This is a genomic window from Flavitalea flava, assembly GCF_054461575.1.
On the sequence record NZ_JBTLQH010000022.1, the window covers coordinates 1 to 57,671 of the forward strand.

52 protein-coding genes and 1 pseudogene (1 of these 53 running past the window's edge) are annotated in these 57,671 nt (G+C 45.9%); 18 read left to right on the forward strand and 35 right to left on the reverse strand.

What is annotated here, in order from left to right:
* Both ACX0G9_RS18470 and ACX0G9_RS18475 read right to left on the reverse strand, forming a co-directional pair.
* Positions 1 to 527 (reverse strand): MFS transporter (locus ACX0G9_RS18470; RefSeq protein ID WP_459066426.1); only part of this gene is annotated, 527 nt, incomplete at its 3' end.
* Positions 528 to 559: 32 nt separating this feature from the next.
* A complete protein-coding gene (locus tag ACX0G9_RS18475) occupies positions 560 to 1,759 on the reverse strand; it encodes an MFS transporter (RefSeq protein WP_459066427.1) in 1,200 nt (399 codons plus the stop codon).
* A 131-nt stretch (positions 1,760 to 1,890) separates the two neighbouring features.
* Between ACX0G9_RS18475 and ACX0G9_RS18480 the strand changes: the two genes are divergently transcribed.
* Positions 1,891 to 2,322, forward strand: a complete 432-nt coding sequence (locus ACX0G9_RS18480) for a c-type cytochrome (protein WP_459066428.1) — start codon at positions 1,891 to 1,893, stop codon at positions 2,320 to 2,322.
* Between the two features lie 146 nt (positions 2,323 to 2,468).
* Here ACX0G9_RS18480 and ACX0G9_RS18485 read toward each other — a convergent pair whose 3' ends face one another.
* Entirely contained in the window at positions 2,469 to 5,870 is a 3,402-nt protein-coding gene (locus tag ACX0G9_RS18485; RefSeq protein ID WP_459066429.1) for a discoidin domain-containing protein, read from the reverse strand.
* A 501-nt stretch (positions 5,871 to 6,371) separates the two neighbouring features.
* Here ACX0G9_RS18485 and gndA point away from each other — a divergent pair.
* The 3 genes from gndA to pgl are packed head-to-tail and all read left to right on the forward strand — an operon-like array spanning position 6,372 to position 10,075.
* Positions 6,372 to 7,790, forward strand: a complete 1,419-nt coding sequence (gene gndA / locus ACX0G9_RS18490) for an NADP-dependent phosphogluconate dehydrogenase (RefSeq protein WP_459066430.1) — start codon at positions 6,372 to 6,374, stop codon at positions 7,788 to 7,790.
* An 18-nt stretch (positions 7,791 to 7,808) separates the two neighbouring features.
* Positions 7,809 to 9,314 carry a glucose-6-phosphate dehydrogenase gene (gene zwf, locus ACX0G9_RS18495; protein WP_459066431.1) on the forward strand — a complete coding sequence of 502 codons (1,506 nt, stop codon included), beginning with the start codon at positions 7,809 to 7,811 and terminating at the stop codon, positions 9,312 to 9,314.
* A gap of 29 nt (positions 9,315 to 9,343) precedes the next feature.
* Positions 9,344 to 10,075 (forward strand): 6-phosphogluconolactonase, encoded by a 732-nt coding sequence (pgl, locus tag ACX0G9_RS18500; protein ID WP_459066432.1) that lies wholly within the window; start codon positions 9,344 to 9,346, stop codon positions 10,073 to 10,075.
* Here pgl and ACX0G9_RS18505 read toward each other — a convergent pair.
* The 5 genes from ACX0G9_RS18505 to ACX0G9_RS18525 all read right to left on the reverse strand — a co-directional run bounded on the left by ACX0G9_RS18505 (position 10,070) and on the right by ACX0G9_RS18525 (position 14,560).
* On the reverse strand, positions 10,070 to 10,387 hold the full coding sequence (locus ACX0G9_RS18505) for a Dabb family protein (RefSeq protein WP_459066433.1): 318 nt from the start codon (positions 10,385 to 10,387) through the stop codon (positions 10,070 to 10,072). The genes pgl and ACX0G9_RS18505 overlap by 6 nt on opposite strands.
* A 99-nt stretch (positions 10,388 to 10,486) precedes the next feature.
* Entirely contained in the window at positions 10,487 to 10,891 is a 405-nt protein-coding gene (locus ACX0G9_RS18510) for a DUF2251 domain-containing protein (protein ID WP_459066434.1), read from the reverse strand.
* Between the two features lie 19 nt (positions 10,892 to 10,910).
* A complete protein-coding gene (locus tag ACX0G9_RS18515) occupies positions 10,911 to 12,092 on the reverse strand; it encodes an N-acetylmuramoyl-L-alanine amidase (RefSeq protein WP_459066435.1) in 1,182 nt (393 codons plus the stop codon).
* A gap of 148 nt (positions 12,093 to 12,240) precedes the next feature.
* Complete coding sequence (locus tag ACX0G9_RS18520; protein WP_459066436.1) at positions 12,241 to 14,034, reverse strand: acyl-CoA dehydrogenase family protein; 1,794 nt, start codon at positions 14,032 to 14,034, stop codon at positions 12,241 to 12,243.
* An 85-nt stretch (positions 14,035 to 14,119) separates the two neighbouring features.
* A complete protein-coding gene (locus tag ACX0G9_RS18525) occupies positions 14,120 to 14,560 on the reverse strand; it encodes a MarR family winged helix-turn-helix transcriptional regulator (protein ID WP_459066437.1) in 441 nt (146 codons plus the stop codon).
* 538 nt (positions 14,561 to 15,098) lie between these two features.
* Between ACX0G9_RS18525 and ACX0G9_RS18530 the strand changes: the two genes are divergently transcribed.
* The 4 genes from ACX0G9_RS18530 (at position 15,099) to ACX0G9_RS18545 (ending at position 19,622) form a co-directional block, all read left to right on the forward strand.
* Positions 15,099 to 16,337, forward strand: a complete 1,239-nt coding sequence (locus tag ACX0G9_RS18530; protein WP_459066438.1) for an SGNH/GDSL hydrolase family protein — start codon at positions 15,099 to 15,101, stop codon at positions 16,335 to 16,337.
* 73 nt (positions 16,338 to 16,410) lie between these two features.
* On the forward strand, positions 16,411 to 17,226 hold the full coding sequence (locus ACX0G9_RS18535) for an alpha/beta fold hydrolase (protein WP_459066439.1): 816 nt from the start codon (positions 16,411 to 16,413) through the stop codon (positions 17,224 to 17,226).
* A gap of 32 nt (positions 17,227 to 17,258) precedes the next feature.
* Positions 17,259 to 18,491, forward strand: coding sequence for a glycosyltransferase (locus ACX0G9_RS18540; RefSeq protein ID WP_459066440.1), 1,233 nt, complete (start codon positions 17,259 to 17,261; stop codon positions 18,489 to 18,491).
* Positions 18,492 to 18,494: 3 nt separating this feature from the next.
* Positions 18,495 to 19,622 carry an ABC transporter permease gene (locus ACX0G9_RS18545; protein WP_459066441.1) on the forward strand — a complete coding sequence of 376 codons (1,128 nt, stop codon included), beginning with the start codon at positions 18,495 to 18,497 and terminating at the stop codon, positions 19,620 to 19,622.
* A 29-nt stretch (positions 19,623 to 19,651) separates the two neighbouring features.
* Here ACX0G9_RS18545 and ACX0G9_RS18550 read toward each other — a convergent pair whose 3' ends face one another.
* The 8 genes from ACX0G9_RS18550 to ACX0G9_RS18585 all read right to left on the reverse strand — a co-directional run bounded on the left by ACX0G9_RS18550 (position 19,652) and on the right by ACX0G9_RS18585 (position 25,455).
* Positions 19,652 to 20,062 carry a hypothetical protein gene (locus ACX0G9_RS18550; RefSeq protein WP_459066442.1) on the reverse strand — a complete coding sequence of 137 codons (411 nt, stop codon included), beginning with the start codon at positions 20,060 to 20,062 and terminating at the stop codon, positions 19,652 to 19,654.
* Between the two features lie 55 nt (positions 20,063 to 20,117).
* Positions 20,118 to 20,588 carry an Lrp/AsnC ligand binding domain-containing protein gene (locus ACX0G9_RS18555; protein ID WP_459066443.1) on the reverse strand — a complete coding sequence of 157 codons (471 nt, stop codon included), beginning with the start codon at positions 20,586 to 20,588 and terminating at the stop codon, positions 20,118 to 20,120.
* Between the two features lie 764 nt (positions 20,589 to 21,352).
* Positions 21,353 to 21,814, reverse strand: coding sequence for a DinB family protein (locus tag ACX0G9_RS18560; protein WP_459066444.1), 462 nt, complete (start codon positions 21,812 to 21,814; stop codon positions 21,353 to 21,355).
* A 13-nt stretch (positions 21,815 to 21,827) separates the two neighbouring features.
* Positions 21,828 to 22,559 carry a hypothetical protein gene (locus tag ACX0G9_RS18565; protein ID WP_459066445.1) on the reverse strand — a complete coding sequence of 244 codons (732 nt, stop codon included), beginning with the start codon at positions 22,557 to 22,559 and terminating at the stop codon, positions 21,828 to 21,830.
* An 81-nt stretch (positions 22,560 to 22,640) separates the two neighbouring features.
* Positions 22,641 to 23,177, reverse strand: a complete 537-nt coding sequence (locus ACX0G9_RS18570; RefSeq protein ID WP_459066446.1) for a Crp/Fnr family transcriptional regulator — start codon at positions 23,175 to 23,177, stop codon at positions 22,641 to 22,643.
* 87 nt (positions 23,178 to 23,264) lie between these two features.
* Complete coding sequence (locus ACX0G9_RS18575) at positions 23,265 to 24,350, reverse strand: amidohydrolase family protein (protein ID WP_459066447.1); 1,086 nt, start codon at positions 24,348 to 24,350, stop codon at positions 23,265 to 23,267.
* Between the two features lie 73 nt (positions 24,351 to 24,423).
* Positions 24,424 to 24,858, reverse strand: coding sequence for a hypothetical protein (locus ACX0G9_RS18580; RefSeq protein ID WP_459066448.1), 435 nt, complete (start codon positions 24,856 to 24,858; stop codon positions 24,424 to 24,426).
* Between the two features lie 84 nt (positions 24,859 to 24,942).
* Positions 24,943 to 25,455, reverse strand: a complete 513-nt coding sequence (locus tag ACX0G9_RS18585) for an alpha-ketoglutarate-dependent dioxygenase AlkB (RefSeq protein WP_459066449.1) — start codon at positions 25,453 to 25,455, stop codon at positions 24,943 to 24,945.
* 130 nt (positions 25,456 to 25,585) lie between these two features.
* Here ACX0G9_RS18585 and ACX0G9_RS18590 point away from each other — a divergent pair, with 130 nt between their 5' ends.
* The gene (locus ACX0G9_RS18590; RefSeq protein WP_459066450.1) at positions 25,586 to 26,035 is read left to right on the forward strand and encodes an RDD family protein; all 450 of its coding nucleotides are present in this window, start codon (positions 25,586 to 25,588) and stop codon (positions 26,033 to 26,035) included.
* Positions 26,036 to 26,174: 139 nt separating this feature from the next.
* Positions 26,175 to 28,565: an ABC transporter permease gene (locus ACX0G9_RS18595; protein ID WP_459066451.1), complete on the forward strand. Its 2,391-nt coding sequence runs from the start codon at positions 26,175 to 26,177 to the stop codon at positions 28,563 to 28,565.
* 8 nt (positions 28,566 to 28,573) lie between these two features.
* On the opposite strand, the gene ACX0G9_RS18600 is transcribed toward ACX0G9_RS18595, so the two are convergent.
* Positions 28,574 to 31,297, reverse strand: coding sequence for an outer membrane beta-barrel protein (locus ACX0G9_RS18600; RefSeq protein WP_459066452.1), 2,724 nt, complete (start codon positions 31,295 to 31,297; stop codon positions 28,574 to 28,576).
* Between the two features lie 189 nt (positions 31,298 to 31,486).
* Between ACX0G9_RS18600 and trmB the strand changes: the two are divergent.
* The 5 genes and pseudogenes from trmB to ACX0G9_RS18625 form a co-directional block, all read left to right on the forward strand.
* Positions 31,487 to 32,107: pseudogene (gene trmB, locus ACX0G9_RS18605) on the forward strand (tRNA (guanosine(46)-N7)-methyltransferase TrmB); the annotation flags it as partial.
* Positions 32,108 to 32,291: 184 nt separating this feature from the next.
* Entirely contained in the window at positions 32,292 to 32,492 is a 201-nt protein-coding gene (locus ACX0G9_RS18610; RefSeq protein ID WP_459066453.1) for a DUF5522 domain-containing protein, read from the forward strand.
* Positions 32,473 to 32,958, forward strand: coding sequence for an MGMT family protein (locus ACX0G9_RS18615; protein WP_459066454.1), 486 nt, complete (start codon positions 32,473 to 32,475; stop codon positions 32,956 to 32,958). The genes ACX0G9_RS18610 and ACX0G9_RS18615 overlap by 20 nt, the downstream gene beginning before the upstream one ends.
* Before the next feature lie 60 nt (positions 32,959 to 33,018).
* Entirely contained in the window at positions 33,019 to 33,912 is an 894-nt protein-coding gene (locus ACX0G9_RS18620) for a helix-turn-helix domain-containing protein (RefSeq protein ID WP_459066455.1), read from the forward strand.
* 123 nt (positions 33,913 to 34,035) lie between these two features.
* Positions 34,036 to 34,740: an SDR family NAD(P)-dependent oxidoreductase gene (locus tag ACX0G9_RS18625; RefSeq protein ID WP_459066456.1), complete on the forward strand. Its 705-nt coding sequence runs from the start codon at positions 34,036 to 34,038 to the stop codon at positions 34,738 to 34,740.
* Here the strand turns inward: ACX0G9_RS18625 and ACX0G9_RS18630 are convergent.
* The 18 genes from ACX0G9_RS18630 to ACX0G9_RS18715 form a co-directional block, all read right to left on the reverse strand.
* A complete protein-coding gene (locus tag ACX0G9_RS18630; protein WP_459066457.1) occupies positions 34,679 to 35,593 on the reverse strand; it encodes a bestrophin family protein in 915 nt (304 codons plus the stop codon). The two genes, ACX0G9_RS18625 and ACX0G9_RS18630, sit on opposite strands and share 62 nt — an antisense overlap.
* Before the next feature lie 12 nt (positions 35,594 to 35,605).
* Complete coding sequence (locus ACX0G9_RS18635) at positions 35,606 to 36,121, reverse strand: hypothetical protein (protein WP_459066458.1); 516 nt, start codon at positions 36,119 to 36,121, stop codon at positions 35,606 to 35,608.
* 103 nt (positions 36,122 to 36,224) lie between these two features.
* Positions 36,225 to 37,583, reverse strand: a complete 1,359-nt coding sequence (locus tag ACX0G9_RS18640) for a sensor histidine kinase (protein ID WP_459066459.1) — start codon at positions 37,581 to 37,583, stop codon at positions 36,225 to 36,227.
* A 3-nt stretch (positions 37,584 to 37,586) separates the two neighbouring features.
* Positions 37,587 to 38,291 (reverse strand): response regulator transcription factor, encoded by a 705-nt coding sequence (locus ACX0G9_RS18645; protein WP_459066460.1) that lies wholly within the window; start codon positions 38,289 to 38,291, stop codon positions 37,587 to 37,589.
* Between the two features lie 20 nt (positions 38,292 to 38,311).
* Positions 38,312 to 38,875, reverse strand: a complete 564-nt coding sequence (locus ACX0G9_RS18650) for a DUF420 domain-containing protein (protein WP_459066461.1) — start codon at positions 38,873 to 38,875, stop codon at positions 38,312 to 38,314.
* A 23-nt stretch (positions 38,876 to 38,898) separates the two neighbouring features.
* On the reverse strand, positions 38,899 to 39,699 hold the full coding sequence (locus ACX0G9_RS18655; RefSeq protein ID WP_459066462.1) for an SCO family protein: 801 nt from the start codon (positions 39,697 to 39,699) through the stop codon (positions 38,899 to 38,901).
* Positions 39,700 to 39,827: 128 nt separating this feature from the next.
* A complete protein-coding gene (locus ACX0G9_RS18660; RefSeq protein WP_459066463.1) occupies positions 39,828 to 40,280 on the reverse strand; it encodes a cytochrome C oxidase subunit IV family protein in 453 nt (150 codons plus the stop codon).
* 81 nt (positions 40,281 to 40,361) lie between these two features.
* The gene (locus ACX0G9_RS18665; RefSeq protein ID WP_459066464.1) at positions 40,362 to 41,039 is read right to left on the reverse strand and encodes a cytochrome c oxidase subunit 3; all 678 of its coding nucleotides are present in this window, start codon (positions 41,037 to 41,039) and stop codon (positions 40,362 to 40,364) included.
* A 97-nt stretch (positions 41,040 to 41,136) separates the two neighbouring features.
* Complete coding sequence (locus ACX0G9_RS18670) at positions 41,137 to 41,751, reverse strand: cytochrome c oxidase subunit 3 (RefSeq protein WP_459066465.1); 615 nt, start codon at positions 41,749 to 41,751, stop codon at positions 41,137 to 41,139.
* A gap of 63 nt (positions 41,752 to 41,814) precedes the next feature.
* The gene (cyoE, locus tag ACX0G9_RS18675) at positions 41,815 to 42,699 is read right to left on the reverse strand and encodes a heme o synthase (RefSeq protein ID WP_459066466.1); all 885 of its coding nucleotides are present in this window, start codon (positions 42,697 to 42,699) and stop codon (positions 41,815 to 41,817) included.
* A gap of 73 nt (positions 42,700 to 42,772) precedes the next feature.
* Positions 42,773 to 44,599 (reverse strand): cytochrome c oxidase subunit I, encoded by a 1,827-nt coding sequence (locus ACX0G9_RS18680; protein ID WP_459066467.1) that lies wholly within the window; start codon positions 44,597 to 44,599, stop codon positions 42,773 to 42,775.
* A 57-nt stretch (positions 44,600 to 44,656) separates the two neighbouring features.
* Positions 44,657 to 45,754, reverse strand: coding sequence for a cytochrome c oxidase subunit II (locus tag ACX0G9_RS18685; protein ID WP_459066468.1), 1,098 nt, complete (start codon positions 45,752 to 45,754; stop codon positions 44,657 to 44,659).
* 69 nt (positions 45,755 to 45,823) lie between these two features.
* Positions 45,824 to 47,044, reverse strand: coding sequence for a quinol:cytochrome C oxidoreductase (locus ACX0G9_RS18690; RefSeq protein ID WP_459066469.1), 1,221 nt, complete (start codon positions 47,042 to 47,044; stop codon positions 45,824 to 45,826).
* A 50-nt stretch (positions 47,045 to 47,094) separates the two neighbouring features.
* On the reverse strand, positions 47,095 to 47,790 hold the full coding sequence (locus ACX0G9_RS18695; RefSeq protein WP_459066470.1) for a c-type cytochrome: 696 nt from the start codon (positions 47,788 to 47,790) through the stop codon (positions 47,095 to 47,097).
* 39 nt (positions 47,791 to 47,829) lie between these two features.
* Positions 47,830 to 48,417, reverse strand: a complete 588-nt coding sequence (locus ACX0G9_RS18700) for a DUF3341 domain-containing protein (RefSeq protein WP_459066471.1) — start codon at positions 48,415 to 48,417, stop codon at positions 47,830 to 47,832.
* A gap of 92 nt (positions 48,418 to 48,509) precedes the next feature.
* Positions 48,510 to 49,952 (reverse strand): NrfD/PsrC family molybdoenzyme membrane anchor subunit, encoded by a 1,443-nt coding sequence (gene nrfD / locus ACX0G9_RS18705; protein WP_459066472.1) that lies wholly within the window; start codon positions 49,950 to 49,952, stop codon positions 48,510 to 48,512.
* A gap of 47 nt (positions 49,953 to 49,999) precedes the next feature.
* Complete coding sequence (locus ACX0G9_RS18710) at positions 50,000 to 53,197, reverse strand: TAT-variant-translocated molybdopterin oxidoreductase (protein ID WP_459066473.1); 3,198 nt, start codon at positions 53,195 to 53,197, stop codon at positions 50,000 to 50,002.
* A 159-nt stretch (positions 53,198 to 53,356) separates the two neighbouring features.
* Entirely contained in the window at positions 53,357 to 54,625 is a 1,269-nt protein-coding gene (locus ACX0G9_RS18715) for a c-type cytochrome (RefSeq protein WP_459066474.1), read from the reverse strand.
* A gap of 346 nt (positions 54,626 to 54,971) precedes the next feature.
* Between ACX0G9_RS18715 and purN the strand changes: the two genes are divergently transcribed.
* The 3 genes from purN to ACX0G9_RS18730 all read left to right on the forward strand — a co-directional run.
* Positions 54,972 to 55,550 (forward strand): phosphoribosylglycinamide formyltransferase, encoded by a 579-nt coding sequence (gene purN, locus ACX0G9_RS18720; RefSeq protein ID WP_459066475.1) that lies wholly within the window; start codon positions 54,972 to 54,974, stop codon positions 55,548 to 55,550.
* A gap of 64 nt (positions 55,551 to 55,614) precedes the next feature.
* Positions 55,615 to 56,367, forward strand: a complete 753-nt coding sequence (locus tag ACX0G9_RS18725; protein WP_459066476.1) for a peptidase associated/transthyretin-like domain-containing protein — start codon at positions 55,615 to 55,617, stop codon at positions 56,365 to 56,367.
* A gap of 98 nt (positions 56,368 to 56,465) precedes the next feature.
* Positions 56,466 to 57,671 carry the 5' portion of a serine hydrolase gene (locus tag ACX0G9_RS18730; RefSeq protein WP_459066477.1) on the forward strand. 369 nt of this gene lie beyond the right edge of the window, so 1,206 of the gene's 1,575 nt are visible here — the first part of the coding sequence; the start codon lies at positions 56,466 to 56,468; its stop codon lies beyond the right edge, outside the window.

Here is a 57,671-nt window from a genome sequence, read left to right on the forward strand (position 1 = left end):
AGTAAGGTTAGGATTGCCGAAGCGATAAAGGGAACCCTCGGGCCAAATACCCCCAATTGACCGCCAAGGGCGGGGCCGATAATAAAACCTATTCCAAAAGCAGCACCCAGCATTCCAAAATTTTGCGCTCTTTTCTCCGGGGTACTGATATCGGCAATATAGGCGGATGCCGTTGTAAAACTGGCTCCTGTGATTCCCGCTATCACCCTTCCTACGAATAACCATCCGATCGTCGGCGCAAAAGCCAGGAACAGATAATCGATGCCAAAACCGAAAAGAGAGAACAATAATACCGGTCTGCGTCCATACCGGTCACTGAGATTACCCAGAACTGGCGCAAAAATAAACTGCATGAAAGCATAGGCGAATAACATCAGGCCCCCGTAACGGGCTGCATCACTCAGGCTGCCATGTATCAATTGCGAGATAAGTTTCGGCAAAACCGGGATTATGATACCAAACCCGATAAAATCGATCAAAACAGTCACGAAGATAAAACTTAGCGCTGCACGGCGGGAAGTAGACATAGTAGGCTTATATTAATTTTGGTCATTCATTTTTATGCTCCGACAACCGGAACGGGGGGTTTTTTATAGGTACCTGCATAGATCAGAAAAGCTGTCGCGGCGAGAATCATTCCGGTTATGCTCACTCCTGTCCAGGAGTGTTTGTCCCACACCAGCAGCCCGATAGCCGATCCAAGGGAAGTACCGGTAAAACTCGCTGTCATATATACGGTATTTAACCGGTTCCGTGCACCCGGAATTAATGCATAGACCCTGCTTTGATTGGATACGTGAATACACTGCATGGCCAAATCCAGTAGAATGATCCCGGCGATCATACCTGCAATAGAATACTCCCAAATGTAAAATATTACAAACGAAACGAACATCAGGACGATCCCATACCCGATGGCGATCCGTGGATTCCGTTTATCCGCCGATCCGCCGACCAGGGGCGCGGCGAGCGCACCTGCGGCAGCTGCCAGGCCGAATAAGCCGATCATATCGCTATGCAGGTGAAAAGGAGAACCGGATAAATGAAGAACCATGGTGGTCCAGAACATGCCAAAGGTGGAAAAGGCAAGGGCATTGATCATAGCGGCTTCCCGCAACAGGGGCTGCTCTTTGATCAGGGTAGTCAATGACCGCATGAGGGAAGCATAGGATCCTGAAAAGGAAGGTCTGCTTACCGGAAAGGTCAGGCGCATGATCAGCAATAAAGAAAAACTGATCCCCGCAGCCACCCAGAACATCCCTCTCCATCCCAGCCATACCCCCACGAACCCGCTAAGGGTCCTCGATAACAGGATACCGATCAATAATCCGCTCATGATAGCGCCAATCACCTTTCCAGTCCTGGAGGGTGATGCCAGGTGAGCAGCCATGGGCATGATCAGCTGCGGAACTACTGAGCAGGCTCCTATAAGGAGACTTGCCAGCTGAAGGCTAAGGAGATTGGGCGAGATCGCTGCCAGGATAAGGGCGGCAACCGCAAAAGCCGTCATCCAGATAATCTGGTTCTTCCGCTCCAGTTTATCTCCAAGCGGAACAAAGAACAAAAGTCCCAGGGCATACCCTGCCTGGGTAAAAAAGGCAATGCTGCCTACCTTACTTTCAGGAAGACCGAATTCTTTGCTGATCAATACAATTAACGGCTGACAATAGTAGATATTAGCAACGATCAATCCGGTACAGATAGCCATCACTATAATATGCCCTTTTTTTAACAGACCCGGGGGCTCATTTTGAAACATCCGGCAAAGTTAGGTATACCTTACGATTTGTAGATTAAGGAACAAATCTTTCCTTTTGTCAAAATACTGTCAAATTTTTAATGCATTTGTAGTACCCTTTTCCTAAATTGAGGCAATAAAAAATTACCTGCATGCTGTATTACAAAAAAATTTGCGTCGTATTAGGTTTAATCCTGTTTATGCTGATCGGGGTAGCAGCCACCCGTCCTGCTGACCGCCCAGCCGAAAACAGGCCAATTGAAAACAAGCACAAAAGAAATCTGAAAGTATTGCCCAAAGACATCAGTGATGATGACCTGGATAAAGTAATGGACCATTGGAAAGCAGCCCTGGGGGTAAAGTGCAGTTTTTGCCATGCTCCTTCCAAAGACACCGCTTCAAGACACCTGGATTTTTCCAGCGATGCCAAACCGGAGAAAGATATTGCCCGCCATATGTTCCGCATGACAGCTAAGATCAATAAAAAATATTTCAGTTTTAATAAGGATGATAAAGGGGCAATTATTCCTGCCGTATCCTGCACGACCTGTCATCGCGGGTCTGCCCATCCGGAAACAAACTAAGCCATAAGTTGCCATAAAAAAGAGGCCGGCCCGGTGAGAAATCACTGAGCCGGCTTCTTTATGTTGCTACGGTATCGCTTACTACAAACTAATCTTTTTAACTATTTTCCTTTTCTTCACTTTTCTTTTCATGAACTTATGACTGACTACTGCTTTAGCAGCTTCTGGACATAAACCTGTGTAGCAGTTTTTATTTGAACGATGTATATCCCTGCCGTCAGTTTGTCGCAGGAAACGACCACGGAAGACGTTCCGGAGCCATTTAGCATCCGAAGCACGTTTCTGCCGGAGACATCGAAGACACTTACTTCTTTCACCGGCTGTAGTCCTGCCACGACATTAAAGGAGGTGGAGGCAGGATTTGGAAATAACAAGGGGGCCGGTTGTTTGTCATACCGTATGAGGATGACCGGAGAATAGGCGAACCTGCCATCCAGATCCACTTGTTTCAGCCTGTAGAAATTAAGACCGGGATTAGGATTATGATCCTCTGCTGTATATTGCTGAGGAACTTCACTGTTTCCTGCTCCTTTCACCTCTGCAATGGTTCTGTAATACAGGCCGTCGGGATTTTTTCTTTCCACCTCAAAATGATCGTTGTTCTGCTCGGTTGCCGTAGCCCACTGCAGGGCAACATACTGATCATTGATATTCCTTCCGGTAAAACTGATCAGTTTAACGGGCAGAACCGTGGACTGTCCAAAATTATCCGCGGTAGCCGTGGATTTCAGCGTGTTATTATGGCTGGTAATGGCAAAGCCTGCATAAGTCGCGTTGGTCCCGGCGCCAAAACCCAGATCCACGGGAGATCCAACCGGCGTCCAGATATTGCTATTATCGTCAGGGGAAATGAATCCGCTGTAAACGGAACCGGCCTTGACCAATCTAATCTTATATGGCGCGGCAGGAGAAGAAAGGGTGTTAATAAAATTGGAAGTCGTACTTCCCGAAGTGACATTGCGGTATTGAAAGGTAGCCCCCAAACCGTTGGTCAACGCGATAAAGGCATTACGCGAATCCGGGGCAGTAGTTTCCCGGATCATGATACCCACTTTATTGGAAGGATCGCTATTATCCTGGCTGATAATTCTGGCATCGATAGCGTCGTCCCCTACCAGGGTGATATAGGCAAACCGGAACGCATCGGTATTTCCTCCGATATCGGCTCCTGACCCTTGTAAGGTAAAGGTTGGGACACTGTAACAGGCGGAACCTGCGATACCAATATTCCCGATATCCGAAGTTGTCCAACGGGTGGGAAGGGGGCCACATGGGACGGTACAGTCGGAGGTTGTAAAAGAGGAAGAAGAGGAATAGGCACTTTGCAGTCCTGCGCTACAAGAGGTCGCCACCTGGTATAAGTAATCCGTTCCACAGGAAAGAGCCGGCAGAGTAGCGGAATTACCCGTGCTTATTATAGTGGTCCAACTGGCATCGCTGACCGTTTTATATTGAATGGAGTACCCCGTTGCGCCAGAAACCGAAGGCCAGCTGATCGTGGCCCCTGTCTGAGTCAGGTTACTTACACTAAGACCGGCAGGCGGAAAACATGAGACGGTTGGAGTACCGTAAACTTCCATTTCTTTAATGGCATAGCCACTGGCAGTACCCGCTGTTATCCCCTGCATACGGACATACCGGCCTGAAGCATGAACATTAAGGGTATTATCAAGTGAACTATTTCCTGTGATGGCCTGAATGGTATTTGTCCAGGTGGCGGGATCATCGGAAACCTGGAGATTGTAATCCTTTCCGTAAGCGGCTCCCCAATGCAGGACAATCCGGCAAAGATCATATCTGGCTCCCAGATCGATATAAATGGTTTGCGTGGCAGTACTGGTGGTGGACCAGGAAGTATTAAGGTTGCCGTCGAAGGCATTAGCGGCAGATGCCTGGGCGATGGAAGCCGTGGCTGTTTTATTCAGGGCCACATTCGGAGAATTACAGGTATCCGCCCCGTTATTGGTCAGCCCGTAGACCATCAGCTGATTGGAAAATGTAGCAATATACACCCGTCCGTTAGCGATGGTTGGGCAAACGAACTTGGCATAAGTCGGGATTTTATCACTGGGATTGAGATTGGAATTCCAAAGTTCCTTGGTGACATCATTGGCATTGACCGCGCGCAGGATGGCCGGGCAAACCGACTGATTCGCATCGCAACCAAGGGGATGGCTGGCCCAGAGAATAGCCGTGGAATCCACTGCACCATTGGAAGAGACGGCCATCATAGCCCCACTGTTCCCGGTTGGTCCCTGCAGACCGCTGCTCACGATATTAACGGCATCCAGGTTGCCCAAACTATTTGTCCTGATTACCGGATAGGATTTAAGAGAAGTATTTTCCGACCAGGAGTACACAAATTCACGGGCGCTTCCTTTATAATAACCAAATGAAGAACGTAAATGCGCCCCGGCTCCAAGGTTGATCATTTGCAGATTTTGATTGGCGGCGGCATTATAGCCCCCCATATTGGTCCTGTCCGCCAGGTATAAATGGCCATCTTTACAGCCCGTCATGATCAGATTCGTCCCGGGGACCAGCAAGGTCTGTGTCACCCCGAAATCCAGATCGGATTGCTCGAGGGCTAAATAATTACTGGGGGTAAAAAAATCGGCGACAGTCAAGGTGCTGCCGGAGGGGGTAAGCTTCAGCAAACTTTCGCCCCGGTTCGTGAGATCTGACTGATTGCTTCCTACTCCCACCGTTCCATTTCCCGTGGACAGGTAAATATTACCAGCCGCATCGGCAGAAGGGGCCGCACCACTCATCCAGAGACCGCCTTCCATACCTTCCGGAGTATCGATATAGACTACTTTTTGTTGCAGGGTCGTCGCATCATATCCCAGGAGCCATCCATGATAAGGGCCCCAGTCACAATGGGAGGAGAATCCGATATATACGATACCATTCAGCAGCAACAGTCCGGGACGCTGATTTTGTTTTTGGGAATTAAACGTGATCACTCCACCTACATTGCCATCTCCGTGCCCATTGGCCGTAGCGGTAATTACCACAGGGCTGCCTGCTTTTTCTGCACCGGTAGTGATGTCCAATGCATGGAGGTATTGTTTGTAGATAGCGCCGGTCGTCGTCAGGCTCCGGGAGACCAAATAGATCGTACCCGTTGCTTTATTGATCACCGGCGTTCCGACGATCCCGATATTGCCGGAAAAATCCTTATAATTTCCGGAGCAGGCGCCGGACATATCCGTGTTTTTCGGGGGCCTTGTGCCGGTAGGAGAAAGATTGACCTTCCAGAAGGGAGAGGTCCGCAAACTATCCGCATCCAAAGCATAAACAGTATTATTGACGGTAGCCACAAAGAGCACGTCCCTTAACCCTACTCCCGGAATATTGACCTGCGATACGATCAGGGGTTGGGCATAGATCTGATCATCTACGGGATAGTTGAACAACAGGGCGAATGGCCCCGCCTTCACATTTTTTGTATTGAGTTTGGTTTCCTGGGCATTCCATCCCGTCCGGTTAAGATCGTTGTGCTGGGTCAGTACATCCACCTGGGACAAGGCAGACTTCGTATTCATTATAAAAAATAAAAAAAAGCACCCTAAGCTGAAAAGTACAAATTTCCGCATATGAGAGGATTAACCAATTATCAATAAATTAAAAAGGCGAAAGTTTTATTGGCAAACGATCTGTAAAGGGTACGTCAGGTGGTTTTGCTAAAATGAGGATAGTGGGTAAGTAAAAGGATAGTGGAGAGAGTAAGGTACGGTCTAGTGGAATTAAAGGATTGATCGTTCCAAAAAGACTCAATACTTATTCAGGGCGATAAATATACAAAAAAACTGACAACTAGGTATAAATTCAACCTGAATTAACCATAACCATATCAATCAGCTACAAAAAACAAGCCATTCATTCCGAATGGCCACATGTCTTTACGCCTGATATGCCATTTATTGATTTTTCTCTTTTTAAAGGGCTGTTTTTTTCATCCCTTCAAAAAATAGTACCATTTGGCTTTCAATGGATTTACCAATATTAAAATGCCTAATTTTGCCCCCGTCCAAACAACAATTCTCATGGCAAACAAATTATTTGATTTCGGTATGATCGGCCTCGGGGTTATGGGGCGCAATCTGCTGCTTAATATGGCCGATCACGGCTTTTCAGTAGTCGGCTTCGATAAGGATCCCCAGAAAACGGCTTCCCTGGAATCTTCCGCAACGGCCGGAACCACCGTAAAAGGCGTGAACACCCTGGCAGAGATGATCCGGCAATTGGAAAAACCCCGTAAACTGATGATGCTGGTCCCTGCCGGTAAACCGGTGGATGATGTGATCGGCGATCTCCTCCCATTACTGGATAAAGGGGATATCGTGATTGACGGAGGAAATTCGCATTATACAGACACTTTACGCAGGGTTACTTTCCTGGAGGAGAAAGGCTTTCATTTTATGGGCGTGGGTATCTCCGGCGGCGAACAAGGTGCAAGATCCGGCCCCAGCATCATGCCGGGTGGAGATCCTGCCGCATATCCTCATGTTCAGCCCATCCTGGAGGCGGTCGCAGCAAAAGTAAACGGCAGTCCCTGTGTAGCTCATCTGGGAAAAGGCGCGGCAGGCCATTATGTAAAAATGGTGCACAATGGGATAGAATATGCCATTATGCAACTGATCAGTGAAACCTATGACCTGCTCCACCGGGGATTAGGATTGGACAATGACGAACTCCATAAAGTTTATAAAACCTGGAATGAAGGTGAATTACAGTCCTTTTTAGTGGAAATTACCAAGGACATTTTTCTCAAACAGGACGAAAAGACTCCCAATCGCCTGGTAGATATGATCCTTGACAAAGCCGGATCCAAAGGAACCGGAAAATGGACCTCCCAGGATGCGATGGATCTCGGCGTTCCCATCCCGGTCATTGATATGGCCGTCTGTTCGCGCGAGCTGTCCGCTTTCAAAGACGAAAGGACACAGGCGGCAGGCCTTTATAAAACATCCACAGTGGACGTTCCCGTACCCAAAGAAGTATTTATCCAGCAGGTACATGACGCCCTCTATTTCGCGGTCATCGTTAGCTATGCCCAAGGCCTGGCCATGCTGCACGTAGCATCCAAAGAGCTGGATATGGAGATCCCCATGCCCGAAGTAGTAAGAGTATGGAGAGGCGGCTGTATTATCCGTTCTTCTTTGCTGGAAGTATTTTTTTCTGCCTATACTAAGAACTCTCAGCTCCCGAATTTGTTGTTAAATGGAGATATCGCACAATTGCTGCAAGCAAAAAAACAAAATATGCGCAATGTGATCATCCATGCCATCCATATGGGATATCCGGTTGCCGGCCTTATGGCTACATTAAGCTATTTCGATGGGTATCGAAGCGAGCGTCTTCCGACCAACCTGATCCAGGCTCAAAGGGATTATTTCGGGGCGCACACTTACCAACGTATCGACGAAGCAGGCGTATTTCACAGTGAATGGAGCCCTAAATAATTAAAGAAGTTACAGTTTATGCAAAACCACAAACGACCGCCCGCCTCCCTGATCTTTATTTTCGGAGGTAGTGGTGACTTAAATTTCAGAAAGCTTTCACCTGCCCTATATAATTTATTCATCGACGAGTGGATGCCGGAAAAATTTGGTATCGTCGGTATCGGCCGTAGTCCTTATAATGACGAGGATTACCGCAAACGCCTGCTCGACGGGATCAAACAGTTCAGCCGCCGGAAAGGGGAAGAGCCTAACGGTCACTGGGAAAATTTTTCCCAACACATCTCCTACCTGCAGATGGATGCAGAAAAAGATGCCAATTACGATAAGATCGCTGACATCATCAAGGCCAAAGAAACCGAGATGGGCGAACATCCCAATGTCATCTTTTACCTCTCGGTCGCACCCCAGCTGATGCCGGATATTGCCAAAAAATTAGGCGCACTAAAGACCTGCTCCGAAACGGCAACGACCCGGATCGTCATCGAAAAACCTTTTGGACACGACCTTGATAGTGCTCACGAGCTGAATCAGTTGTTGATGAGCATGTTCAAGGAAGAACAGATTTATCGTATCGATCACTATCTTGGTAAAGAGTCGGTGCAGAATATCCTTTCTCTCCGTTTTGCCAATGCCCTTTTCGAGCCCATCTGGAACCGGCACTACATCGAGTCCGTACAGATCACGGCGGCAGAAACGGTAGGGGTGGAAGGACGCGGTGGTTATTATGAAAGCTCCGGTGCCTTGCGGGACATGGTCCAGAACCATATCCTCCAGCTGATGTGTATGATCGCCATGGAAGCTCCGGTGTCCTTTGACGCCAATGAGATCCGGAATAAAAAAGTGGACGTGCTGAATGCCATCCGGAAGATCAATAAAGAGGATGTCAACCACTATGCTGTGCGTGGCCAATACGCCGAAGGTTGGATGAAAGGACAAAAAGTACCGGGTTACAAACAGGAAAAAAGTGTGAACCCCGGTTCTCCTGTCGAAACCTTTGCCGCCGTCAAATTTTACATTGACAACTGGCGCTGGCAGGACGTTCCCTTCTATGTCCGTACTGGCAAACGAATGAACCAGAAGACCACCAATATCACCATACAATTCAAGACAGCCCCCAGTTATGCCTTTCCGCCGGAAGCGTCGGATACCTGGCGGGCTAACCGGCTAACCATCAGCATTCAGCCCGAAATGGAAGTCCGCTTACGTTTCCAGGCCAAACGTCCAGGCCAATCTATGAACCTGGACCCGGTGGACATGGTCTTTAATTCTGATTCTACCCACGAACCGGAAGCCTACGAGACCTTGCTGCTGGATGTCATGGAAGGCAATCCCACTTTGTTTATGCGTGCCGATCAGGTAGAAGCCGCCTGGAAAATAGTCATGCCGATCCTGGAAACATGGGAAAGCCGCCCGCCGGTAGACTTTCCCAACTATACTCCGGATGCATGGGGACCGGAGGATGCAGAAGCGCTGATCGCAAGGGATGGTCATAACTGGATCACCCTTCCTCCGCAAACGACATAAAAAGCTGCAAGTCAGCAAACGATTTAACTATGCAATTACATATTTTTAATACCGGAGAGGCTCTCAGCGAAGCCGTTGCAGCATGGATAGCCGAAACGATCCGCGAAACCCTGCAAAAGCAGGACCGATTCACTATCGCTTTATCTGGCGGCAGTACACCCCAGCGTCTTCATAAGATTCTGGCAGCCTCTCCCTATAAAGAGCAGATAGATTGGTCAAAACTGCATATTTTCTGGGGAGACGAAAGAGACGTTCCATTTGAAGATAGCCGGAACAATGCAAAGATGGCCTATGACACGCTCCTGAATTTTGTTCCGGTGCCAGCGTCCCAGATACATGTAATGCGGACCGACATTCCTCCGGAAGAGTCCGCCCTTGAATATGAGAAAATATTGCACCAATATTTTACAACAGGCTCCTCCAGCTTCGATCTGGTATTATTAGGTATGGGAGATGACGGCCATACGTTGTCTCTTTTTCCGGGAACGGAAGTCGTTCACGAAGAAAAGGCCTGGGCTCATTCTTTTTTCCTGAAGGCGCAGGACATGTACCGGATCACACTGACTAAAACCATCGTGAACCTGGCCGCCAAAATTGCTTTTTTAACGACAGGAACGGGAAAAGCCCATGCCCTGAAAGAGGTCCTGAAAGGCGCCTATAACCCTGACCTGTATCCGTCACAGGAGATCAAACCGGTGACAGGAGAGCTGCACTGGTTCGTTGATGAAGCGGCAGCAGCCCAGCTACCTGCCGGGTCATAGATCCACCGAATCATAAACCATCACCTTGTCCCACAGCGGGGAACATTCCTCCACAAAACGGAGATGGATGGGGTCTGTCTGGTAACTATCCTGATCTGCTGCGGAATCGAATAATACGAGCCATGACAACGCATAGGAAGTATCGATGACACCCCGGTCGGTTCCTGCTGGTTGTCCGATATGAAACTGCCTGATGGTACTGACCTTGGCCAGTTTTTCCAACCCTGCAGTCAGGGCGGCCAGGTCTGATGTACTTCCCGGGCTCTTTAACCAGAAATAAACGTGATGGACGAAAATGTTGGAAAGAGACATGTTTGAGATTTCTTTGAACGGTTAACGATATTGATTACCTTATTTATTGTTGAATTATTTTTACGGCAATTCAGGAATTTACCGACACTCTTTCGCTTCTCAGAAAAGGCTCCGGATCAGCTCATCTGTCAGCTTTCGTTCGCCCTTTGTCCAGAACTCATTCGGAGGAGGGAATTCATTGATATTGTACCCGCCCTGAATGGCAAAATCAAAAATGGCATGGCAAAATCCATTGAGGACCAGCGCGCATTTTTTCCAATCCCTTGACCATACGATCACCAGATTGGAAGGCTCCCGGGGACTATCTTCCTCTGTTTCATAGATGTGCAAGGCATCCAATACCTTCAGACCTGGTCCTTCGGGATCTTTCTCTACGGCATAGAAATAAGCGGTTTCTCCATCGTCTTCAAACACTACCCCATAATTATTCTCCGGGGAGAAACTTTCCACAAAATGATCTTCACCCTTGGTAAAGCTTTGTTCCTGCATCAGGTATCCGTTCATTAGTTCAGTTTATTATTGTTCACTTCAGTTGTTTCAGCCAGTCCTGAATGCCCAGGTATATTTTCCGGGCGACCGCTTTTCGGAATACCGGACTCAGGATCTTCTTTTCATCGGCGGGGTTGCTTAGGAAGGCCACTTCGACCAGGACGTTCGGATAATCGGTCGGGCCGCTCAGGGAAAAATTAAAATTACCTACATTACCATATTCTTTAAGGCCCAGGGTCAGCATCTGATTAAGAATGGCCATACTTAACGGCCGGAAACCGATATAACGGTAATAAGTACTGGTCCCTTGCACAGTATCCGAATTGGCAGAATTAAGATGTATACTCACCAACAAGTGTGGATCGAATTGTTTTAGCATATCTATCCTCTCCGGCATAGAGAGGGAGGTGTCTTTTGTGCGGGTCAGGTAAACCTGTTTAACTCCTGCCTGCTGCAGGGTTTTCTGGAGTTCTTTCGCAAATAAAAGAGTAAGGGATTTTTCCGAAATATTACTCTTGCCTCCGCTGGCCCCGCTGTTGTCACCGCCGTGTCCCGCATCGATGGCAATCCTTAGCTTGTGAATATCCGGAAGGAGCGGTTGTCTTTTTACTTTTAAGATCAATACTTTCCCGGTGCTGTCATAAGCCAGGTCATGTCCCCAATGCTGGGCATGTTTTAATTCCACATAAACACGCAGCACATCATCCTCCACCTGTTCGTACCAGGTATTGCGGATCTCTTTGGCGCTGCGCAGCTGCGTGATCCAATTCGTATTACTTGTCACGCCGAATAAAGTCAGGACAATCCGGGAAGGGTTGATTAACTGGTAACTTTGATAGGGTAGGCGTTCATCGAGGTTAATATTTATATAATCGAATGCAGAATCCCCATAAACTTTCATGCTGGCGCTAAGATGGTTATTGTGCGGCACCTGAAGATCGGCATGTTTGCCGGAAAGAACAACGCTGCTTTTGGCAATATAAGCGGAGTGGGAGCCGGAAAGTTGAATTTTATACTCCGTATGAAAACTATCGATGATCTTCACCAGGATATTCGAATCCAGCATTCCCATTTTTGCCCCACCAAGTCTGTCTTCGCCGATCCCGTATAACAGGTAGGATCGTTTGCCCGTTGTACGTGCAAACCACACGCTATCCTGGGAAAATCCCGTATACACATCCAACAGCAGCAAAATACAAAGCGCTACTTTCCCCATTACTCAAATTTTTCTAAAGATACCCCTTTCCTGGAAATCCCTCGGCCTCCTTAAAGGGGAGTAATCAAACAAAAAGCCACCCGTAAACCCGGATGGCTTTTCTTCTATGTGTGACTCGCGGGTAAATTACCCTCCTGTCCTTCTCCAATTACAGGGGATATTTATTTTCACTGATCAGTTTAGCGGCAATTCTTCTTTTCGCTTCCTTACTATTGAAAGGATCGACTTTGGTAAACCGTTTTAATCCCAGCAACATCATTCGTTGTTCATCTCCTTCTGCAAAAGCATTGATCGCGTCTTTGCCGGATTTGTTGATATGATCGGCCGCATCGTATAAATAGGTCCGCATACTATCCAGTTCAAACTGGCTGGCCGCCTCTCCCCGTTGGTCCACCAGTTTTTGTGCACGTAGCAGTGCGCTTTCCGCTGCAAAGGTCTGTATGGCCATATCTGCAATATTCATCAGGATTTCCTGTTCCCCTTCTATCTTGGCCATAAGCTTTTGTACCGCACCGCCAGCTGTCATCAGAATTGCCTTTTTAAATTGCCGGATGGCTTTTTTCTCTTTTGCAAAAGGGCCATCTTCCTCGCTTCCAAAATCAGGGATACTCATCAATTCTTTGGATACGGCCATGGCCGGGCCCATAATATCCAGGCGTCCTTTCATGGCTCTTTTCAGAACCATGTCAACAGTCAGTAACCTGTTGATCTCGTTCGTTCCTTCATAGATCCGGTTGATCCGGCTATCCCGGTAGGCTTTTGAAATAATATATTCATCGCTGTACCCATTCCCTCCATGGATCTGTACGCCTTCATCGGCCACGAAATCCAAAGCTTCGCTGCCGAAGACCTTCAGGATGGCACATTCAATAGCATATTCCTCTGCTGCTGCAAGAACAGCTTCATTAAAGGGTTTGCCGGAGGCGGACAGTTCCGTTTCCTTATCATCAATCCATTTGGCAGTGCGATAAAGCGCACTCTCGCCTACCCAAATCTGGATGGCCATTTCAGCCAGTTTATTCTTTATGGCACCGAAATTTGCAATGGCCGTCTTAAATTGTTCCCGGGTATTTGCGTATTGGATGGTAGTGGTGAGTGCGCGTTTTGCTCCTCCTAAAGCGGCGGCACATAATTTCAGCCTGCCTATATTCAAAATATTAAATGCTATGATGTGCCCCTTCCCTATCTCTCCTAACAGATTTTCTGCCGGGACTTTGCAATCCTGGAAATAGAGCTGAACCGTAGAGGAGCCTTTAATGCCCATTTTATGTTCTTCCGGTCCCTGGGTGAACCCTTCGAATCCTCTTTCGACGATAAATGCGGAGAATTTGTCTCCGTCGATCTTTGCAAACACTGTATATATATCCGCAAAACCACCATTGGTGATCCAGCATTTTTGCCCGTTCAGCAAATAATATTTTCCGTCTGCAGATAATTTGGCGGTTGTTTTGGCGCCAAGGGCATCGCTGCCGCTGTTGGGTTCTGTCAGTCCGTAGGAACCTTTCCACTGCCCACTGGCCAGTTTGGGAATATATTTTTGTTTTTGTTCAGGCGTGCCAAAATAAAGGATCGGCAGGGTTCCGATTCCCGTGTGTGCGGAGACTGCTACAGAAAAAGAAAAGCCTCCTCCTAACCCTTCGTTAACGAGGGTAGCGGTTATAAAATCTTTTCCCAATCCACCATACTCTTCAGGAACAGCCGTACCCAGTAAACCCTGGTCGCCGGCTTTTTGTACCAGTGATGGCATCAGACCCGGTTCCAGTTTATCTATCCGGTCGATTATAGGGAGCACTTCCGCATCGAGAAAGGAAGCGCACATATCCTTTACCATCTGTTGCTCTTCGTTAAAATCTTCCGGGATAAAGGTCTCGAAAGGAGAACTTTCTTTTACCAGCCATTCAGCTCCTTTAAGGACCTGCTTTTTTTCAGTGGAGGCGCTCATAGAAAATTGTTTTGTGGTGAGATAATTTACTTATTTAATAGTTTGCTTTATCATTTTTCATGAACATTTATGCAGCAATAAGGGTTCATTTTAAATTATCATATACGACCTGAAGTACCTCCTTACAAATATCGATACGATCCGATGGTACACCCTCGAGGGCTTCGTTCAGGGTTTCCTCGGCAAGGGCCATGGTCTCCTCCTGGAGTTTTTGAGCTTGTTTAGTCAGGTAAATCAGGTTGATGCGGCGGTCATTTTCGGCAGGAACTCTTTTTACCAGTTGCAGTTTCTCCAGGTTATCCACCAATCTGGTAATGCTGGGCTTGTCCCTGAAGGTTGCATTACATAACTCCTGCTGACTTTTTCCGTCTTCCTTCCATAAATGATATAACACACTCCATTGCTCAATGGTTATCTTCAACCCCGCATTATTGAATTTCTTTTGCAGGTTCCGGGCAATGGCCGTACTGGCCTTACCTGTAATAAAGCTATAGAGCTCTCCTTTTTTAAATTGGTTGTTTGGCATATAGTTAGTTAAACAACTAAATAAAAATACGAATTTTTTCTCATCTCCGCGAATATTAGAAAAAAAGTCCTCTGTGCGCAAAAAAGAGTAAATTCGTAAAGAACGTCCATCTGATAAATCTCCATTAGAAAGTTCTATTTCCGGCTATCCATTCAGGCTGAATGGCAACCGACTTCCGCTCCCACCCCAATATCGCTATTCATTTATCCTTACCGGTAATTTTGCTTCCGTCTCCTGTTTCCGGCATTCCTTTGCTCCGTACTCCTTCCTCCGCCCCCATTGACTCCGCATCCCCATGCCCGGTTCCCCATGGTCCACCCTGTCCGCTCTGTCGTTGAGGGCCAGAGGTTCCCTATGCCTTTTTCCAAATCTCATCTAAAACCGCCTTCCCTACCATCGGGCATTATTCCATTTTCCATCAGAATAGGCGATCTACGACTCTGTTCTGGTACAGGAAAAGATGGCTTTACTGCATTGACCTTATCCTTACTCCTTTGATTTCCCGTCTTTTTATTGTTAACCATTATATTTTTTACCTATGCGTAAATTACTTACAATGGCGGTATGCTGCCTCGCCATGTCTTTTCCAGGCAGAGCTCAGAAAATTGTCGGCATCGGTTCTTCTACATTAGCCGGGCAAGGCTCCGGCGATGATAGTGCCTGGTTTAAACTCATAATAGCCTATTATGTAGGTCTTGGATACCCTGTAACCGGCGTTAACCGGGGGCAGTCCCGCCTGACAACCTTTAATGGTATGCCTTCGAGCTTTCTTACTCCGGAGAGTCATTCGCCTCCTGGTCCCGACAGCCCCTTTCTGGATCATAATGTTACCTATGCCATGAGCTTGAATCCGGATTTGGTCCTTATCTCTTATCCGAATAATGACTTTATCTTCAATTTTACGCTAACTCAATACCTTTCCAATCTTCGAACAATTTATGACTCCGTGGTGATTCAGGGAAAGGTAGCCTATATTACTTCGCCCCAACCCCGTAACGATATCGGTACAGCCGCCAGGCTTTTGTTGAAACAGGCCTTTGACTCTGTCATGGCGGAGTTTGGGCCGCATGCCCTGGATTTCTGGACTCCACTGGTGGACGGTAATACCAGCAGCCCGGGACTTCGGTTGGCCTTGACGGGGGACGGGATCCATCCGAATGACGACGGTCACTGGCTGCTTTTCCAGGTAGTAAAAACCGCTAATATTTTGGGGATCATCCTTCCGCTTTCCCTGACCGGTTTTACAGCGGAGCAGCAGCAGCAAAACGTTCTGGTCCGCTGGACCGCCATAAATAATGGCCCCCCTGGAAATCCCGGATATTTCGACATTCAAAGAAGTTCGGACGGGTCGGTCTTTGAAAACATCCATCAACAAAAAGAACAAAATAGCGCCTTTTCGATGGACTATTCCTGGACGGATGCCCATCCGCTGGAAGGAAAGAGCTTTTACCGGCTAAAGATGACCGAAGATGGAAAAGAAACCTATTCCAAGGTGGTCAGTTTGACAAACCAGTCCAGGGCATTTAGCCTCGCTAAATTATACGGGTCTGATGGCAGTTCTCCGCTCGTTGCCGAAATAAACATATGGAAAGATCAAACGGTTTTTGTAACTATAACCAACGCAGCAGGGCTTCTGGTCAGCCTACAATCTTATCCTGTCCTTTCACCATCAACAAAAATCCCGGTTCCGGTTTCTCAATTGGCAGCAGGGCAATATTTTTTAAGGGTCGCAGCAGCCAGTGGGGATGTTGAAACAAGGCCATTTTTAAAATTCTGAAAACCCGTACGGATCAACAAGCCGGTATCCATATCGATAAGAGGTTGTAGATTTAACCCCGAAAGATTATCTGATGCATACCGGCTTTCTTTTTATTGGCGCCTCCCGTATACGTTATTGTTCCTGGGGAACTGGGAATAAAGTATTGCTTTGTTTTCACGGATACGGGGAGTCTGCGGAATCCTTTACCATTCTGGAGGAGTCGCTTGCTCCTGATTTTACGGTGTTTGCCATTGATCTTCCCTTTCATGGAGGGACAGATTGGAAGGAGGGGCTTTATTTTGATCCGGAAACCCTTGTGGAGCTGGTAACTAAAATGGTTGCCGACCATAATGGGCCGGCAGGCGGCTGGCATTTACTGGGCTATAGCATGGGGGGCAGGGTTGCGCTTGATCTTTTGGGAAAGATCCCCGAAAAAATTGAAAAACTGGTATTGCTGGCACCGGATGGTCTAAAGGTAAACGGATGGTATTGGCTGGCCACCCAAAGCCGTCCAGGTAATTGGTTGTTCAGAAAGACCATGCAATATCCCGGTTGGTTCTTTTTTATTCTTCGTCTTGCCGACAAATTAAAATTTGTCAATCAGAGCGTTTATAAATTTACGATCCGGTATATCGGGCAACGACAGGTGCGGGAGGAACTCTACCAACGCTGGACAACCATGCGGGACTTCAGGCCCGATATTCCTTCCCTCCGCGCCCTTATCCGTGAAAAAAATATTCCTGTCCGTCTTATGTATGGAAGGTATGACCGTATCATCCTTTGGGAAAGAGGGCAAAAATTTATTGAGGGCATCGAACCCTTTTGTGAATTGGTTATTCTGGACTGCGGTCATCAACTGTTAGAGCGTAAAAATAAGGACGCCTTGGTTTCATTGCTAAAGGAGTAGTTATATTTACCGGAATATTTACCAATCCAACGATGATGTTCCTTTTTGTTTCCATATCCTTGTTCCTTTTTATCCTGTATGGGATCCTGATAGAATATTACCGAAGAGCCTGGAATGCGCTTCCCTTGTATGATCAGGGTAATAAAGCAGGTAATCAGGAAAGATACCACAGGGCCAAAGATTCACGGGTTGAGGATTCCTATACATTCAGCACGAAAATATCCGTTCTGGTACCGGCCCGTAATGAAGAAAAGAACATTCAAGCCTGTTTGCTGTCCTTATCCCAACAAAACTATCCTAAAAATCTTTACGAGGTTATAATAATCGACGACCATTCTACAGACAAAACATGGGAGCTGTCCACTTCTTTTTATCATCCGGAACTATCCAAAACGGGCCTGCGGCTGGCAGATCAGGAACGCGGAAAAGAACCTGTCCGGGCGCATAAAAAATGGGCAATAGAAGCGGGGATCCGGGTGGCAATGGGAGAGTTGATCGTAACAACGGATGCCGATTGCCGGTTTGAGCCTGGCTGGTTGCAGGCGATTGCCGGTTTTTATGAAAAGACAGGGGCCAGGTTCATAGCTGCTCCTGTTAGGATCGAGGGCAAAGAAGACACCGGAAAGGCGGGTAAAAGGCCTTCCTTTTTGACGATTTTCCAGACCCTTGACTTTATTACGCTGCAGGGAATCACAGGTGCGGCAGTCTATAAAAAATTTCATTCCATGTGCAATGGAGCCAATCTGGCCTATGCGAAAAATGCTTTTTACGAGGTCGAAGGGTTCAGGGGTATCGATAACATACCGTCGGGAGACGATATGTTACTGATGCATAAGATTTTTAAAAAATATCCGGGGCAGGTGTTTTTCTTAAAGAACCGGGAGGCCATTGTAACAACGAATCCGGAAACAAGATGGGACGGATTCGTCAATCAGCGCATCCGGTGGGCGAGTAAAGCGGATCAGTATGACGATAAACGTATCTTTTGGGTATTGTTCCTGGTCTACCTGATAAACCTGCTTTTTGCAGGATTGTTATTGGCCTCCTTTTGGAACATCTTGTATTTAGGTTTATTTGTAGTCCTGCTGATCGTAAAAACATTCGTAGAATACCCATTTGTACGTTCCGTTGCCGGTTTTTTCGGCCAGCAGCGTCTGCTTCCTTATTTCCCTGTCTTACAACCATTTCACATATTTTACACTATTATAATCGGCTGGCTTGGTAAATTTGGCAGCTATCGCTGGAAGGAGCGAAAAGTAGAATAAACAATGAATCATTCCGATCCTCAAGATGATCCTCAAAATCCGTCTCCCGGCAAACAGATTTGGCACCGTTTGCGCCGGAATAAAGGGGCCATATTTGGACTGGTCATAATTGGACTGGCTCTTTTTGTGGCTTTGTCTGCTTATTATATCGCTCCGGACCCGACTCCGGATGCAAACCGGATGATTGTGGAGATCGGGGGTCGCCAGCCAGGATTTTCGCAACAGTTCCTGCTGATAAAAAAGGAGAAAAAAAGGGATCCGGTTTCTTTTGGCAAACGCCTGATTTCCGGGAAGGAAGACGAATACACCTATATTCCCATCAATGGTTATTCCAAACAGGGGGACAGCCTGATCATACAGAAATTCGTGGATGAAGGGGTGGAAGAAAGATTGAGCTTTCCTGTAGCAATCCCGTCCTTATCGCACGGTACCGAAAAATCCTCATTCTATATTCATCGCAGGACATTCTGGCTGGGAACAGATAATTATGGCCGCGACATTTTAAGCCGCCTGATTGTCGGGGTAAGGGTAAGTCTGGCGGTGGGATTGATCACCGTTCTTATTTCTTTAAGTATTGGAGTGCTTTTAGGGGCGCTTGCCGGGTATTTCCGCGGCCGAGTGGATGAGGTCATTATGTGGCTGATCAATGTCATCTGGAGTATTCCAACCCTGTTATTGGTGTTTGCGATCACATTGATGCTGGGGAAAGGGTTTTGGCAGGTATTCATAGCCATTGGCCTTACTTTATGGGTGAATGTGGCCAGGATCATCAGGGGACAGGTTCTGGGAGTAAGAGAAAAAGAATTTGTGGAAGCGGCCAGGGCCTTGGGCTATTCCCATAGCCGTATCCTTTTTCGGCATATTTTACCCAATGTCATGGGGCCGGTATTGGTCGTAGCCGCCTCCAATTTTGCCTCCGCTATTGTAATTGAGGCGGGATTAAGTTTCCTCGGTATTGGCGTACAGCCGCCTCAGCCAAGCTGGGGATTGATGATCAAGGAGAATTATAATTTCATCATTACGCATAATCCTGCGCTGGCCCTGGCTCCCGGAATTGCTATCATGCTACTGGTATTGGCCTTCAATCTTTTGGGAAATGGACTAAGGGATGCTTTGAATGTAAGGGTGTGATTTATTCCTTTATTTTCCTACTTTTTTATTCACTTTAAAGAATACCGGTACGAACCTGTCCAGGTATTCGTAGGCGTAGAAAGTGAGGTTACTTTTATGGTTACCACTGAAACCGTCGCTGGCGGAGTGTTGGCGATCGAAAAATCATTGGAAGCCTGGGTAGAATTTACAGTGTTGGTATAAAAGGTGGTTGAACTGCCATCGGGGGCGGCGGAAATGGCAATTTTAACACCTTTGCCAGGCATTGCGGACGTAATTTTAACGTTTAGATTAAATGGGCCGGGCGAAGGGGTCTGGACGGTTCCTGAGGCGGGGGTGGTAGTTACGGTCAGGGCTGCTTCAGGAGTACTTTTACTGCCGCCGCAGCTGGTTATAAAAATTAAAAGAAGTAGGGTCCCAATCGTAAAAAAGAGGTTGTTCAAATGGAAGGATCGTTTCATAAAAAATAGACTTATGTTCTGTTGAATAGGGTTAACGCTAAGGTAGTATTATTTATTATTCCTTAAAGACCTGTACGTTGCGGGTAAAACTTTCATCAAGGGAAATAAAGGTCTCCGTGCGTTCAATCCCTTTTATTTTTTGCAATTCATCGTGCAGAACAAATCGTAACTGGTTGATGTCTTTACAGGCGATCTCCGCAAACATACTGTAATTCCCCGTGGTATAATTGAGCCGTACGATTTCAGGGATCTTCTGTAATTCTTTTGCTACGCTGTCATATAAAGAGCTCTTTTCCAGGTAGATCCCTATAAAAGCAATGACATCATAACCCAATTGCTTGAGATCTACATGTAATTTTGTACCTTTAACAACCGATAACTCCTGCAATTTTTTAATCCGGACATGTATAGTCCCTCCTGAAACAAATAGTTTTTTCCCTAATTCAGCATAAGAGATTTCGGCATTCTCCATCATTTCATGAATAATCTGAAGGTCTAATTTGTCGAGATTCAATTTTAAAGCCATCTTGAATAACGTTTTTAAATTTTATCTATATTAAAATGCAAATATTTAAATAATTTTGAAAATATAAAAATTTTTGTTCGAAAAAAGACAAAAATATAGCCCTTTTGTTTAATTTTACACCGAATCGTTCTTTTTTAAGAGACTCTATACTGTGGGATGATGAAATTTTGGCAGACATGCCCTCTTGTCTCGGGGGTGGAGATCACGGGATAAACATAGTGTAATGCCGGATTTGGCGCAAGCCCGATTCGACTGGGGTTGACCACCACACATTGCGCTACGGCTAACCGCTCCGTGGAGGTTCGAGTCCTTCTCCTACAGCAGATAGGATTTCCGGTAAACGGCGATCCTTTCCGGTTTTTATTGTGGAGTGATGAAATTTGGCAGACATGCCCTCTTGTCTCGGGGGTGGGGGTTTGGGATAAACATAGTGTAATGCCGGGCCCGACTCAAATCGGGTTCGACTGGGGTTGACCACCACACATTGCGCTACGGCTAACTACCCCGTGGAGGTTCGACTCCTCCCTCTACAGCAGATTAATGGATGTCCCCGCCCCCAAGGCGGGGCATTTTTGTTTTGGAGTGGTTGCCGGGCATGCCCACCCAATGTGCATAGACCCATATATCGATTTTAGTTTTTGACATATTACTTTTTCCCGAGCAATGTTAAATCCTGCAGTTTTCTTCCATATTCATCATCCGCCGCAAGTTTTAAAAAATCATCCTGCAAACCTAAGACCCTTAGCGTAATCCTCTCTCTACAGCTATTTAAGACCCGATCTCTTTAAAGCCATAATAACACCTGAGTGCAATCCCTCATGAAATGCGAGAAATGCTATGGCGTCATCAATGGTGGCCAGGCTAACGCCGTTTTTCGTTACCCAGGTGGTATAATTATCAAATAGTTGTTTGTTGTAGTCTGTTTCTAATTGATCCAAAGTAATAATTAGCAATAGTTTTATAGATACTATTTCGTCGTCGCTGATAATACCTTTGGGTTTTGCCCCCGCCTTAAACCGCTCCCAAAAATCATCACTGATCATTATCGGCAAGCCGGCTTTTTTGTAACATACTCCCTGTTGCACGGCAATCATATGGCCCAGGTTCCAGATAATGTTGTTGTTAAATCCTTTGGCAGTTTGATTAAGTTGTTCGTTGGTGAGGTCTTTTAATTGTTCCAGGAGGATAGAGCGCATAATTCTGATCTCGCCTGTTTGACTGATCATGGTTCCCAATTTATTACTTAGCTTTTATTTGCTGTAATTTCCTGAAAATAGTGGCGTGTAAAAACAATATGGTAGCCGGGGCAAATACAGGGAACCACACAAACGGGAACATTGTCATTTCCATATCTTTCCGTTCAACAGTGACCAGGGCGTTTTTTGAGCCTAAGGCAACGATAACAAGCAGCGTAAAAATGTCTAATGCTCCAAGGATATTCCAGGCATAAGCCACCTTTAGATTTCCAGGCTTCCCTTTTGAAACCATTCTCGCTACAGGTATTGCGAGGATCGCCGTAATAATATCCCCCATCCCGGCCGAAAACGCCAAATCCCCGGGGAGCAAGTGGTAGAAGTAAAGAAGTAGAAAGAACACGCCTAATAACCTAAATACATGCAAGGCGATTAAGGATTCCAATTTAATTGACCGAAGTAATTTCTTGAATAGTTTTGTATTCCCGACAATTACAAATAGTACAATGATTAAGGGAATAGCCGTAAATACCATTACTCTTGGCGGTAGTGAGACGACGTAAAAGACACCATTCAAAGCCAATATTGAAGCATAAGCAAGGTAAAGAATATAAAAACCAAAAATGCCGAGTTGGATATTTTTCGCACTGTCCGGAGTCATACCCGCATCAAGAGCAGCCTGTTTTACCGGATTGGCGATAAAGGCAATAGAATACAAGAACGCTGCGATAAATAGTACTATAACCCATAAAGGCATACTTGATATGTAACTTGCCATTTGTTTGTCGATTAGATGATAGTACAAAGTAAGATCAAATATCTTGCCTCGCGCTTAGCAAATGGCAAGAAATCGGGTTGGCTATTTTTTTATAAATTCCTTTCTTATCCTGCTCAGCGAGGTATCAGTGATGCCCAGGTAGGTCGCAATGTATTTTAAAGGTGCATGTTGAAGGATTTCAGGGTTAACATAGACCAGGTCACCATAACGCTGCTCTGCTGTTTGCTGCAGCATTGACAACATCCTTTGTTGCAGGATACCGTATTGATTAATGATGTTTAGCCGGCCAAATTCACGAAACTCCGGAATTGTGTGGAAACTTTCCTGCATGTCGTCGTAAGTGATATACCAGGTTTGGCAATCTGTCAATGCCTGAATATTTTCTTTTGAAGGTATCCTTTTAAAAAACGATAAAAGATCGCTGGCGAACATTCGTTTTGAACAGAATGCTGTCGTTACATCCTTTCCTTCAAGATCATAAATGTACGATCTAACAATGCCTTCCTCAATAAAATGCGACTCGCTGCAAACAGATCCTTCTTTTAATAAATACTCGTTCCTGAGAGTTTTCCTCCACTTAAATTTCTCTGCTATCTGTTCGGCCTTGGCATTGCTCATTGGCAACGCACTTTGAAAAAGCTGAATTAAATTATCCTTACTCATCTTTCAATGTAATTTCAAATATTCGGTTTTAGTTGTTTTTTATTATCCAATTATTCTAAGCGCATTATCCCGATATAGTTTTTTTAATACCTTATCCTCTAAATCAAGGCCATAAAGTGGCCAATGATATTTGAACAATTGGTGTTCGTAAATATGCTCGTCAGCAGATTCCAATAGTCTGAAAGAAGCCTGGTATAGTTGTGTCGCATAATCCATGGTATTGGAAGGATCGTATCCGAGATCGCTGCCAAATATTATCCGATCCTGATACTTTTCAAAGAAAGCCTTTGCATAACGGGGTACAGCGGCCACTTCTTTTAAACGTGAACTTATATCGGCATATAGATTGGGATAACTATCTAACATTTTTCCAATCAATTTCAAGTCGTGCGAGCAATTTGCCAGGTGGCAGGCTATAAATACGGTATTGGGATGTTTGTGAACGGCATGTTCAAGTGTCTCCAGCAATTGTGCATGACTTAGTATGCCTTCCTTATTCATATCTATACGCCAATTGTAGGCATTCATCATACCATCGTTGTGAATATCCATAGGCAAATACATCCAAAAAGGATCAGCCACATGCACGCTTACAGGAAGTCCCAGCGCACCGCAAGCCTCGAGTAACGGATCCATACGTAAATCGTCCAGATGCATGCCATAGCCCGGCACCGGGCTGGAATAAAACTCACCAAGCCCTTTATCCCCTAATTCACCAACTCCCGTGGCGCCCTTATCATGGCAGCGTTTCAGTTCAGCCAATGCATTGTCTATCCAATTATTTCCCGGTTTATCGTAGCCGGTATAATCAAAGCCGCACCATATGGAAAAACGATCTCCAAATGGCTCGAATCGGGTAATAATGTCATTAAATGCAGCGCCCGTTTCAAAAGAAAGAATTATACTCTTTTCCACATTTGCCGCATCCATCCTGGCTACCCAGTCTCCAATATTGGTATCAGGCTGCCAGGCATGCGTATGCATGTCGATGGCAGCATAGCGTGCATTGGGAACAAGGGTTATAGTCGTATTGAAAATAGATTCCGGTCGATAATCTTTCAGCCTTATGTTTTCAGGCGAGCCAGGTACATCACCTAAAGGTGAGGGCTTTACTTCTTTTAAATTCATGCTATGTATTTAATAAGCTATTCTGGACTGGTCTGGGATACAAGTATTTTTCTTATAGAAAGTATTCGTCCTGTCATTTAATCCTAACTTGATAAAACCCACGTTCTTTAAAATAAAAATCTTTATTGATTAAATCGCTACCATTGATTACTTCTCTGGATTGCGGAAGTTCAATAACATCGCCAGCCCAGCATCCGTATATTTCAACGTGTACATCATTTGAGTAATTACCTATATAATCAAGTAGATCCTGATGGTTTTTCTGTTCTTTATTCTGCTCCTTATTATCCTCATCAACTACGTCAAGCCATTCGCCATCCGCCAAAAGAGCATGTCTGAATCCGCAGCCACACCCCTGATCGGTTCCAACATACAAAACGTTAGATTGTGAGAAATGGCTTCTTACTGCGTATTCCGACTCGTCTAATTCTTTTGTATTAAATGCAGGTGAACGCTTATCAAAATTAATTCGGGGCATCTGATTATTAGCACCTAAATATAGGGTCATGCACATGGCTAGTCAATTTATTAAATTTTTCTAATGTAAGTAATCCAATTCCCCTAAGGGCACCGAGTTACAATTCTCTTGTTTTTATTTAATATTCCTGAACGTCAAACTGATCCTTCCATTTTCGGTATCCGATTTCGGAATAGCATGTTCCCAAACATCCTGGATTTCCTGTGCCATATAAATTAAACTTCCAGGCTGCAATTCATATTCCAAAATCGTTTCCGGATTCATTTTATTCCGGAATTTTAATTTCCTGGCTTCACCAATGGAGACAATAGCAATCCCTGTATTTTCTTTCAAAATGTCGGTCTGATCAGCATGGTAACCCATTTTTGATTTACCATCCGGGTAATAATTAATCAGGCAATTATTCGGCGTAAAACCTATAATAAAGCTTAGCCGTTTATTTATATCCGATAAAACAGGTAAAAACTCTTGAAACGGATAGGCCATTTGGGAATAATTATAGGCTTTCCCATAGCTGGCCGTCTTTCTGGTACCCATTCTTTCGTCCCAATTGACAGAAGAGACCAAATACTTAAACAGCTCATGCGGTTTGTCAATAAATCCTTCGTAATAGGTTATTCCCGTCATCGGTTAAAGTTGGATTTTTCACTCCCACAAACATAAAAAGCAAAGATTTTCCTATCAAGATATATAGAAATTAGTAACTAAATTCACTCATTTTATTCAAAAGGCTTTATTCAAAAGAAACATACATTTCATGAGATATGCGTACACTTCCAAACGGGTAGGAGCAACCCTGATCGACTACACCTTATTTTTTGCATTAGTAATTTTTTATATTGTCATGGTTGGAACCAGGGACGAAGAAGGAGTTTATAGGGTAACTGGCATTCCTGCCCTGATTTTATTCTTGTTTTGGTTCCTTTATTTTGTCATAACCGAACAATATATGGATGGCACCCTTGGTCATCAGATTTTTAAGTTAAGGGTCATTTCCCGGGATGGTCAACCCGTAACGCTGGGTCAAACTATCATCCGCAGGGTTTGTGATGCGCTCGAAATCTCATGGTGCTTTGGATCTATCGCCTTTTTACTGGTGAAGTCTACAGATCAAAACCAGCGATTGGGAGATTTGCTGGCCAAAACAAGGGTTATAGGCAAAAAGGACACCGCAGAGGAAATAAAATTCGAGTTTGAAGAGGTATAATTTTAGCCGGACGAGTCAAGAAATGAAAAAATGAAACACTTCCTGTATCATAAACGAACGATCCCGGACCATCTTTAGTCAATAAATCATTGATTAATAAAATCTTGCAAACCCGGCATCAGCTTAGCTGAATAAAATCATGCTAAAAAACTATTTCAGAACTGCCTGGCGAAACCTAACCAAAAACAGGATCTACAGTTTTTTGAATATCGTTGGCCTTGCTGCAGGTATGGCGGTTGCCTTGTTGATCGCCTTATGGGCATTTAATGAGTTCTCCTACGATCGTTTTTTACCCAACTACATTCAATTATACCAGGTAAAGGTCAACTTTACCAGCCAGCATGATGGAACGCATACCCAAAACGCCATCGCCCTTCCGCTGGCAGATATACTAAGAAAGGATATCCCCGGGATCAAAAGGGTTGCTGAATCGGATTGGCTGGGTGATGAGCAACACGGATTAATGGTAGGTAACAAAAAACTTTTCCTGAAGGGCGGAGCTGCAGGTTCTGATTTTTTAACTATGTTTCAGTTCCCTTTATGGAAAGGAAACCGGAGTAACTTATTAAAAGACCCCAATTCCATAGTGATCGATCAATCGACCGCAAAAGCCTTTTTTGGAGAGAATGACCCGATCGATAAAATTATCAGGATCGATAATAGTACAAATGTAAAAGTGACCGGGGTGATGAAGGATATACCGGCCAATTCCTCCTTTCGATTCAGTTTCCTGCTGCCCTTCAGTTTTGATGAGCAAACCCAGGAATGGATGAAATCCGCCCGCACGACCTGGACAAATAATTCGTTCCAGATCTTTGTTGAGCTGGAGGCCGGTGTCAGTAAAACACAAATTGCATCCAAAATAAAAGACCTGGTATATCAGCACAGCTCTCAAATGAGGCCGGCAAAACCGGAAATCATACTTCATCCGCTGAAGGACTGGCATCTTTACTCCGATTTTAAGAACGGGAAAGTGGCCGGAGGTTTTATTGATTATGTACGCATGTTCAGTATTATCGGAATTTTGGTATTACTCATCGCATGTATCAACTTCATGAATCTTTCGACCGCCAGATCCGAGCAACGGGCAAAAGAAGTGGGCGTCAGAAAAGCTGTAGGATCACAAAGGTCCGACCTGATCTTCCAGTTCTTAACGGAATCCATTCTAATCGCCTTGCTGGCCTTTTTGTTATCGCTTTTGCTGGTTCAGCTAGTCCTTCCCTACTTTAATACCCTAACCGGCAACGCCATTCTAATCCCTTATTCCAATCCAGTTTTCTGGTGTTCCATGCTCGGCTACGTGCTGATCACGGGTTTATTAGCCGGAAGCAGGCCTGCCTTTTATTTATCCTCCTTCAATGCGGTTAAGGTTTTAAAAGGTGGCAGCCGATTGGGGAAATCGGCCGCATTGCCCAGGAAAATCCTGGTAGTGGTGCAGTTCTCTTGTTCGATTGCCCTGATTATCAGTACGCTTATTGTTTACAGGCAGATCCAATATGCAAAAAACCGTCCTACCGGTTATAATGCCGACCGGCTGATGATGACCAGTATGAGCGAAGACCTTAATAAGAATTATGAGGCTTTAAAAAACGAACTCCTGCAATCCGGAATAGTAGAGAATATCACCGAAGCATCCAGCCCGGTAACAGGGGTATACAGCCACTTTTCCCTTGATAACTGGCCAGGCAAAAATGCGGGGGAAGAGTCCGTCAATATTGGAACACTTTTCGTTTCCGATAGTTATTTCCGGACTGTAGGCATGAAACTTCAGACAGGAACGGATTTTTCGACTAACTGGAGTGCCGACACATCGAGCGTTATTCTCAATGAGGCGGCCGTTAATCGAATTGGTTTAAAAAATCCAATTGGCCGGGAAATCGTCTGGAACGGCAGTTCAACACCCGTCCGGATCATTGGCGTTGTAAAAGATGCCTTGATGGAATCTCCTTTTACCCCTGTCGCCCCGGCAATATTTTCACATGTACAATGGGGAAGGGTGATGTTGTATCGTTTATCACCGGAAGCCAAAACTCAGGAGGCCATTGTAAAACTTACCCGGCTGTTCGACAAGTATAATCCTGCCTATCCTTATAGTTACCAGTTTGTCGATGAAGAGTATAGGCATAAGTTTAATCTCGAAATGCTGGTAGGAAAACTTGCGGGTATCTTTGCCGGATTAGCCATTTTTATTTCCTGTCTTGGATTGTTTGGGCTTGCGGCCTATGTTTCAGAACAACGGACCAAGGAAATTGGGATCAGAAAGGTACTTGGCGCTTCCATCCCCCAGATATGGATGTTGCTTTCCGGAGAGTTTTTCCTTTTAGTGTTCATCAGTTGCCTGATCGCGTCTCCGGTGGCGCTCTATTTTCTTCAAAACTGGCTGCACAAATATGATTACCGCATTACCATTGGTCCGGCCGTATTTGTCTTTTCCGCCCTCATAGCACTTTTGATCACCCTGGTGACGATCAGTTTCCAGGCCATCAAAGCTGCGTTGGCCAATCCGGTCCGAAGTCTGAAAACCGGGTGAGTTCCTGTCTATGCCTTCTTAACCGGAAATTTTCGGAAATTATAGGCGAGGCTTAGCAAAAAAAGCCGGCCTGGAAGATTGCTGCTGCTCGTCTGGATAAAGTTCAGCCCTACGAATTGCGTATAACTGGTACTGTTATTCAGCAGATCATAGGCAGAAAGCCGGAGTTTCCAGTTTTCCTGGTGGAACAGGGACTTGGCGATGCTGGCATTCCAGAGGGATACGGCACGGGCGGACAAACCGGCTTGTTTCCCGGTAACCTGCAGGGTATAATTGCTGGAAAGGGAAAGCCCTCCGGGGAGACGCCATGCAGCATCCAGATCGTAATGGCTGACCCAGGAATTGGAATTGGGATTGGAATTGATGGAATACCTGGCACCATTATAATCGATGGCGGCAACCCCGTCGATATACAGCTTATCTTTCAAATGATAACCGATCCGCAGCTGACTTCCCCATCCCATATTATTGGTAATATTTTCGCCTCCGTTTAACAGGCTCAGATCCCGGCCATATCTGCCGTGCATGGAAATATTGCCATTTCCGCTGTGTGATAGCCCTGTTCCAGGTTTGCCGAGGGGAAAGCCATAATCCACATTGGCGTTCAAGCTATAATTTCCACTGGTATTTACGAATTGAAGTTGCTGAACGCCTCCTGATAGAATGGTCGTGGCAGTAGTGATTTTGTTTTCCGTATAATTTCCTGAAAGGGAAGCCTGGAGATTGGTATAATTTTCCTGGTTAAACTGAGCGTAATTGACGCCCAGGTTATGATCGAACTGTTGCTTCAGATCCGGGTTGCCGACACGGACGAAGAAAGGATTGGTAATATCCGGAAGGGGTTGCAGCTGATCGATGGAAGGGGCAGTACTGTTGCCGGAATAAGACAGATTAAGGTTTCGCCCCTGCCCCAGGGCATAAAGCAGCGAGGCCCGGGGATACCAATTAGTGAAATGCTGGACCAGATGACTATGCAGGGTATAGTTATTATTATCCAGGTTGGTGAATTGTGCAGCTACACCAAGCTGATACTGGAATTTACCATTGACCAGGTTATAACCCACCCCTAGTCGATGGACAGTGTTGCGGGCCTGAAAATGATTGGAGGTAGTCGTATCTGCCTTATCGTAATTGCCGGTGGTGCTATCGTAATCAAAGGAGTTTTTATCGGAGCGGCTGGAAGAGCTGTTAACGCTATAATTAAGATCCAGGACCTGGTGGGCGGCCAGGGGTTCCGTATACGTCACCGACAGCCCATAGTTGTTGCCGGAACCCGTTTGATTCGATTGTTGGTTGATGATCTTTTGCTGAAGACGATTGGCCGTACTATCGAAATTATCGACCAGAGAATAAGTGGATGCCGGTTGGCGCTGGTTGGTGACCGAATGATTCAGGCCAATTAGAAATAAACGTCCTTGTTTTTTAAAATTACGCCGGTATTCCAGGTCATTGCTCAGGTTTATATTTCTGGAATCGTTGCTATTGACTGACCGGCCGGCATTACTGGTATAAGCGTCAGCAGGCTTACTCGTGAGGATCGATACCGTATCCCCATAAACGCTGGTCATATTGTTTTGGGAAAATGAACCCCGGTACTCAAGGAGATTAAAACTGTCAATTTTATAAGTGGCGAAAGCATTGGCATTTCCGGAGTGCATATCGTTGGAAGAATAACCCGAACGGCTTTCCACCAGGGAGGAATCGGCGAGGAATGTCTGTTTCGTAGAGGTTTGTGCCGTCTTGGACAAAACAGAATTATACCCGGCCGCAACGGAATAACTTAATTTTTTGCCAACCTCTTCCCGAAGATTTAGTTGCGCACTACCCATGGTTTGCCGGCCGGATGGGCGGAAGGAAGTCCGGGTATCGGTACCGGTGAATTGGTTACTGATATTATTCGCATTAGCGGTAGCAGATATCCAGCGGGATCCACCCAGGTTGGTAATTGACCCGCCAACCGAATAAGCATCGTTCTCTCCTTTATCATTTCCAATACCGCCATAGATGTTCCCGAAATAACCACGTTTCCGGTCCTTCTTCAGTTTTACATTGATCGTTTTGGTTCCTGTACGGTCCTTGATCCCGGTTAGTTTGCCCCTGTCTGTCTGGGTATCATAAGCTTCGATCTGGGCGACAATATCGGAAGGAAGATTGCGGGTGCCGGTCTTAAGATCCCCGAGGAAAAATTCTTTCCCGTCCAGATAAATTTTATCAACTTTTTTCCCCTGCATGGTGACATTACCATCTTTGTCGACCTCGACACCGGGTAACCGGCGAAGGAGATCCTCTACGGTTGAGTTGGGACGTAAGGCATAGGCGCCGGCATTAAAGGCAATCGTATCATTATGTACAATGGCCGGTGGAATCGTTGCCCGGACCACGACTTCGGCCAGACCGGTGGAAGTGGGAACCAACAATATGTTCTTAACGGTTTCCGTAACGGCTGATTTATCCAGTTTAATGGTAAAGGTATCTGTCCGGTAGCCCAGGTGAGAGGCAAGCATAAGATAAGATCCGGGTTTCAGGTCCTTGAACAAAAACCCGTTCTTGCGGTTTACCTGAAATTGCAGATCCGTGGTATCGGGAAGATGGACCATAATAAGGGTCGCCCCATCCAAAAAAGCCCGGGAACTACTGTCCTGCACCTTTCCCCTGATTGAAAAAAGGTTTTGGGCACGGGAAGCCTGCGAGCAAAAGCAAAGAATAAACAAACCGGCGATCTTCCTTAGCATGATAAATGATTGAGTTTATGGTAGTGTTTTCCCAATCATAAGAGGGGTAAAGATAGAAATAGGACTAAGAGCAGTCTCTTAAGAATATCATAAAATTTCATCCATACCCCTGCGGAGGATCGAAGACTCTCGTATCCTAAAACGCCCTGTTCTTTTCAAGACCCGATTTTTATCTAAATTTGCAGCCTCATGGGGCAAAAAAAGCTAATACGATTCGAAGCGATCAAATCATTTCCGAATGTCCTTCAATACCCGGAAGGTATGGCCGGTAAGTGGAACGAATTCTTTAAAAACGACCATCCGCTAACCCTTGAACTTGCCTGCGGCAAGGGAGAGTATGCTGTCGGATTGGCTAAACTATATCCGCAACGGAATTTTCTCGGGGTGGACCTGAAAGGGAATCGTCTCTATATCGGCGCCAAAAAATGCCTGGAAACTAAAATTGAAAACGCGGCTTTTTTGCGTACGAAGATCGATCAGATCCAGCTTTATTTTAATCCTGGCGAAGTGGAGGAGATCTGGTTAACCTTTCCCGATCCTCAGTTAAGAAAATCAAGGGCAAGGAGGCGGCTGACCCATCCCAAGTTTCTCCGTTTGTATCAGCAAATCCTTGTTCCTGGCGGTTTGATTCACTTAAAAACAGATTCACCGGTTCTCTATACCTTTACGAAATGGGTCATCGAACTTTGCCAGCTGACTGTGCTGGAAGATTCAGATAATATTTATGCGGCTCCGATGAAAGAAGAGCTGCAGATCAGGACTCATTATGAAGGGCTCGACATCGCTCAGAGCCGTCGGGTTCATTATTTATGTTTTACCCTCCCGACGGGTCTATTGCCCGATATAGACGAAGTATTGCATCAAAGGTTGATGGAAGTGGAAATTGGGGACGAAAGACCAGAAGGGCAAGATCCTGAAGAATCAGAACTTGAAGAACCAGAACCTGACGAAACTAAACCTGATGAAAATAAACCTGATGAAATAAACGCCGCACATGGAACCACTGATTGAAGGCGAAGATTATTATACCAATGAGCAGGGCTATATGGTATTTATGGAAAAATATCATTTGGAAAGAGGATATTGCTGTGGAAATGGATGCAAACACTGCCCTTATGATTTCGCAAAGGTGAGTGAACCCCGAAGAACCTTTCTCCTGGAGCAAAGAAAAATCTATGGCTATATCAAAAAGTAAAAAAAGCACTCCCAAAAAGAGTCCTCCCAAAAAGGACCTTACCAAAAAGGCTGTTTCCAAAAGCTCTGCTCCAAAAAGATCTGCCCCAAAAGGTTCACCTTTAAAAGAGCGGTTGACAGCCCTTACCCCTTCGGGCCGTAAGGATGAATCTTTTTTTGACCTGGTACATGAAGTCGCCCGGCAAATACCCCGCGGGCGTGTTACTTCCTACGGGGCTATTGCTGCCTGTCTGGGCACAAGGCTCTCGGCCAGGATGGTAGGCTGGGCCATGGCAGTTACTCCAAATGCGAAAAAACCGGTTCCCGCCCACCGGGTGGTCAACAGCATTGGCTTACTTTCTGGCAGACATCATTTCAAGCCACCAGAAAAAATGCAGCAATTACTGGAAAAAGAAGGCATTGCTGTTAAAAACGATAAGATAGTAGACTTTAAGAAGGTCTTCTGGGACCCTTCGCAGGAAATGTAGGTAACAGCCTTTGCATAATTTGATTTTCGGAAGATTGTTTGATTTTCGTAATTTTGGCAAATGGCAGCAACAGAAAGTCTGGAGGAATTTTACAAAAAAAAATTGAACGAAGTCCCTGCGGATCTGCAAAAAGGTACGGGACATTTTAATGTATTCCGGATAGAGGACTGTCTGGGTCCTAAAGGCAGCCCGCCAGTATACAGCAGAAGGGATTTTTATAAGATAAGCCTGGCCAGGGGGAAAAACCGTTATCATTATGCCGACAAAAGCCTGGAAACGACGGGTCCGACCCTTCTTTTCTTTAACCCCCGCGTACCATATGTCTTTGAATCCTTATCCGATAATACTACCGGTTTCTTTTGCATTTTTACCGGATCCTTTATTACCGAAAAAACCTTTGGGGATCTGCCGATGTTCGCTCCGGGAGGCACGCCCACCTATTCCATTACCAAGGAGCAGGACAGGGAGATCAGTGCCCTATATAAAAAAATGCTGGATGAGATTAACTCTGATTATGTCTATAAATATGACCTGCTTCGGAATTACGTGTATGAACTTGTTCATTATGCTTTAAAAATGCAGCCTGCCGAAGCGCTTTACCGGCATCCCGATGCCAATTCCAGGATCACAGCCGTCTTTACCGAATTACTGGAACGTCAGTTCCCCATAGAATCTCCCGGGCAACAATTCAGTATGCGTTCTGCAAAAGACTATGCAGATCAGCTTGCCGTTCATATCAACCATCTCAACCGGGCAGTAAAACAAACTACGGGCAAGACCACTACCGAGCATATTTCCGGAAGATTGTTATCGGAAGCCAAAGCCTTACTAAAACATACGGACTGGAATGTTTCCATGATCAGTTATTGTCTTGGATTCGAAGAACCCGCTCATTTCAATAATTTTTTCCGCAAAAAGACCCAACTTACCCCGTCTTCTTTTCGGGTTGTCTGATTATTGTCGGATTTTTCTCTGAATGTTATTTGCTTTTTGTTTGATTTTTGTAAGAATACGTTTGATTCCTGTAATGAGTCCTATGATGGTTGTTTGTAATTTTATCTGTCCAAAAATAAAATTATGAAAAACAGCAAAGTATGTCTCATCACCGGAGCGGACGAAGGACCGGGTCTTTTTCTCACTGAACGTCTTTTGGAGAAAGGCTATCAGGTGGCAGCCATCTGTCAGGGAAGATTCTTATCCGGTAGAGATCTTCTCCTGCTCAGCGCGGATCTTACCAATGAGAATGATGTTCAAAAGGCCATCCGGCAAACCTTCCGGAGGTTTGGGAAAATCGATATCGTTGTTAATGCAGCAGGATACCGTCCTTTTGAGAAGGAGTCCGGGTCTTGTTTGTGTACTTTTTCCGATAAGGCGGTCAGCGAGAATTTTGAAGAGCAATTATTCGGTAGTTTTCACGTGTTGAGACAGATCATGCCCCTTTTAAAAAAACAGGGTTCAGGACATATTTTTTCATTTCCTGATAGTTCGCGTATCTCATCTATTGCCGATACGGTCATCTATACAGCCACCCGGCTGGCTATTGAAAGTCTTTCGTCGAAACTGATCCGGGAATTAAAAACACTGGGCATCCGGTTCACCCTGCTGGATGCGGAACGATCCGGCCCCGGCTATGATAGGCAGCATTTCAGTGAGCCGGATCGTCATAAAAAGGACCTCTATAAATGGATCTTTCAAAAAATGGAAGCCGTTCAGCTCAATCCTATAACTCGTAATATCTCTTTTTATGAGAGAACTGTTCCGGATGATAGGGGGCATCGCTGATCATTTGTTTCAGGTCACGCTCGATCGTAAAACAAATTGCCGTCATTGGTGTATCCGTAGGTTTATTCTCGAAAGGGTCCTGGAGGTGAATAGCCATTTTTTCGATCAGGAAAAAAACCGCTGCGATAACAATTACGACCGGTACGCTCATAAACCCGAAAAAATCCACTACCGCAAAGGGCAGCAGCAGGAAAAAGAAAAGCAAAGAAAAATGGATATACAGGCTGTACGTAGCGGGAAATATCGTGTTTTTTATCCGCTCGCATTTCCCCATCGCGTCGCACAAACGGGAAAGGGTCCTGTCGATCTCCACCTGCTGATAGGAATTGATCCAGCCGTTATGCAAGGCCTTTTGTAACTCCTGGCCTTGTATTTCAAGGATAGCCATCGGAGAATTATTGAAATTCCGGACATGCTGCATTTCGCTCCTGGTAAGAAATTTTTCCATTCCAAATTGGCTGTCCTGGCCGCGTAAGGACCGGCTAAGACTGTAACACCAGGCAATCTGCCGCCGGATATAACGGGTCCTGAAAAAAACGATCTGCTCTCCTGGCTCAGGTTCACGGGCAAAAGCGCTGATCTGTCTGGCCAGGGATCTGCTGTCATTGACAATGGCCCCCCAGATAGTCCTCGCTTCCCACCATCGGTCGTAAGCCTGGTTGGAGCGAAAGGCAAGCAAAAGGGATATTACGGTACCCATGATCATGGGAATGGAAAGAGGAATGGCCAGGTGAGTAAAGTGAAATACCTTGTACAAAATAGCTACGCTGACCGTATATATGGTAACCAGGATTAATTCCGTTCTTATCTTTCCAATTATATACTTAATGGGTATATTTTTCTTCAGTAACATATGCTGGTGGTATTAAAGGGTAAAACTATGATCCATACTCGTCCGGGCATGGCTTTTATCCTCCCGGTATAACAAAGTGGTAAGGGTGCCGTATTCTTCTCTGTTTGTTTTATGCACATATACCAAGGGTAATTTGCAATTCACCAGGGCAGGAATGCACTTCACGGATTGCTGAAGTTTTTGTTTGTAATCATAGTCTTTAAGCAGGTAAATGGCCTGTATATTACGGGCTGTCATATAGTTCCGGAGGTATCCCCTTGAGTTCCCCCAGACAAATTCGAAAGAGAGGATATTGATGACCGGGGCATATTTTTTCCGGAGCATTTCCAATGCTTCCGAAAATTGAGGCTCCAATTTATCATAGGGCTTTTTATCCTGCAGAAATAAAAGGTCCATGATCCCCGAAGGCATGTACAGTGTGTGGATGATGTAAATATTGCATTTTTGTCCGACCGCCTGCTGACAGATCTCATGGATCGGATATAAAGATTGCAGGGTCAGATCTGTTGGTAAGAGTACACTTTTCATAATGTTGATTTTAAGGCAAGATGCACCCACGGGGTAAAGATCTGGTAAGACGGAGATAGGAAACAGGTAAAAATCCGGTAAGAAAACGGTAAGAAACCAATATTTATAAAGGGAACCTGATCACGACCTCTGTTCCTGCATTTTCCAGGGAATTTATTTCAATAGTCCCTTTATACAACAGGATTATATTCCGGGCCAGTGGAAGCCCTATGCCATAACCCCTGATCCCTTTTGCATTGGAAGCTCTGAAAAAAGGGTCGAAAATGTGTTTGATCTCCTTTTGAGGAATACCGATGCCGCTGTCGCTGATCATGAAAAAAATATGCGTACTGCTGAGGGCGATAGCCAGGTTTACTCCTTTTTCCATCGAATATTTGCAGGCATTCAGCAGAACATTGGAGATAGCCAGTTCAAACAGCTGGGCATTCCCCTGAATACGAAACTCAGATTTACCCTCGGGGCCGAGGCTCCTGTCTAAGGAAACAGGACAGGCAGGGTAAACATTCCTTGCGATCTGCAGGCTGTTGTGTACCAGTTCGTCCACATTAACTTCTTCGTACCGGAGATTGCCGGAAAAACTGGACTGAGCCAGTTCCAATAGTCCCCTGGTCAGTCCCTGCAATTTTTCCGCCTCACTCATGATCACACGGAGGGAGCGTTCGTAATCCTCCGCATTCCTGGGCCTGGCCAGGGCAAAATCCGCTTCACCGATAATGGCGGTCAGCGGAGTGTTCAATTCATGAGAGGCATTACTCACGAAGTTATTCTGCGTCTCGAAAGCTGTTTCCAGCCTGGATAGCATATCATTAAAGGTCGCGGCGAGGATCGAGATCTCATCTTTACCATCCCGGATTTCCAGCCGTTCATGCAGGGAGGTGACGCTGATATTGTTTACTCTTTGGGCAATATTGCGGATAGGAGCCAGTACTTGTCTGGAAAAAAGGATGCCGATGCTGAAAACGACGATCGTAGAAAAAATACAGACGGCTACCAGGATCTTTCGCAGGCTGATCAGGAAATTCTGCGCATAACTGTTTACGGCAGACACTACAATATAATAAGTATTCCCCGGCGTCTTATGTACCATCCCTTCAAAAAACTGGAACTGATGCCGAAGGGATGCTTTGCCGTTGTTCTCGATCTCCCTGAAAAAGGCCCGTCCGGTGATTTTATAAAGAGATGAGTTTTTGATCCGCTCAAGGGTATCTGTTCGTATAATATATTCCTTCTCGGCTTCAAGACGTTGCAGATGTTGTTCCCGTAAATTCTCATAGGTTTCCAGACTTTGTTCGTTAGCCTCGAAGTTCATCTTGGAGGCGATAACGGCTCTTAATTCCAACCGGGTATAAAAATCCTGGAACGCATTCTCATTAGCGAAATAATAAATAGCCACGCTTAATAACACAATGACCGAAAGGCAAAGCAAGGTGAAGAGGAAAGTTATTTTCAACTGTATCTTCATAGCCTATTCTTCTTTTAAAATATACCCCATGCCGACAACGGTATGTATAATACGTCCTTCCCCCGGGTCATTTAGTTTTTTTCGGAGATAATTGATATAGACATCGACTACTTTGGTGTTCATATTAAAATCATATCCCCAGACTTTTTCCAAAATATCCATTCTGGAAAGCACTTTACGGGGATTGCGCATCAGGTATTCCAGGAGCCTGAATTCGGTAGCCGTAAGATCGGCCAACCGCTCCTTTCTTCTTACATTTCTTTCATCGAGATTTAGCGTTATATCCGAAAACAGCAGAACGTTCGTGGTTACAGGCCCAACCTGCTCCCTGGAAACAGGGATCGTATTTCTCCGCAGGAGTGAACGTATCCTGGCCAGTAATTCCGCAATCTTGAACGGTTTACCCAGGTAATCGTCCGCACCGGAATCGAGGCCTATGACAATGTTGTCAACGGTTCCGAGAGCGGTCAGGATCAGTATAGGGGTTTGAATATTCTGCTGGCGGATCATTCTGCACAGCTCGATCCCGTTGATCTGAGGTAACATCAGGTCCAGTATGAGCAGGTCGTAAGTAAACCGTTGGATATAGTCCCATCCCGAATTTCCGTCCATGGCCACCGTTACTTCATATTGCTCCTCATCCAGCACCTTTCTTATTAACGATGCTACCGCAGGCTCATCTTCCACTAAAAGGATGCGAATGTTCATTATCTGGTTTCCTTCATTCGTCAATAATAAGGATTTATCATCAGGTAAACAATCACGCCGGTAACCGCCACATAGAACCAGATTGGCCAGGTAATCCTTGCCAGCTTGCGGTGTTTGTCAAATTTTTCCTGGAAGGCCCTTTGAAGGGTAAACAGGACAAAGGGAATTATGATCCCGGAAAGGATAATATGTGTGGTGAGAATAAAATAATAAATATACCGGAGCGAGCCAGCCTGCAGTTTTTCGGTATCGCTAAGAATGCCGTCATGATCCAGGTCTCCAAATTTGGTGGACGGGTTGGAAGAGTGATAGATCACGTAGGATATCAAAAAAATACTGCTTAGGGCAACAGCAAGCAGGTTTGTTCTTTTATGCGCCTTTATCTGTCCGTTCTTTATAAAATACAGGCTGGCAATCAGTAAAATGGCAGTACTGGAATTGAGGATCGCATGAAAAAAGGGCAACGATCTGGTATTGAATCCAAAGTCGATCTTAACCTGCGGTACCAAAATAATGAAGGCGACAGCTGCCGGGATGGCTATAGATACGATCAGGATCGGCAGTGTTAAATTTTTCTCTTTCATCAGAACAATTATGTTTTTTTAAACTACCAGGGGGTTCTTTCCCTCCTGCGGTTGAAGAACCAGACTCCCAGAATGGTACCCACCATAATAATGATAATCGGGATCATCAGGGGTTTCAATTCCAGGAATACCGTTTTTTTATGCTTGTCTTTTTCCAGCATGATGAATACAAGGTCATCAGCCAGTTTTGCCAGGGCCGCCGAATCCGTGCCATGGTAGTATCCCCTGATCACCCTGTCCTTATCGATCAGTGCGACATAGTCCGTATGAACAAAATTGGAATCGACGCTTACGCTGTCCTGCAGTCCAAGTTTGAGCTCATTCAGGGCAAAATCATAGATGGTTTTTTTCGGGCCGGTCAGTAGCCACCAGACATCCGAATTTACTCCGTAATGATCGGCATATTTTTTTAAGGCAGGTACCGAGTCTCTGACCGGGTCCACGCTCAGGGAAATGAATTGTACAAAGGTAGTGTCGATACGTTTCATGTCATCCTTTAGCTTCAATCCGTCCTGCAACCTTTTTATATTACGGGTCAGAATGGGGCAGATGCTGGCGCAATGCGTAAAGAAAAAATCGGCAACGATCACCTTTCCCTGTAACAGGTCCAGCGATACCTGCTCGCCTAATTGATTTTGCAGATTGACATTGGCCACCCGGTGCCAGACCGTATCGGTGATCTCTTTCCCATTCTTCATTTTGGTGATCACCGAATCAGGATAAAAGCGGGGAGGCATGGCGACTCCGTACCGGCTGGCGATCATATAAAAAAAGAGAGGGATCGCCACCGCCACTAGCAAAGCCAACAAAGCCTTTTTACTCACAGGGATATCAATTTATGAACGGTAATTAACGCTTGCGGAATTGCCGTTCTGGTTGAAAAACAAAACCATCGCCCTTCAGCGATGGTTCCGGTAAGTTATTTATTTCTATCGATCAAAATAAGGTCGTCCTATTCGGCCGATCCGGGTTTCTTCGCTGCGGGTTCATGTCCTTCATGACCTTCACCTTCCGTCACGGGAACTTTTATCGTGCTTTGTTCCAGATGATGGGAATCATACCGGTTACGAAGGGTTTTAAAAGATCCACCGTCCCAGAGAAACGCGATGATAAACCAGACAAATAACAAGGCCGGTATCGCAATCGACATGATCAGGTTCTTAAGTTCATGACGCAGGTGCATAAATTCGGCAATGATATAAAAAGCCTTGGCGCAGGTCAGGATCAGATAAGCACCATTCAGCACTATTTTGGGGGGAAACCCTGTCTTCAGATGAATGGTTGCCAATACTAATTCCACGAGCGTGATTCCCAGCAAAACCCAAAAGGTCCTCCAGATCGGTTTCGAATCGAATTCCTTTTCGTCGGCTCCGTGGGCACCGTGTGCTGTTTGAATATTTTCCATATACTATGTGTATTAAACCTTCATTAATTAGATCTTCCTAATCGTGCCGCTGTCCTTCGGACGGCAGGCCCGTGGCCTACCCTAGAGCAAATAAAAACATGTAAATACAAATACCCATACCAGGTCAACAAAGTGCCAGTAAAGACCGGCCTTTTCAATCATCAGGTAATGGCCTCTTTTGGCAAAATCACCACGCAGGTTCTTGATCAGCATGATGACATTGATCACGACCCCGGAAAATACGTGAAAACCATGGAAACCGGTAATTGTGAAAAAGAAGTTCGTAAAGTTGGTAGTAGCCTTAGTACCGTCTGCATTCACAAAAGGATTTCTGCCCCACCAGGCGCCTTCGCTGTGTAAATGGGTCCATTCCCAGGCCTGGCAGCTTAAAAAGGCCAACCCTCCGATAATGGTGAGGATCATCCATTTGGTAACTGCTTTCTGATCATTATTATGACCGGCAGCAACAGCCAGTACCATCGTCACGGAACTCATAATGAGGATGAAAGTCATCAAACTCACAAATACCAGCGGAAGATGTACAGAGGCATCCACTCCGGGGAAAGCCTTGAAAACCTCGTTTGGGTCAGGCCATCCATTCGTTGCAAAACGGATGGAACCGTAGGAGATCAGGAAAGCGCCAAAGGTAAAGGCATCGCTCATGAGGAAAAACCACATCATCAATTTACCATACTCCACATTGTACGGGCTTTTCCCTCCGCTCCACCATTTTTGACCCGCTGGTACTGCTTGTGCCATGTTACTAATTTAGTTGGTTTGCAAATTTATTTAACAAGTTTGAATGGGGGAAAAGAATATTTGAAAAGTAATCTTTTCCCTCCTTCTGTTTTAAATATTAATTTATCCCATTAAAGAAAATGAACAAATAGATCCATAACAGATCCACAAAATGCCAGTATGTGCTCATCAACTCCACCGGAATGCTGTTATAACTCCTGACCTTCGATCCAAATGCCTTAATGAACAGGATGATCAGGGCGATGACACCGGCCAGCACATGCAGGGCATGCAAACCGGCAATAATATAAAGGAACTGACCTCCGCCTGAGCCCCTGAAAGTAACCCCGCTCTTCCAGATATGTTTGAACCCAATCCATTGAAGGACCATGAACAGGATTCCCAGCAGGGTGGTCAACGTTATCAGGTTACGATAACGCAGCATTTCCCGCTCTTTGAACGATTTTAAGGCCATTTGGATCGTCAGGCTGCTCAACAGGATCACGCCCGTGGAATACCAGAAAGCCATGGGGATCTGAAAACTCGTCCAGCCCGGTTGCTCCCTTTTGACAATATACGCACTGGTAAGCCCGGCAAACATCATGATGATGCTGCCCAGAGCCACCCATAACGTAAATTTATGGGGATGTATTTTCTTTCTTTGATCGTTACCCCCCTGCCCCCTAAAGGGGGAGTTTGGTAACTCACTGCTATTTCGGTTCGGTTCGCTCATTTCCTTTATTTCATCACTTATCATTTCAGAATCTTCCTGAATCCTTCTTCCCCCTTTAGGGGGTTAGGGGGTTTTATTAGCCAATAAAGCCAGTAATACCACGGGTAAATAAATATAACTGCTAAACATAACCCGTCTTGCCGCATTAATGGTCATTTCCCTGTACAGACGCACACATTGCCCAACCATGAACAGGTTCGCTATCAGTACGACAACCAGGCTGATGATGCCGCTCATTCCGGTAAAATAAGGCATTACACCCACCGGCAAAAGCAATAAGGAATAAATAATAGCCTGAATGGCGGAATATTTAGTCTGTCCTTCATTCGAGGGTAACATTTTAAAACCCGCAGTTGTGTAATCCTTGTGGGCGATCCAGGCAATTGCCCAGAAATGCGGAAATTGCCAGAAGAACTGCACAGCGAACAACACCCATCCCCCGGTACTCAGATCATCATTTCCAGCTGCCCATCCGATCAGACAGGGAAGACCTCCCGGAATAGCACCGACCAGAACGGAGATCGAACTCACTTTTTTCAGCGGGGTATAGATGAAGGCATACAGGAACAAACTGAAGGCTGACAGCGCTGCAGTGAGGAAATTAAACTGCCATAGGATCAGAATACCGGCAATACCGGCAATGATCGCAAAGGCCCATCCCTCATTAACGCTCATCCTTCCGGAAGCTACTGGTCTGTTAGCCGTTCTTTTCATCATGGCATCCGTATCCTTCTCTACAACCTGGTTAATGGCATTGGCACTGCCGGTGACCAGCATGCCGCCCAGGAAGAAGAGGAAGATAGATCCCCAGTTATACTCTATCACTTTCGGCGCCAGCAAATAACTGATCAGGGCGGAAAATACAACCATGAAGCTAAGGTTGAACTTGATCAGCAGTTTGTAGTCCTGTAATTTGCCGGCGAATTTAAAAGAACTCGATTGCTTCATGGCATTTCCCAAAATTTATATAAATGCCCTGATTCTCATCAGGGCATTGTATGAGTTTCTCTTTCAAAGCCCCTTAATGCTTGCTTTCGTTACTGCCAACCGGTTCGGTCTGGGGAATAAAATCCCTTCCGTCCTTAGCGTAATCATAAGGCCAGCGGTGTACTTCCGGAATTTCACCAGGCCAGTTGCCATGTCCCGGCCGGATCGGCGTAGTCCATTCCAACGTATTCGATTCCCATGGATTCTGGGAGATAACCTTTCTTCCTTTAAAAATAGAATAGAAAAAGTTAAAGATGAACAGCAGCTGAATGGCGAAAACAACCATCGCCACTGTAGAAATAAAACGGTTCAGATCTCCGAATTGGTTAAAAGAGACCCAGTTCCGGTAATCCAGGTAACGACGGGGCATACCTGCCAAGCCTTCGTAGTGCATGGGCCAGAAAATGAGGTAAGCTCCGATGAAGGTGATCCAGAAATGGATATAGGACATGGTATTGTTCAAATACCGCCCGTACATTTTCGGGAACCAATGGTAAATCCCTGCAAACATCCCCAGGATACCCGAAACCCCCATTACGATATGAAAGTGTGCGATTACAAACAGCGTATCGTGCAATTGTATATCGAGGGTGGAATTTCCTAAAAAGATACCGGTTAACCCGCCGGAAATAAACATACTTACGAAGCCGATGGCGAAGAGCATGGCCGGGGTAAACCGGATATTTCCTTTCCACAGCGTAGTCAGCCAGTTGAATACCTTAATGGCCGATGGAACGGCGATCAGTAAAGTAAGCAACACGAATACGGAGCCCAGGAAAGGGTTAAGGCCGGTCACGAACATATGGTGGGCCCATACGAGGAAGGCCAGGACGGTGATCGCGAATAAGGAACCGACCATGGCCATATAACCAAAGATAGGTTTGCGTGCATTAACGGACAGCACTTCAGAAACCAGACCCATGGCCGGAAGAATAATGATATATACTTCAGGATGACCGAGGAACCAGAACAAATGCTGGTAGAGAATGGCGCTACCGCCCTCATTGGGCAATGCTTTCTGAGTAGTTGCAATAAAGATATCGGACAGATAGAAGCTGGTGCCCCCGTGACGATCGAATAATAAAAGGATAAAACCGGAAAGTAAAACCGGGAATGAAAGTACACCCAGGATCGCGGTGAAGAACAGCGCCCAGATAGTCAATGGAAGACGGGTCATGCTCATCCCTTTGGTACGCATATTCAGGACGGTGGAAATATAGTTCAGACCACCCAGCAGAGAAGAGACAACGAATAAGGCCATGGCAATGATCCAGAGATCCATACCAGTCTTAGACCCTTCAGAGGCATCTCCCAGAGCGCTTAAGGGGGGATAAGAAGTCCATCCGCCGCTGGCAGGACCGGTTTCAACGAACAGGGAAGAAAGCATGACGACGCTGGCCATCCAGAAAAACCAGTAAGACAACATATTCAGGAAGGGTGATGCCATATCCCTTGCACCGATCTGCAGAGGAATAAGGAAGTTGGCAAAGGTTCCAGTTAATCCCCCTGTCAGCACGAAGAACACCAAAACAGTTCCGTGCATGGTTACCAGGGCATAATAAAATTCCGGTTGGATATGGCCGCCTTTGGCCCACTTGCTTCCCAGAATATCTTCCAGTATCGGGAAAGCGGTATCGGGATAACCTAGCTGCAAACGGAAAAGAACAGACATCAGACCACCCAGGACAGCCCAGACAATTGCCGAAATCAGGAATTGTTTGGCAATCATCTTGTGATCCATGCTGAACACATACTTTGTTATAAACGTCTCTTTGTGATGATGTAAATCATGATCATCATGATGCACGTCATGAGTGGATACTACTTCTGCATGCCCGTGTAATGTCGCTTCGTTGCTCATGAGAAAAATTTTAATTGCTAACCCTTACCTTGTTCAAATTATCTTTTCTACCCTTATTTATTTTTTTTGTGCCACCAGTTTGGCTTCGTTTTCCGGACTTGCGGTTGCCGCTGCAGCTTTAGCCGTGCTGTCCGTTTTTACGGGAGCCGGAGCAGCGGTAGGAGCCGAAGGATCTTTTTCAGGAAAAACCTGCACAAAGTTTGGTTTTTGTTTGGCCTTCCACAGGATAAATTCGTCCTGAGAAACAACCTTGATAATACCACGCATCGTAAAATGTCCTACTCCGCACATCTGATCGCAGGAGATCTCATAATCGAAATCTGGCTTATTCAATTTTTTCCGCATTTCATCCGTCGTGAACTTCGGGATAAACCAGAGTGTCGTAGGCGTTCCGGGAACCGCATCCATTTTCTGACGGAAATAGGCCAGGCCCACATCATGGATCACATCACGGGAATTGATGATCATTTTCACCGGCTGATCTTTTACAATATACATTTCCGAGTTGACTACGAGATCGTCATGCGTAGCTGCGTCTTCCCAGATCAGACCCAGGGCGTTATTACCCGCGTCCGTGATATTCTGATAATATTTTTTTCCGAAGGTGTTGTCTTTTCCGGGGTAACGGAAGATCCAGCCGAACTGTTTGCCGGTTATTTCCACCTCTAAGGATCCTTTAGGGGCTTCACCTGTGATACGGAACCAGTAGAACAAGCCGAAACCAACCAGAACGGTCAGCGCAATAGCGGGTATGACGGTCCAGATCAATTCCAGGCGGTTATCATGGGGAAAATAAAAAGCTTTCCTTTTTTCCGAGTGCTGGTATTTGTAGGCAAACCAAAACAAAATGATCTGTGTGATCAGGAACACGACTCCGCAGATGGCGATCGTGATATACATCATCCTGTCGATCTGTTCTCCATGTACAGAAGCAGATTCACCGAGGATCTTTCCCTTGTACAACTCATTGCACCAGTAAACGCCGACAAGTCCAAGCACCAGGAAGGCGATCATCAGGAAACCGTTGATACGGTTATTCTGCTCAAAATTTTTCTTTTCGCCTTTCAGGACACCAACATACTCACTGGCCTTAGCGATCTGGAAGGTGATCAGGAAGCCTAACAGCAGGATCAGTAACAGAAAAATAGTTGACATGATACTTATAAAAATTTAAATCAAAAAGTTGTTTCTCAAATTCTATGCTTCAATACCAGCCCAAACAAATTAAGTATGATGGATAATACTTTCTTTCAGGAACGGATGATTCTTTGCCAGTAACGGCGCCTTGCTCAATGCATTTCCCGTCTGCCACATGATCAGTCCCACAAAACCCAGCGCAACCCCAAAATCGAACAGGTTCAGGGGAACATGGCCCGGAATGGTACCGGCAAACACCATCTGATAAAAATCAAGCCAGTGACCGAATATCAGCAGAACCGACATAAAGACTAGCGTTGCATAATTACGTTTGGCACCCCTTTTCATATAGATCAGCAAAGGAGCCAGGAAATTCAGGACCAGATTCAGATAGAATATGCTCTGATAAGCTCCTTCGAATCTTGATTTGAAATAGATCGTTTCTTCCGAAATATTGGCATACCAGATCAGCATGAACTGTGCAAACCACAGATAAGTCCAGAAGATAGAAAATGCGAACTGGAATTTACCCAGGTCATGAAGATGTTCAAAATTCACATATTCCAGATACCCCTGGTTCTTGAGGTAAATAATGAACAGGGTGATCAGTGCGATACCCGAAACAAAGGAACTGGCGAAAGTATACCAGCTGTACATGGTAGAGAACCAATGAGCATTGATACTCATCAGCCATAACCAGGGAGTTACCGAGGCAACGGTCAGGGCGAACCATACTATATATAAAGAGGCCCATACCGTGTTCTTGAACATATATTTTTTTCCTTCTTCCACACTCAGAGGCGTATCGTCGATGGAACGGGACAAACGACGCATCTTAATACCCAAGACTGTCCAGAGCCCGATGGACAAGACGGTCCATACGGTAAAAAACGTTGGGTTGAGGAATCCTTTTTTACCATTCAGGATAGCATCATGGGCAACAGTATCTTTATTGAGCCAATCGAAGATCGTTTCCTTGCCGCCGAAAACGAGGGACATAAGAATAACGAACGTTATGATTCCGATGGGAATAACAGAAGTGGAGATCGCTTCGGTCACCCGGCGAAAACTCATCTGCCATCCGCCCCATGCCAGGGTAGTCGCGCAGAAGAAGAACATGGCCGCATTGGTGATCAGCAGGAAATAGACGCTGTTCTGCAAAAGTGCTGACCAGAAACGGGTTCCGTGATCAGTATTGCCATACAGGATATATCCAACGATCAAAGAAAGGACTCCCACGCCCATCAAACCCAGAGACCACTGCTTAAACCGTGAGGGTATTTCAAAATGTTCTTTAACTGATGACATCGAAAATGATTTTATATATTCTTTAATGCTATGCTGGTAATCGTATAATATTATTTTTTAGCTGCTGCCGAATCCTTTCCGGCAGGTGCGCTTCCGCCTTTGCCTGCAGCATCGGCTGTTGCTGTTGTTGCCGCTGCTCCGCTCTTGCCACCACCCTGTTTGTATTTGATATATGTGATGACCATCCAGCGCTGGTGTGTATTCAACTGAGAAGCATAACTCCCCATTTTATTCTTGCCGTAAGTGACCGAATAGAACATCTGTCCTTCCGGCATAGCTTCATACTTGGCGTCACCCACCAGGGTGGCGGGTTTAGCTGCGAAAGGTCCTTCTCCACCTTTGTACAAGGGGCCGTTTCCATCCAGTTTGGTACCATGGCAAATCCCGCAGTTAACCAGGTAAAGGCGCTCGGCCTCGACCAGTTGTGCAGTATCCAGTGGCGGAAGGGGGTTCTTTACCTGTTTGGAAGCGGTATAGTTCGTCGTATCGCCGTCTTTATCCTTGGCCAGCAGGAAAGGAAATAATTCTCCTCTTTTTATGGTTCCGGGAACAGGCACATTGCTGAAAAAGATGCCACGGGCTTTCAGGGAGTCCTTTACCTCTTCAGTCACGGAGTAGGTCTCATAGGCACGGCTATAGGCCATATCCGGCATATACACTCTTCCCGGCTTGCGTCGTATGTCGCTGCAACTGACAACGATCATCACCGTAACAATTATAAGCGATAAGATGGATACTTTTTTCATTATAGAAATTTCTTCGTTCGTTATGTCTTTTCCTCCTTATTATACCAAGGCAGGTTTTTGTTTAAAAGGCGTTTTGTCTTTATCATAACGACCAAGCCACCAGCCCGTTTCGGCGTTTTGGGTGTTGACACCCGTCGCTCCGATACTTTGCAGGAATGCCGTTACTTCTGCTTCGTTGGTCTTGGCCGTACATTCGATCACCATGGTGAACTGATCATCTGTGGACCGCAGATTAAAATGATGTTTCCGCACAAAAGGCGCCAGCTGACAGAGATAACAAAAAGTCAATACCATACCCACTGCAGAGAACAAAACCGTCAGCTCGAATGTAATAGGTATCCAGGCGGGGAGGTCAAAATGAGATTTGCCGCCGAAATTGAGGGGCCAATCGGAATTAAAGATCCAGCCGATACTGCTCAACGCTGTCGTAGTTCCCGTGATCCCATAAATAAATCCTGCCGTATGAAGACTTGTCTCTCTCAGACCCATAGCCTGATCCAATCCGTGGATAGGCATTGGCGTATAAATGTCATGGATCTTATAGCCTGCTGAACGGACTTTTTTGACGGCGGGGAATAATACCGCTTCGTCTGTAAAAACCCCGACAACAAATTTTTTAACTGCCATATTATTTAGCTTTTTGCTCTAATTATTCTTTTTTCTTTCCTTACTCGTCATTCCCCTCATGCTCTCTACCCCCCCTTTAGGGGGTTGGGGGGTTAATGCGCATATTCATGTGCAAACTCTTCTGCCGATTCCTTTTCTGCATCGCCCATCTTGTCTTTATACACGGCACCGGATTTCTTCAGGATGTGTTTGATTTCCGCTATCGCAATGACCGGGAAGAATTTCGAGAACAGGAAATAGCAGGTGAAGAACAGGCCGAAGGTCCCCATATAGAATCCGATTTCCCAGATAGATGGCCGGTAATACGTAGACCAGGAGCTGGGCAGATAATCACGGTAGATGGAGGTAACGATAATTACAAAACGTTCGAACCACATTCCGATATTCACGATCACGGACATAAAGAAGGTAACGGTTAGATTCCTCCTCATTTTTTTGAACCAGAAGATCTGGGGAGAAAGTACGTTACAACCCATCATCAGATAATAACTCCAACCTAACGGACTGAACAGGTTAACCCGGTTCTGCATGAAAGCCCAGTTCTCGAATTTATTCTGACCATACCAGGCGATGAAAAGTTCGGTCAGATAGGCGCAACCCACGATGGAGCCCGTCAGTACGATAACCTTATTCATCACGTCGATATGTTCCATCGTAATATATTCTTCCAGATGCAGCACTTTACGGGTCACGACTAATAAGGTCTGTACCATCGCAAAACCGGAGAAGATCGCACCCGCCACAAAGTATGGAGGGAAGATCGTGGTATGCCAGCCTGGAACTACGGAAGTCGCAAAGTCAAAAGATACGATCGTGTGTACCGACAATACCAGGGGTGTACTAAGACCTGCCAGTACTAAGGAAAGCGCTTCGTGACGTTGCCAGTGTTTGGTAGATCCTGTCCAACCGAAAGAAGCAATCCCATAAAAGGCCTTTCTCCATTTCAGTTTTGCACGATCACGCACAGTAGCCAGATCGGGCAGTAACCCGGAATACCAGAACAAAAGCGATACGGTAAAATAAGTCGAGATGGCAAATACGTCCCAAAGAAGGGGAGAGTTGAAATTCACCCAGAGTGGACCGCGTGTATTTGGATAAGGCATTACAAAGAAGGCCATCCACACACGACCCATATGCCAGATCGGGAACTGACCCGCGCACATTACCGCGAAAATGGTCATCGCTTCAGCAGCGCGGTTCACCCCTGTTCTCCAGCCCTGGCGGAATAACAAAAGGATCGCAGAGATGAGGGTTCCGGCGTGACCGATACCTACCCACCATACGAAGTTGGTTATATCCCAACCCCAACCCACGGTCTTGTTCAGGTTCCACTGACCAACTCCATACACAACCTCATGCGTTACCGATACGATACCAAAGCAGAGCAAGGCCACGGAGACTAAAAATCCGATCCACCAGAGACGGGAAGGCGAGGCTTCAATAGGACGCACTATATCTTCCGTTACCTGGTGATAATCTTTTGGACCTTCTACCAAGGGGGATCTTACCTGTGATTCGTACTTTAATAATGCCATAGTATTTTGAGCTTTACACTATTTTCTTTAAGCGATTATCTGATTTTTTACCCGTGCTTTTCAGCAACTTTTTCTTCTTTTCCTTCCTTTTCTTCTTCCACACCTCTGATAATATCCGTATTACGGACCTTTGCCAGATAATTCACATTCGGCAATACGTGTAATTCCTCCAGACCGTAGAACAGACGTCCGATATTATGTTCGCGGGTAGTGGAAATGTTACTTGTTTTGTCATTCACGTTTCCGAATACGATGGCGTCCGTCGGGCAGGCCTGCTGACAGGCAACCTGAATATCTTCCATATCTTTCAGCGGGCGGTTTTCTTTTTTAGCCTTCAGTTTTCCTTCCTGCAGACGTTGTACGCAGAAAGAACATTTTTCGATAACCCCGCGGCTACGAACGGTAACATCCGGGTTCAGTACCATGCGGGTCAGATCATCGTTCATCTGGAATACGGTGGGATCGAGTTTACCAACCGTTGTCTGGTCCTGGTTATCCGGGAAACTGTCTGCTCCTGTATAATCAGCCCAGTTGAACCGGCGTACTTTGAAGGGACAGTTGTTCGCGCAATAACGTGTACCGATACAACGGTTATACGTCATCTGGTTCAGACCCTCGCTGCTGTGATTGGTCGCCGCGACCGGACAAACGTTCTCGCAGGGTGCATTATCGCAATGCTGACAGAGCATGGGCTGGAATACGACCTGGACCTCATCCGGGTTATCCATATTGCCTTCCGGTGTAGAAAAATAACGGTCGATACGTAACCAATGCATATCGTGAAAACGCAATACTTCGCTTTTTCCGACAACGGGAACGTTGTTCTCCGCATGACAGGCTACCACGCAGGCGCCGCAACCAAAACAAGAGTTCATGTCGATGGACATGCCCCATTTGATGCCGGGCTTATCGTATATATCGGGATAAAGCGTCCCGTCTTTGGCAAAATTTTCGACTCCGCCGAAAGGCTTCAGCTCTTTCTCTCTTTCTTCAAAAACAATACTGGGGTTCTTCTTTATTTCTTCGAGTGTGACTTCTTTTAATACTTCCGTACGCCCTTCGTAACTGCTATGGGTCTGGGTTTGTGCAACCTGGTATTCCATGTTCGTCTTATCAGCCGTCAGACCCGGAATGCTCCAGTCTACGGTCGAACCATTGAATACTGCCAGTTGGAAGACATTCTTACCAACACCGACTACCGATCTTCCGATATAATCCGGAGTGTTCCTGGGATCCTGGCTCTGGCGGCCATAACCGACGGCTACACCGATGGTTTGGTTATGCGTACCGGGAACGATGACTGCCGGAAGCGTAATTTCTTTACCGTTAATTTTTAAGTTAAGGACCTGTTTTTCCGGATGTACTTCATATTTATCTGCCTGGCGGCGATCGGCGATATCCAACCCCCAGGTATCTTTGGCAAATTTTGGCGAAACCACTGCATAGTTGTCCCAGGTGGCTTTCGTAATGGGATCGGGCAATTCGAGCAGCCAGGGATTATTGCCCTGCTGGCCGTTGCCGATAGCTGCTTTTTGATAAAGAACGAGTTCCAGACCTCCGGGGCTTTTCCGGGAGCTGATGGCGGAAGCCGCTTCACTAACCTTGGCATTGCTGAAGGAAGCACCGCTTACGGCAGGAGTGGCGGGTTCTATTACGCCGTCCTGAAGGGCTTTTTCATAAGCTTCTGTGCCGCCGAGTTTGTTTGTCCAGTATTGTTTGAAATAAGTTTCGTAGTTGTTATTGTTTCCGCTCCATTTTAATAAGGAGTCTTCGAAAGGCCTTGTTTTGAACAAGGGTGCGATGGTTGGCTGCAGAAAACTCAGATATCCGGGTTTGGGTTCTGCATCGCCCCAGCTTTCCAGGAAGTGGGGGGCAGGGATAACGAACTTAACCAATTCGGTCGTTTCGTCGAGACGGTCGTTAAAAGAAATGGAAGTCTTGACTTTCTTTAGGGCCGCTTTGAATTTTACAGCATCAAAATAATCATAAGCCGGGTTGACTCCGAAAACCAGCAGGGAACCTACTTTTCCTCCGTCCATATCGGCTACGAGCGTATTCATCTCGCTGTCGATACCCTGGCGGGCCTGGTTGGTCACCGCCCAGTTGATCGTGGTACCATTGGCACCGACGGCTTCATTGATAGCATTGACCAGGATCTGGACATTCGGATCGTTGCTTCCGCTTACGACCAGGCTCTTTCCTTTATTTTCCAGCAGATCTTTGGCTGCTTTTTTAATACCCGCTTTCAGTTTATCATTAAGGGCAGGTGCGCTGACACCACCGCCCAGTTCAGCCAGTAAAGCCAGTGCTACCGCACCGGATTCAGAGGGAAGATGGGTAAAACGTTCATCGGCATTGGCGCCGGTTATAGATAAAAGACTTTCGAATTGATAATGTTTGCTGATGGAAGGTTCTTTCGGATTGATCTTTCTCCCCTGGGCATACAGACGGGAGGATTCAATTTCATTAAGCCAGCTTCCCAGGAAATCGGCGCCAAGACTCACAATTACATTAGCCTTGTCGTACTGGTAAGAAGGAATGGCTTTTTTGCCATAAGTCGCTTCATTGGCCAATAACAAGCCGCTATAAGAGTCCGCATCATATTGTATATGACGGCTTCCTGGATATTTAGCGAGGAATTCGCTGATAATTTGTTTGGTTGTAGGAGAGGTCAGGGTGCCTGTCAGTAAAACAAGAGGTGCGCCTGCAGAGGCTGCCAGGGAATCGGCCACCAATTTGTCGAACGCATCGAAAGTGCTGACTTCCTGTGGTTTGCCGTCCGTAATTTGTACGGGATAACGAAGACGGGCAGTATCGTACAAGTCGAGAACGGAAGCCTGAACACGGGCAGAAGTCCCTCCTTTTGTGAGCGTAGAGAGGGAATTACCTTCCAGTTTGATAGGGCGTCCGTCCCGGACCTTGGCAACGATGGAAACTACATCACCGCCTGAAACATAGGTGGTAGCGTAGTAATCAGCAGAGCCCGGGATCAGGTTCTCCGGTTTATTCAGATAAGGGATCACCTTTTTGACCGGGATCTCGCAACTGGCCACCAGGGTGGCGGCGGCGGTACTGAATCCTAAATATTTAAGAAAATCCCTGCGGGGAGTTTTGGCATCGAGCAATCCTTTTCCATCCAGGCCTTCCAACGGTAGATCCTCTCCGAATTCATTTTCCGTTGATTTCTGAAACGCTTCACTGTTATTGCGCTCTCCGAAACTTTGCCAGTACTTTTTGTCGCTCATATTTGAGAAGTTAAACCCCCCAACCTCCCGGAACGGTTCCCGGAATGAATCCGGAAAAGGAGCGGGTCAGTTTTGAAGGGGCTTGAATGTTTACATTATATATATGATAGTCTTCCAAAAAAAATCTTCCCTTAACTCCCCCTTTAGGGGGTTGGGGGGTTAATAATGGCATTTCTGGCACTCCGTACCGCCGATATTCTCAACGGTCACACTATCCATTTGGCCAGTCTTCAAATTGTTATGGAATTTTTGATAAATGCTGTAGAATTTATTGCCATTTCCTGTCGAATCAGGAAAGTTAACCTTTGTGGTACGGTGGCAATTGATACACCAGCCCATGCTCAGTTCTGCGAATTGTTTCACTTCGTCCATTTCCTGGATCGGACCATGACAGGTCTGGCATTGAACTTTTCCGGCGCGGATATGCTGGGCGTGGCTGAAGAAGACATGGTCGGGTAAGTTGTGGATCTTTACCCACTCAACCGGCTTGGCCTTTTCGGTATTGTAGCGGCCCGTCTTTGGATCGTAGCCGGTATGATCGTATAATTTCTGGATCTCGGCCGTTCCATCCACCTCGGTACCATCTTCACGGAACAGTTTCGGTCCTTTGGTGTAATCATTGATCGCTGCGTGGCAGTTCATACAGACGTTCAGCGAAGGAATGGCTGCCGCCTTACTTTCCCAGGCATTTCCGTGACAGTACAAACAACTGATCTGGTTGATACCGGCATGTACTTTATGCGAGTAGAAGATCGGCTGTTCGGGTTGGTAGTCCTTGGTGCGTCCCAGGCCGATAGCGCCCTGGATGGTAAAATAACCTCCCAGCACAAAAAGAAGCAGGATGACCAGGGTGATATAAGCTTTATTACGGTAGAAAGGGATCGGCTCATGTGCCGGAATACCTTCTTTATCGTCGGATAATTTTTTCAGGCTGCTGTTTACCTGCAGGAGGACCATCATAATTACGGCCAGGATCAGGGTCAGTATACCGTACAGGAGTGTATTGTCGCCTTCTGCGGCCTTTCCTGCAGGGCTTCCTTCACCACCAGGACCTTCGGTCACCGGAGGTTTAAAGTCTTCCACATACTTGATGATGGCATCGATTTCCACTTCATTCAGACTGGGGAAAGCGTTCATCTGCGTCTTATTATACTCCAGGTACAACTTATTAAAATAGGCATTCCCCGATGCCAGCACCTTCTGATTGTTGTGGATCCACTCGTGTAACAACTTTTTGTCGGGAACTCTTTCCGAAACCCCTTTCAGGGCAGGCCCGGTAATGACCTTTAGAGGATTATGACAGGAGGCGCAATTCGACTGGAACAAAGCTTTCCCATCCTGTGCGTACAAACTGTTACCAACAAAAACTACGGCTAAGAGTAGGATACTGAGGAAAAGCCTTTTAACAAACGGTCTATAGTGGATCATATATATACAATCTGTTGTATAAAAGTGTAAAAATCTCCTGAACAGGCTGCAAAAATAAGTCAGGATTTCAACAAAATATCAACATGGTGAAAATTTTTTTTATTGCATCTGGCGTGGGTTTCAGCGATTTGCGGAAAATCTTCCCAATCATATGTCATGCTATTGTCAACAGATTTATAGGGTGAAAATGGTACAAAACAGGTGTATTATTGCTCCACTTTCAGGCGGCATTTTCAGCCTTATTAAAGAAGCATTAAAACCCTGGCTTTAACAATTGTCCTGAGTACGTCCTTAACGGTTAAGGGAAGCGTTTTATTTTTTGAGGGAGCTGGCGTAGATTTGGCGGATGAAGCAGATTGCCATTTTTGCGTCGGGGGCAGGGTCGAATGCCGGGCGTATCATCGATCATTTTCGTACTCATCCCGCCATCCAGGTAAGCCTGATCGTCTGCAACAAACCCGGTGCAGGAGTTTTGACGATAGCGGAAAAGGAAAAAATACCCACCCTGCTTATTGATAAAGAGAAATTCTTCCGGGGAAACTCCTACGTTGATGAGCTTCTGGAAAAGAAGATAGACATCCTGGTGCTGGCTGGATTTTTGTGGAAGATCCCGGCAGCCCTGGTGACGGCATTTAAGGGCCGGATCATCAATATCCATCCCTCTCTTTTGCCCAAATACGGGGGCAAAGGGATGTACGGCAAACATGTACACGAGGCCGTCATCGCCGCAAAAGACAAGGAAACCGGCATTACCATCCATTATGTGGATGAATTATATGATCATGGGCAGGCGATATTCCAGATAAGTGTAGAGGTGGATCCTTCGGATACTCCCGAAACATTGGCGCAAAAGATCCATTTGCTGGAGCATGCTCATTTCCCAGGGATCATTGAAGAAATTGCCAATCTGCAAAATCGTCGTTAAAACAATTCTGTCCGATGCAGGAATTCCTGTTTTGGTAGTAATATCACCGTCAAAATCGTATTATTTGTCTTTTTCTACCCATAAAGTCTTACTGTCGCTTAGTATAAGCTGGTTTTTTTTCTACCCCGGCCAGGTCCTGGGACAGCAGGGTAAGGTAATCATCAGGGGAACGGTCTATAATATGTACAGGACGCGGCCGCTCGATGGAGTAAGTGTGGTCAGCACTACCGGGAAAGGGACGGCAACGGATTCTACTGGAGTTTATATACTGGAAGCATCCCTGGATGACTCCATTTATTTTTCTTACCTGGGCAGGGCCACTCCGAAATTTGCGGTCCGGAGCATCAATACGGCAACCGATTTTGATGTAGCCCTGCATGTCGACCCCCTTGAATTAAAAGAAGTAAGGGTCATGCCCCACAACTACCGGATGGATTCTCTGAAGAACAGGCAGGATTATGCGAAGATCTTCGATTTTAAAAAACCAGGGTTCAAGATCACCAGCCCGAATTCAGGTCTGGGGGCAGGAGTAGATCTCGACGAGCTGATAAATGTCTTCCGTTTTCAACGTACCAAAAGGATCGTTGCCTTTCAGCGGAGATTGGAAGAGGAAGAACAGGATAAATTTGTCGACCACCGTTTCAGCCATTATATAGTAAAAAAGATCACCAGGCTGGATGACGCAGAATTGGATACGTTTATGGTAAAATATCGCCCTTCCTACGATTTTTGCAAACGGACCAATGATTATGATTTCTTCGATTATATCAAACTGGCCTACCGGCAGTATAAAAAAGACAGGAAAGACACTCCTTGATATTATTTAATATCATTATCTTTCTTATAGCCGTTTTTGAGAAACCCGCTTCTCCATTGTATCGTCAATTCATCGTTGTCAATCCAAAACTAAAATTTATGTCAACCTTTTATCCCCGGTTTATCCTTGTTTTGCTGCTCTTGCCTGCCATTTCTTCTTTTTCCCAGCAGAAGGATAGCCTGGTATCCTTTCCGCCTGCCTTTTTGAGCGACAGCCTGGACGGTTATGTAGAGAAGGCCTTGAAGGATTGGCAGATCCCGGGAGTTTCCGTATGTGTGGTGAAAGACGGCAGGATCGTTTTGATGAAGGGGTACGGAAGAACAGAAATGGGCGCCGGCACAAAGGTCGATGAAAACACCCTGTTTATGATCGGGAGTAACTCAAAGGCTTTTACCGCTACTGCATTAGCTATGCTGGATGCGGATAAAAAACTATCCCTCGATGATAAAGTGACTGACTGGATCCCGGAATTCAAACTGAACAATAAGGCAGCCGGAGAACAGGCCATCATCCGGGACCTGCTTTGCCACCGGCTCGGATTTATGACTTTTCAGGGGGATTTCACCTATTGGACCAGCGATCTTTCCAGGGCAGCCGTCATCGAAAAAATGGGTCATATCCAGGCAGTTTATCCTTTCCGGGCTAAATGGGGTTATACGAATGCCGCTTTTCTGACGGCCGGGGAGATCATTCCCAAGGCCAGCGGGATGCCTTGGGAACAGTTTCTGACGGAGAGGATATTTACCCCGCTCGGTATGACCAGGACCCTTGCTCTTAGTAAAGATCTGCCTGAAGCGACCAATAAATGTGCTCCCTATACCATGGCCGAAGGCAAACTGGTCAGGATCCCTTACTGCCTGATCGATAACCTGGCTCCTGCAGGAAGTATCAGCTCTTCGGTAAACGATATGAGCAAATGGGTCATGATGCAGCTGAATAACGGGAAATATGAAGACAAACAAATCGTTCCTGCTTCGGCGATCGCGCAGACGCGGCTGCCTCATTCCATCCTGGGCAACGGGGGGCACCTTTATAATAAGGGTCATTTTGCCCTTTACGGTCTGGGTTGGTTCCTGGAAGAATATGAGGGCAGGAAGATCGTTTCGCATACCGGAGGGGTTAATGGATTTGTTACCAGTGTAACCCTGATCCCGGAAGAAAAGCTCGGAATCGTGGTATTGACCAATACCGATCAGAATTCTTTTTACGAAGCCTTGAAATGGGAGATCCTGGATGCCTGGTTCAGATTGCCCTACCGCAACTACAGTAAGACCTACCTGGGTTTTTTCCGGGAAGAAAAAGCG

Bases quoted from the DNA above. Each gene is read 5' to 3' on its own strand.
- ACX0G9_RS18610 (WP_459066453.1), top strand. From the start codon at position 32,292: ATGGAACCACTGATTGAAGGCGAAGATTATTATACCAATGAGCAGGGC.
- ACX0G9_RS18510 (WP_459066434.1), bottom strand. From the start codon at position 10,891: ATGAACGGATACCTGATGCAGGAACAAAGCTTTACCAAGGGTGAAGAT.
- ACX0G9_RS18570 (WP_459066446.1), bottom strand. From the start codon at position 23,177: ATGAGCAATGCCAAGGCCGAACAGATAGCAGAGAAATTTAAGTGGAGG.
- ACX0G9_RS18670 (WP_459066465.1), bottom strand. From the start codon at position 41,751: ATGAGCGAACCGAACCGAAATAGCAGTGAGTTACCAAACTCCCCCTTT.
- ACX0G9_RS18690 (WP_459066469.1), bottom strand. From the start codon at position 47,044: ATGTCATCAGTTAAAGAACATTTTGAAATACCCTCACGGTTTAAGCAG.
- ACX0G9_RS18630 (WP_459066457.1), bottom strand. From the start codon at position 35,593: ATGTTACTGAAGAAAAATATACCCATTAAGTATATAATTGGAAAGATA.
- ACX0G9_RS18665 (WP_459066464.1), bottom strand. From the start codon at position 41,039: ATGGCACAAGCAGTACCAGCGGGTCAAAAATGGTGGAGCGGAGGGAAA.
- ACX0G9_RS18525 (WP_459066437.1), bottom strand. From the start codon at position 14,560: ATGCCAAACAACCAATTTAAAAAAGGAGAGCTCTATAGCTTTATTACA.
- ACX0G9_RS18650 (WP_459066461.1), bottom strand. From the start codon at position 38,875: ATGAAAGAGAAAAATTTAACACTGCCGATCCTGATCGTATCTATAGCC.
- ACX0G9_RS18600 (WP_459066452.1), bottom strand. From the start codon at position 31,297: ATGCTAAGGAAGATCGCCGGTTTGTTTATTCTTTGCTTTTGCTCGCAG.
- ACX0G9_RS18660 (WP_459066463.1), bottom strand. From the start codon at position 40,280: ATGGAAAATATTCAAACAGCACACGGTGCCCACGGAGCCGACGAAAAG.
- ACX0G9_RS18700 (WP_459066471.1), bottom strand. From the start codon at position 48,417: ATGGCAGTTAAAAAATTTGTTGTCGGGGTTTTTACAGACGAAGCGGTA.
- ACX0G9_RS18640 (WP_459066459.1), bottom strand. From the start codon at position 37,583: ATGAAGATACAGTTGAAAATAACTTTCCTCTTCACCTTGCTTTGCCTT.
- ACX0G9_RS18555 (WP_459066443.1), bottom strand. From the start codon at position 20,588: ATGGCTTTAAAATTGAATCTCGACAAATTAGACCTTCAGATTATTCAT.
- ACX0G9_RS18620 (WP_459066455.1), top strand. From the start codon at position 33,019: ATGGCAGCAACAGAAAGTCTGGAGGAATTTTACAAAAAAAAATTGAAC.
- ACX0G9_RS18635 (WP_459066458.1), bottom strand. From the start codon at position 36,121: ATGAAAAGTGTACTCTTACCAACAGATCTGACCCTGCAATCTTTATAT.
- ACX0G9_RS18595 (WP_459066451.1), top strand. From the start codon at position 26,175: ATGCTAAAAAACTATTTCAGAACTGCCTGGCGAAACCTAACCAAAAAC.
- ACX0G9_RS18530 (WP_459066438.1), top strand. From the start codon at position 15,099: ATGCGTAAATTACTTACAATGGCGGTATGCTGCCTCGCCATGTCTTTT.
- ACX0G9_RS18485 (WP_459066429.1), bottom strand. From the start codon at position 5,870: ATGAATACGAAGTCTGCCTTGTCCCAGGTGGATGTACTGACCCAGCAC.
- nrfD (WP_459066472.1), bottom strand. From the start codon at position 49,952: ATGGCATTATTAAAGTACGAATCACAGGTAAGATCCCCCTTGGTAGAA.
- purN (WP_459066475.1), top strand. From the start codon at position 54,972: ATGAAGCAGATTGCCATTTTTGCGTCGGGGGCAGGGTCGAATGCCGGG.
- ACX0G9_RS18550 (WP_459066442.1), bottom strand. From the start codon at position 20,062: ATGAAACGATCCTTCCATTTGAACAACCTCTTTTTTACGATTGGGACC.
- ACX0G9_RS18685 (WP_459066468.1), bottom strand. From the start codon at position 45,754: ATGTCAACTATTTTTCTGTTACTGATCCTGCTGTTAGGCTTCCTGATC.
- ACX0G9_RS18545 (WP_459066441.1), top strand. From the start codon at position 18,495: ATGAATCATTCCGATCCTCAAGATGATCCTCAAAATCCGTCTCCCGGC.
- cyoE (WP_459066466.1), bottom strand. From the start codon at position 42,699: ATGAAGCAATCGAGTTCTTTTAAATTCGCCGGCAAATTACAGGACTAC.
- ACX0G9_RS18580 (WP_459066448.1), bottom strand. From the start codon at position 24,858: ATGACCCTATATTTAGGTGCTAATAATCAGATGCCCCGAATTAATTTT.
- ACX0G9_RS18590 (WP_459066450.1), top strand. From the start codon at position 25,586: ATGAGATATGCGTACACTTCCAAACGGGTAGGAGCAACCCTGATCGAC.
- ACX0G9_RS18535 (WP_459066439.1), top strand. From the start codon at position 16,411: ATGCATACCGGCTTTCTTTTTATTGGCGCCTCCCGTATACGTTATTGT.
- ACX0G9_RS18615 (WP_459066454.1), top strand. From the start codon at position 32,473: ATGGCTATATCAAAAAGTAAAAAAAGCACTCCCAAAAAGAGTCCTCCC.
- ACX0G9_RS18695 (WP_459066470.1), bottom strand. From the start codon at position 47,790: ATGAAAAAAGTATCCATCTTATCGCTTATAATTGTTACGGTGATGATC.
- ACX0G9_RS18710 (WP_459066473.1), bottom strand. From the start codon at position 53,197: ATGAGCGACAAAAAGTACTGGCAAAGTTTCGGAGAGCGCAATAACAGT.
- ACX0G9_RS18560 (WP_459066444.1), bottom strand. From the start codon at position 21,814: ATGATCAGTCAAACAGGCGAGATCAGAATTATGCGCTCTATCCTCCTG.
- ACX0G9_RS18575 (WP_459066447.1), bottom strand. From the start codon at position 24,350: ATGAATTTAAAAGAAGTAAAGCCCTCACCTTTAGGTGATGTACCTGGC.
- ACX0G9_RS18475 (WP_459066427.1), bottom strand. From the start codon at position 1,759: ATGTTTCAAAATGAGCCCCCGGGTCTGTTAAAAAAAGGGCATATTATA.
- ACX0G9_RS18680 (WP_459066467.1), bottom strand. From the start codon at position 44,599: ATGAGCAACGAAGCGACATTACACGGGCATGCAGAAGTAGTATCCACT.
- gndA (WP_459066430.1), top strand. From the start codon at position 6,372: ATGGCAAACAAATTATTTGATTTCGGTATGATCGGCCTCGGGGTTATG.
- ACX0G9_RS18540 (WP_459066440.1), top strand. From the start codon at position 17,259: ATGATGTTCCTTTTTGTTTCCATATCCTTGTTCCTTTTTATCCTGTAT.
- ACX0G9_RS18645 (WP_459066460.1), bottom strand. From the start codon at position 38,291: ATGAACATTCGCATCCTTTTAGTGGAAGATGAGCCTGCGGTAGCATCG.
- ACX0G9_RS18625 (WP_459066456.1), top strand. From the start codon at position 34,036: ATGAAAAACAGCAAAGTATGTCTCATCACCGGAGCGGACGAAGGACCG.
- ACX0G9_RS18515 (WP_459066435.1), bottom strand. From the start codon at position 12,092: ATGGGGAAAGTAGCGCTTTGTATTTTGCTGCTGTTGGATGTGTATACG.
- ACX0G9_RS18565 (WP_459066445.1), bottom strand. From the start codon at position 22,559: ATGGCAAGTTACATATCAAGTATGCCTTTATGGGTTATAGTACTATTT.
- ACX0G9_RS18505 (WP_459066433.1), bottom strand. From the start codon at position 10,387: ATGTCTCTTTCCAACATTTTCGTCCATCACGTTTATTTCTGGTTAAAG.
- ACX0G9_RS18480 (WP_459066428.1), top strand. From the start codon at position 1,891: ATGCTGTATTACAAAAAAATTTGCGTCGTATTAGGTTTAATCCTGTTT.
- ACX0G9_RS18715 (WP_459066474.1), bottom strand. From the start codon at position 54,625: ATGATCCACTATAGACCGTTTGTTAAAAGGCTTTTCCTCAGTATCCTA.
- pgl (WP_459066432.1), top strand. From the start codon at position 9,344: ATGCAATTACATATTTTTAATACCGGAGAGGCTCTCAGCGAAGCCGTT.
- ACX0G9_RS18520 (WP_459066436.1), bottom strand. From the start codon at position 14,034: ATGAGCGCCTCCACTGAAAAAAAGCAGGTCCTTAAAGGAGCTGAATGG.
- ACX0G9_RS18585 (WP_459066449.1), bottom strand. From the start codon at position 25,455: ATGACGGGAATAACCTATTACGAAGGATTTATTGACAAACCGCATGAG.
- zwf (WP_459066431.1), top strand. From the start codon at position 7,809: ATGCAAAACCACAAACGACCGCCCGCCTCCCTGATCTTTATTTTCGGA.